General features: G+C 69.1%; 52 protein-coding genes and 2 pseudogenes (1 of these 54 running past the window's edge). 25 read left to right on the forward strand and 29 right to left on the reverse strand.

What is annotated here, in order from left to right; genetic code table 11:
• The 3 genes from BN12_RS00785 to BN12_RS00795 all read right to left on the reverse strand — a co-directional run.
• Positions 1-645, reverse strand: a 645-nt coding sequence (locus BN12_RS00785; RefSeq protein ID WP_235432262.1) for an aromatic ring-hydroxylating oxygenase subunit alpha, incomplete at its 3' end; no start/stop codon positions are given.
• 142 nt (positions 646-787) lie between these two features.
• Positions 788-1,567: a pyrroline-5-carboxylate reductase gene (locus BN12_RS00790; protein ID WP_048549616.1), complete on the reverse strand. Its 780-nt coding sequence runs from the start codon at positions 1,565-1,567 to the stop codon at positions 788-790.
• Positions 1,568-1,611: 44 nt separating this feature from the next.
• Positions 1,612-2,013 (reverse strand): GlcG/HbpS family heme-binding protein, encoded by a 402-nt coding sequence (locus tag BN12_RS00795; protein ID WP_048549617.1) that lies wholly within the window; start codon positions 2,011-2,013, stop codon positions 1,612-1,614.
• A 140-nt stretch (positions 2,014-2,153) separates the two neighbouring features.
• On the opposite strand from BN12_RS00795, the gene BN12_RS00800 reads away from it, so the two are divergent.
• Positions 2,154-3,461 carry a helix-turn-helix transcriptional regulator gene (locus tag BN12_RS00800; RefSeq protein ID WP_048549618.1) on the forward strand — a complete coding sequence of 436 codons (1,308 nt, stop codon included), beginning with the start codon at positions 2,154-2,156 and terminating at the stop codon, positions 3,459-3,461.
• A gap of 33 nt (positions 3,462-3,494) precedes the next feature.
• Here the strand turns inward: BN12_RS00800 and BN12_RS00805 are convergent, their stop codons facing one another.
• The 3 genes from BN12_RS00805 to BN12_RS00815 form a co-directional block, all read right to left on the reverse strand.
• A complete protein-coding gene (locus BN12_RS00805; protein ID WP_200901113.1) occupies positions 3,495-4,277 on the reverse strand; it encodes an IclR family transcriptional regulator in 783 nt (260 codons plus the stop codon).
• Positions 4,278-4,340: 63 nt separating this feature from the next.
• On the reverse strand, positions 4,341-5,267 hold the full coding sequence (locus tag BN12_RS00810) for a PLP-dependent cysteine synthase family protein (protein WP_083454302.1): 927 nt from the start codon (positions 5,265-5,267) through the stop codon (positions 4,341-4,343).
• A 140-nt stretch (positions 5,268-5,407) separates the two neighbouring features.
• On the reverse strand, positions 5,408-6,058 hold the full coding sequence (locus tag BN12_RS00815) for an NAD(P)-dependent oxidoreductase (RefSeq protein WP_048549620.1): 651 nt from the start codon (positions 6,056-6,058) through the stop codon (positions 5,408-5,410).
• Between the two features lie 139 nt (positions 6,059-6,197).
• Here BN12_RS00815 and BN12_RS00820 point away from each other — a divergent pair, with 139 nt between their 5' ends.
• Positions 6,198-6,605, forward strand: coding sequence for a winged helix-turn-helix transcriptional regulator (locus tag BN12_RS00820; RefSeq protein WP_048555853.1), 408 nt, complete (start codon positions 6,198-6,200; stop codon positions 6,603-6,605).
• Here the strand turns inward: BN12_RS00820 and BN12_RS00825 are convergent.
• Entirely contained in the window at positions 6,576-7,004 is a 429-nt protein-coding gene (locus BN12_RS00825; RefSeq protein ID WP_053079916.1) for a hypothetical protein, read from the reverse strand. The genes BN12_RS00820 and BN12_RS00825 overlap by 30 nt on opposite strands.
• A 47-nt stretch (positions 7,005-7,051) precedes the next feature.
• The gene (locus BN12_RS00830; protein ID WP_048549621.1) at positions 7,052-7,489 is read right to left on the reverse strand and encodes a VOC family protein; all 438 of its coding nucleotides are present in this window, start codon (positions 7,487-7,489) and stop codon (positions 7,052-7,054) included.
• 206 nt (positions 7,490-7,695) lie between these two features.
• Between BN12_RS00830 and BN12_RS00835 the strand changes: the two genes are divergently transcribed.
• Both BN12_RS00835 and BN12_RS00840 read left to right on the forward strand, forming a co-directional pair.
• Positions 7,696-8,043, forward strand: coding sequence for a YciI family protein (locus BN12_RS00835; RefSeq protein ID WP_235432263.1), 348 nt, complete (start codon positions 7,696-7,698; stop codon positions 8,041-8,043).
• Between the two features lie 23 nt (positions 8,044-8,066).
• Complete coding sequence (locus BN12_RS00840; RefSeq protein WP_048549622.1) at positions 8,067-9,368, forward strand: RNA polymerase sigma factor; 1,302 nt, start codon at positions 8,067-8,069, stop codon at positions 9,366-9,368.
• A gap of 16 nt (positions 9,369-9,384) precedes the next feature.
• Here BN12_RS00840 and BN12_RS00845 read toward each other — a convergent pair whose 3' ends face one another.
• Entirely contained in the window at positions 9,385-10,539 is a 1,155-nt protein-coding gene (locus tag BN12_RS00845) for an MFS transporter (protein WP_048549623.1), read from the reverse strand.
• A 67-nt stretch (positions 10,540-10,606) separates the two neighbouring features.
• On the reverse strand, positions 10,607-11,632 hold the full coding sequence (locus BN12_RS00850) for a MerR family transcriptional regulator (protein WP_048549624.1): 1,026 nt from the start codon (positions 11,630-11,632) through the stop codon (positions 10,607-10,609).
• Between the two features lie 174 nt (positions 11,633-11,806).
• On the opposite strand from BN12_RS00850, the gene BN12_RS00855 reads away from it, so the two are divergent.
• Positions 11,807-13,165, forward strand: a complete 1,359-nt coding sequence (locus tag BN12_RS00855) for an aromatic ring-hydroxylating oxygenase subunit alpha (protein ID WP_083454303.1) — start codon at positions 11,807-11,809, stop codon at positions 13,163-13,165.
• 571 nt (positions 13,166-13,736) lie between these two features.
• On the opposite strand, the gene BN12_RS23300 is transcribed toward BN12_RS00855, so the two are convergent.
• The 5 genes from BN12_RS23300 to BN12_RS00880 form a co-directional block, all read right to left on the reverse strand.
• The gene (locus tag BN12_RS23300; RefSeq protein WP_053079917.1) at positions 13,737-14,675 is read right to left on the reverse strand and encodes an LGFP repeat-containing protein; all 939 of its coding nucleotides are present in this window, start codon (positions 14,673-14,675) and stop codon (positions 13,737-13,739) included.
• A 339-nt stretch (positions 14,676-15,014) separates the two neighbouring features.
• Complete coding sequence (locus BN12_RS00865; RefSeq protein ID WP_048549625.1) at positions 15,015-16,523, reverse strand: PA domain-containing protein; 1,509 nt, start codon at positions 16,521-16,523, stop codon at positions 15,015-15,017.
• A 213-nt stretch (positions 16,524-16,736) separates the two neighbouring features.
• The gene (locus BN12_RS00870) at positions 16,737-17,621 is read right to left on the reverse strand and encodes a LysR family transcriptional regulator (protein WP_083454304.1); all 885 of its coding nucleotides are present in this window, start codon (positions 17,619-17,621) and stop codon (positions 16,737-16,739) included.
• A 196-nt stretch (positions 17,622-17,817) separates the two neighbouring features.
• Positions 17,818-18,588 carry a pentapeptide repeat-containing protein gene (locus BN12_RS23305; RefSeq protein ID WP_162233010.1) on the reverse strand — a complete coding sequence of 257 codons (771 nt, stop codon included), beginning with the start codon at positions 18,586-18,588 and terminating at the stop codon, positions 17,818-17,820.
• Positions 18,589-18,791: 203 nt separating this feature from the next.
• Positions 18,792-19,451 (reverse strand): LuxR C-terminal-related transcriptional regulator, encoded by a 660-nt coding sequence (locus tag BN12_RS00880; protein WP_048549627.1) that lies wholly within the window; start codon positions 19,449-19,451, stop codon positions 18,792-18,794.
• A 621-nt stretch (positions 19,452-20,072) separates the two neighbouring features.
• Here BN12_RS00880 and BN12_RS00885 point away from each other — a divergent pair.
• Complete coding sequence (locus tag BN12_RS00885) at positions 20,073-21,812, forward strand: sensor histidine kinase (protein ID WP_048549628.1); 1,740 nt, start codon at positions 20,073-20,075, stop codon at positions 21,810-21,812.
• A gap of 120 nt (positions 21,813-21,932) precedes the next feature.
• Here the strand turns inward: BN12_RS00885 and BN12_RS00890 are convergent, their stop codons facing one another.
• Together BN12_RS00890 and BN12_RS00895 are read right to left on the reverse strand one after the other, a co-directional pair.
• A complete protein-coding gene (locus BN12_RS00890; RefSeq protein ID WP_162233011.1) occupies positions 21,933-22,727 on the reverse strand; it encodes an RICIN domain-containing protein in 795 nt (264 codons plus the stop codon).
• Between the two features lie 625 nt (positions 22,728-23,352).
• A complete protein-coding gene (locus tag BN12_RS00895; RefSeq protein ID WP_157635274.1) occupies positions 23,353-23,895 on the reverse strand; it encodes a hypothetical protein in 543 nt (180 codons plus the stop codon).
• 424 nt (positions 23,896-24,319) lie between these two features.
• On the opposite strand from BN12_RS00895, the gene BN12_RS00900 reads away from it, so the two are divergent.
• Complete coding sequence (locus BN12_RS00900; RefSeq protein WP_048549631.1) at positions 24,320-24,979, forward strand: Type 1 glutamine amidotransferase-like domain-containing protein; 660 nt, start codon at positions 24,320-24,322, stop codon at positions 24,977-24,979.
• Between the two features lie 103 nt (positions 24,980-25,082).
• Here the strand turns inward: BN12_RS00900 and BN12_RS00905 are convergent, their stop codons facing one another.
• A complete protein-coding gene (locus tag BN12_RS00905) occupies positions 25,083-25,811 on the reverse strand; it encodes an IclR family transcriptional regulator (protein ID WP_048549632.1) in 729 nt (242 codons plus the stop codon).
• A gap of 188 nt (positions 25,812-25,999) precedes the next feature.
• Here BN12_RS00905 and BN12_RS00910 point away from each other — a divergent pair, with 188 nt between their 5' ends.
• A complete protein-coding gene (locus tag BN12_RS00910; RefSeq protein ID WP_162233012.1) occupies positions 26,000-27,274 on the forward strand; it encodes an MFS transporter in 1,275 nt (424 codons plus the stop codon).
• A 482-nt stretch (positions 27,275-27,756) separates the two neighbouring features.
• On the opposite strand, the gene BN12_RS00915 is transcribed toward BN12_RS00910, so the two are convergent.
• From BN12_RS00915 to BN12_RS00935, 5 genes are all read right to left on the reverse strand, one after another.
• Positions 27,757-28,605, reverse strand: coding sequence for an SDR family oxidoreductase (locus BN12_RS00915; RefSeq protein WP_048549634.1), 849 nt, complete (start codon positions 28,603-28,605; stop codon positions 27,757-27,759).
• 367 nt (positions 28,606-28,972) lie between these two features.
• Complete coding sequence (locus BN12_RS00920) at positions 28,973-29,908, reverse strand: MBL fold metallo-hydrolase (protein ID WP_048549635.1); 936 nt, start codon at positions 29,906-29,908, stop codon at positions 28,973-28,975.
• Positions 29,905-30,885: a fumarylacetoacetate hydrolase family protein gene (locus tag BN12_RS00925; protein ID WP_048549636.1), complete on the reverse strand. Its 981-nt coding sequence runs from the start codon at positions 30,883-30,885 to the stop codon at positions 29,905-29,907. Before BN12_RS00925 ends, BN12_RS00920 begins: the two co-directional genes overlap by 4 nt.
• A gap of 273 nt (positions 30,886-31,158) precedes the next feature.
• On the reverse strand, positions 31,159-32,859 hold the full coding sequence (locus tag BN12_RS00930; RefSeq protein WP_048549637.1) for a CocE/NonD family hydrolase: 1,701 nt from the start codon (positions 32,857-32,859) through the stop codon (positions 31,159-31,161).
• Positions 32,860-32,915: 56 nt separating this feature from the next.
• Entirely contained in the window at positions 32,916-34,211 is a 1,296-nt protein-coding gene (locus tag BN12_RS00935) for an alpha/beta hydrolase family protein (protein WP_048549638.1), read from the reverse strand.
• A 141-nt stretch (positions 34,212-34,352) separates the two neighbouring features.
• Between BN12_RS00935 and BN12_RS00940 the strand changes: the two genes are divergently transcribed.
• The 13 genes and pseudogenes from BN12_RS00940 (at position 34,353) to BN12_RS00990 (ending at position 47,387) form a co-directional block, all read left to right on the forward strand.
• Positions 34,353-34,976, forward strand: coding sequence for a TetR-like C-terminal domain-containing protein (locus tag BN12_RS00940; RefSeq protein WP_235432264.1), 624 nt, complete (start codon positions 34,353-34,355; stop codon positions 34,974-34,976).
• Between the two features lie 183 nt (positions 34,977-35,159).
• Positions 35,160-36,695 carry a flavin-containing monooxygenase gene (locus BN12_RS00945; protein WP_048549640.1) on the forward strand — a complete coding sequence of 512 codons (1,536 nt, stop codon included), beginning with the start codon at positions 35,160-35,162 and terminating at the stop codon, positions 36,693-36,695.
• Complete coding sequence (locus tag BN12_RS00950; RefSeq protein WP_048549641.1) at positions 36,688-37,623, forward strand: alpha/beta fold hydrolase; 936 nt, start codon at positions 36,688-36,690, stop codon at positions 37,621-37,623. Before BN12_RS00945 ends, BN12_RS00950 begins: the two co-directional genes overlap by 8 nt.
• Positions 37,607-39,034: a flavin monoamine oxidase family protein gene (locus tag BN12_RS00955; RefSeq protein WP_083454309.1), complete on the forward strand. Its 1,428-nt coding sequence runs from the start codon at positions 37,607-37,609 to the stop codon at positions 39,032-39,034. Before BN12_RS00950 ends, BN12_RS00955 begins: the two co-directional genes overlap by 17 nt.
• A 33-nt stretch (positions 39,035-39,067) precedes the next feature.
• Positions 39,068-40,294 (forward strand): PucR family transcriptional regulator, encoded by a 1,227-nt coding sequence (locus BN12_RS00960; RefSeq protein ID WP_048549642.1) that lies wholly within the window; start codon positions 39,068-39,070, stop codon positions 40,292-40,294.
• A gap of 156 nt (positions 40,295-40,450) precedes the next feature.
• Complete coding sequence (locus tag BN12_RS00965) at positions 40,451-41,875, forward strand: MFS transporter (RefSeq protein WP_048549643.1); 1,425 nt, start codon at positions 40,451-40,453, stop codon at positions 41,873-41,875.
• A gap of 145 nt (positions 41,876-42,020) precedes the next feature.
• A pseudogene (locus BN12_RS23555) lies at positions 42,021-42,532 on the forward strand (aldehyde dehydrogenase family protein); the annotation flags it as partial.
• 45 nt (positions 42,533-42,577) lie between these two features.
• Positions 42,578-43,693 (forward strand): Zn-dependent alcohol dehydrogenase, encoded by a 1,116-nt coding sequence (locus tag BN12_RS00975; RefSeq protein ID WP_048549644.1) that lies wholly within the window; start codon positions 42,578-42,580, stop codon positions 43,691-43,693.
• A gap of 70 nt (positions 43,694-43,763) precedes the next feature.
• Positions 43,764-44,885: pseudogene (locus tag BN12_RS00980) on the forward strand (class I adenylate-forming enzyme family protein); the annotation flags it as partial.
• Between the two features lie 39 nt (positions 44,886-44,924).
• Positions 44,925-45,314, forward strand: a complete 390-nt coding sequence (locus tag BN12_RS25960) for an AMP-binding enzyme (RefSeq protein ID WP_327152693.1) — start codon at positions 44,925-44,927, stop codon at positions 45,312-45,314.
• Positions 45,311-46,117, forward strand: coding sequence for an SDR family oxidoreductase (locus BN12_RS00985; RefSeq protein WP_048549645.1), 807 nt, complete (start codon positions 45,311-45,313; stop codon positions 46,115-46,117). The genes BN12_RS25960 and BN12_RS00985 overlap by 4 nt, the downstream gene beginning before the upstream one ends.
• A 59-nt stretch (positions 46,118-46,176) precedes the next feature.
• Entirely contained in the window at positions 46,177-46,335 is a 159-nt protein-coding gene (locus BN12_RS24200; protein WP_157635277.1) for a hypothetical protein, read from the forward strand.
• Positions 46,332-47,387 carry a phosphotransferase family protein gene (locus BN12_RS00990; RefSeq protein WP_048549646.1) on the forward strand — a complete coding sequence of 352 codons (1,056 nt, stop codon included), beginning with the start codon at positions 46,332-46,334 and terminating at the stop codon, positions 47,385-47,387. Before BN12_RS24200 ends, BN12_RS00990 begins: the two co-directional genes overlap by 4 nt.
• A gap of 12 nt (positions 47,388-47,399) precedes the next feature.
• Here BN12_RS00990 and BN12_RS00995 read toward each other — a convergent pair whose 3' ends face one another.
• From BN12_RS00995 to BN12_RS01015, 5 genes are all read right to left on the reverse strand, one after another.
• Entirely contained in the window at positions 47,400-48,476 is a 1,077-nt protein-coding gene (locus BN12_RS00995) for a dihydrodipicolinate reductase (RefSeq protein ID WP_048549647.1), read from the reverse strand.
• On the reverse strand, positions 48,473-49,774 hold the full coding sequence (locus BN12_RS01000; RefSeq protein WP_200901115.1) for an aspartate aminotransferase family protein: 1,302 nt from the start codon (positions 49,772-49,774) through the stop codon (positions 48,473-48,475). Before BN12_RS01000 ends, BN12_RS00995 begins: the two co-directional genes overlap by 4 nt.
• Entirely contained in the window at positions 49,771-51,159 is a 1,389-nt protein-coding gene (locus BN12_RS01005) for an NAD(P)/FAD-dependent oxidoreductase (RefSeq protein WP_048549648.1), read from the reverse strand. The genes BN12_RS01000 and BN12_RS01005 overlap by 4 nt, the downstream gene beginning before the upstream one ends.
• Positions 51,156-51,845, reverse strand: a complete 690-nt coding sequence (locus BN12_RS01010; protein ID WP_048549649.1) for a hypothetical protein — start codon at positions 51,843-51,845, stop codon at positions 51,156-51,158. The genes BN12_RS01005 and BN12_RS01010 overlap by 4 nt, the downstream gene beginning before the upstream one ends.
• Before the next feature lie 993 nt (positions 51,846-52,838).
• The gene (locus BN12_RS01015) at positions 52,839-53,219 is read right to left on the reverse strand and encodes an ArsR/SmtB family transcription factor (protein WP_048549650.1); all 381 of its coding nucleotides are present in this window, start codon (positions 53,217-53,219) and stop codon (positions 52,839-52,841) included.
• Between the two features lie 93 nt (positions 53,220-53,312).
• On the opposite strand from BN12_RS01015, the gene arsM reads away from it, so the two are divergent.
• The 4 genes from arsM (at position 53,313) to BN12_RS01035 (ending at position 56,873) form a co-directional block, all read left to right on the forward strand.
• Complete coding sequence (gene arsM / locus BN12_RS01020; protein ID WP_048549651.1) at positions 53,313-54,116, forward strand: arsenite methyltransferase; 804 nt, start codon at positions 53,313-53,315, stop codon at positions 54,114-54,116.
• The gene (gene arsB, locus BN12_RS01025) at positions 54,113-55,210 is read left to right on the forward strand and encodes an ACR3 family arsenite efflux transporter (RefSeq protein ID WP_048549652.1); all 1,098 of its coding nucleotides are present in this window, start codon (positions 54,113-54,115) and stop codon (positions 55,208-55,210) included. The genes arsM and arsB overlap by 4 nt, the downstream gene beginning before the upstream one ends.
• An 8-nt stretch (positions 55,211-55,218) precedes the next feature.
• On the forward strand, positions 55,219-55,632 hold the full coding sequence (locus tag BN12_RS01030; RefSeq protein ID WP_048549653.1) for an arsenate-mycothiol transferase ArsC: 414 nt from the start codon (positions 55,219-55,221) through the stop codon (positions 55,630-55,632).
• A gap of 251 nt (positions 55,633-55,883) precedes the next feature.
• A complete protein-coding gene (locus tag BN12_RS01035) occupies positions 55,884-56,873 on the forward strand; it encodes a DUF1254 domain-containing protein (protein WP_053079920.1) in 990 nt (329 codons plus the stop codon).
• Between the two features lie 44 nt (positions 56,874-56,917).
• Here the strand turns inward: BN12_RS01035 and BN12_RS01040 are convergent, their stop codons facing one another.
• A protein-coding gene (locus BN12_RS01040) for a response regulator transcription factor (RefSeq protein WP_048549654.1) crosses the window boundary here: on the reverse strand, positions 56,918-56,923 show its final stretch. It continues 609 nt past the right edge of the window; 6 of the gene's 615 nt are visible here — the last part of the coding sequence; the start codon falls outside the window, past its right edge — the gene reads right to left on this strand; its stop codon occupies positions 56,918-56,920.

A 56,923-nucleotide genomic window follows, 5' to 3' on the forward strand; every position in this document is an offset into this window, starting at 1 on the left:
GAACGGGAAGTAGGCGCTGGTCAACTCCGGATGCCCCGCATCACAATGCAGACACTCCCGGTTGTTCTCCATCACCAGCTTCCAGTTACCCGCCTCCATCAGATCCGTCTGATGCGCCACCTTCAACCCCGCCAACCGGTACGGCGCCAGATACGGCTCCAGAACCCCCGCCACCTCATCGAAATCCACCGGCGGCTCATCCGACAGACACACGAACACCAACCCCGCCAGACTCCGCACCGGCACCCGCCGCAACCCGAACGCCGACCGATCGAACCCCGGCTGCGAAGACTCGGCGAAGATCAACGACCCATCCGTGCGATACGTCCACTGGTGATACGGACACACGAAGTTCCCCACCGCCCCACACGGATCATCCACGATCCGCGACCCCCGATGCCGACACACGTTCAACAGCGCCGACACTCCCTCATCGTCATCCCGCACGATGATCACCGACGTCGACCCCACCTCCACCGTCACGAAGTCCCCCGGCTCCGGAATCTCCGCCTCCGTCGCACAGAACAACCAATGCCGACCGAAGATCACCTCCAGATCCAGCGCATACACCTCCGCACTCGTGTAGAACCCCGACTCCAAGCTGTACCCCGGCACACGCCGCGCCACCATCCCCTCGATATCCACGGACGCAGAGGCAGATCCAGACGAAGGGCTCACAGGCACACTCCCGGGTTCTCGAGGTGATGGGCAGGACCGACCGTGTTGTCACGCATTACGAAACAACAGCGCTATGCAGAACAAACGCTAGAACGTTCCCCGTCGCGGGTCAAGACGTCTCCTGCGTCGAGGTCACGCGAGCGAGGACGCGATCCAGCACGCCGTCGTAGTGGTCGTATGCCCCGCTCTCCGTGAGCTCCCCATGCACCTGTTCGTTGAGCCCGCCTGGAGTCATGAGGTAGTCGATCATCTCGGTGAACGTCTGGCCGGTCCGGGCCGTCTCGTTCGCCAGCCCGATGGCATACCCGGAGAGGAAGGCCCGGGCATCCGCATAGGGCAGTCCGTGGCGGACCAGCCACCGCGCCTGATGCTCGAGGACGGCGTAGAAGCTGGCCATCGTCGCGGTAACGGCCTGCAGCGCCTCGTACTGCGCCTCTTCGCCCACCTCGACGGCGGTCCCGAGCGCGGAGAAGATCGACGCGGCCACCTCGTCCGCCGGATGGATCGCCGTGCACCCCGTGCCGTCCGCCACGGCCGGGAGCGGGATGGCACGGACGACCCGCTCGACGGGACCTGCCAGGGCATGCAGCATCTCGATCGACAGGCCGGGGACGAAGCTGATGACGTGATGGCGCGGCTCGAACTCCAGGTCCGAGAGCACCTGCGTCACGATCTGCGGTCTGACGGCCAGGCAGACGACGTCCGACGCCGTGAGCACCTCCTGGTTGCTGGCCGAGACGTGGATCCGCTCATCGAGCGCTGCGAGCTCCGCGGCGGTCTCGGCGTTCCGCGGAGACAGGGTGATCTGTGCGGGAGTGGAGCCGGAGCGGATGAGGCCGACGACGATCGCCTTGGCGATGACGCCGGTTCCGACGAATCCGATACGCATACCGTGCTGGTCCGGGGAAGGGGGCCCGCTGCGCCGGCGACCCGTCACAGGGCCGCGAGACCGGCCTCGGCCACGGCCTGGTCCTGCTCCCCCGAGCCTCCGCTCACGCCGAGTCCACCGACGACGACGCCGTCGCGGACGAGCGGCACGCCCCCGGCGAAGATCGCGACCCGGCCGCCGTTCGTCGTGTGGATGCCGAAGAACTGCTGGGTCGGCTGGGAGTTGTCGCCGAGGTCCTTGGTCTGGATGTCGAAGGCCTTCGCCGTCCATGCCTTGCTGATCGAGATGTCGATGCTGCCGATCCACGCCCCGTCCTGGCGGACGTGCGTGACGAGGTTGCCGCCGGCGTCGACGACGGCGATGTTCATGGGCTGGCCGATCTCGTCGGCCTTCTGCTCCACCGCGGCGACGACTGCTCGGGCATCGGCGAGGGTCAGTGCGGACATGGGTGCTCTCCTTGGCTGGGTCGTGCTGGATCGGGGTCTGGCCAGTCTCGACGAGACGTTCGGGTAGGTCCATCCCCGGATAGGGCAGGTGTCACCACCCGAACGGGTGGCTCCCGGATGTCGGCCAGTAGCCTGACCGCATGTCCCGACCCGCACGTGGCACCGTGGCGGCGTCGAGCGCACGAGGCGTCGAGGTCTCGATGTTGGACGGTCTCGTGCGAGTCCTGCGCTCGCCGCTGTCGGAGGTCGCCGCCGAGTTCTCCCGCCTCCTCTCGCCGGTGGTCGGCCACAGCGCGCTCGTCATCCTCGCCGAGGACGACGTCGGTCAGCCCCGCAAGACGTTCGGCGCGTCGGACGTCGTCGCCGCGCTCACCCGGCCGACCCTCGAGGACATCCGAGCCGGCCTGGACCCCGGATCCCCGGCCCGACTGCAGATCCGCGTCGGGGGAGAACCGCGCACGGTCCTCGCGATCCTCGCCGGCACCGGCGCCGTGCTGGTCATCGTCGACCCCGGTGCAGAGGACGCCGACCGTGTGCTGCTGCCCCTGTGGCAGATCGTCGCCCTGCGGATCCACGAGTTCGCGCGCCAGGCCTCACCCGCATACCTCCTGGAGTCGCGAGCCATGTCCAGCGTCCGCGTCGAGGCGGTCGCCGAGCTCGCCGACCAGCACGCCACGACCTTGGAGTCGCTGCTCAGCGTGCTGCGCTCGTCCAGCCTCGACGACCACCAGGCGCGTCAGGCGGCCACCCGTCTCGCGACCGACGCCTCCATCCAGCTGCGCACGGCGACCGACCGGGTCCGCACCGCCGACGAGGAGCCGGTGACCCAGGCCTTCACCCGACTCCGGAGTGACCTCCTGCCGCTCCTGCGCTACCGGGATGTCGACGTCCAGTTCGTCGAACCCCCGGTGGACGGTCGCCCGCTGCCGAGCGAGGTCGCCCATGGCGCACGGGCGGTCGTCCGTGGAGCGATCCTGGCCATGGTGGACCAGCCGAACGTCTCCCGGATCCGGGTGCAGTGGGACTGCGACGGCAAGAACCTGCTCATCGACCTCCGCGACGACGGCACGTCGGGACTGGCCCCCGACAGCCATCAGGTCCAGCCGCTCAGCGGGCGCGTCACCGCCTTGAGGGGCTCGCTGTCCATCACGACGACGGAAGGCTGGGGATCGGAGATGGCGGTCGTCCTCCCGTTGGACCCTCCGTCGATCCAGGCCGACGACCTCGTTCCGTGGGGTCTGGCCCCGCGGGAGCTCGAGGTGGTCCGGCTCATCGCCGACGGAATGGGCAACCGCGCCATCGCCGAGTGTCTCGGGATCAGCGAGAACACCGTCAAGTTCCACGCGTCGAAGATCTTCCGCAAGCTCGGCGTGACGTCAAGGGCCCAGGTCGCCGCCCGGGTGAGCCACCGGCGAGCCGCCTTCCAGGCCGGCATCCGGGTCCGGTGACGGGCCGACGACGTTCTCGGGCCCTGGCCGCGCTCAGCCGTGCTTGACGTGACCGGCGCGCCAGGAGATCGTGGCGGCCGCCGATGCCAGCGGCTCCAACAGACCGGGGACGGAGCGCTCGTTGACCCGGAACGCCGGCCCGGAGATGGTGATGGCCGCCACGACCTGCTCGGTGAGGTCGCGGATCGGCATCGCCACCGCGGCCAGCCCGACCTCGTACTCCTCGTAGGTCGTCGCATACCCGACATCGCGAACCTGGTCCAGCTGTGCGGCGAGCTCGCCGGGGTCGGTGATGGTCTCCGGCGTGTGGGCGATCAACGGCTCGCGGAGGAATTCGGCGATCCGATCCCTCGGCATGCTCGCGAGGAAGACCTTCCCCACCGCGGTCGCATGGAGCGGCTGCCGCTTCCCGACCCAGTCGATCGCCATGACGGCCGCGTCGCCCAGCGCCTGGTCGACGGTGAGCACCTCCGTCCCGTCGGGGACCGCGACGTTGACCGTCTCCCCCACCTCCAGCGCCAGCTGCTGGCACACCGCGTGGCTCATCTTCGCGATGCTCCGGACCCTCGCGGAGCCGGCCGCCAGGAGCACCGCGGTGTACCCGATGGCGTACTTGCCCCGCTCGGAGTCCTGTTCGACGAGGCCGCGGGCCTCCAGGGTCGTCAGCAGGCGGAAGGCGGCCGACTTGGAGATGCCCAGCTCACCGGCGATCTCGGTGACCCCCGCCATCCCCGCCTTCGCGAGCAGCTCGAGGATCGACACCGCGCGATCGACGGACTGCACGGCCGGATCGCGGCGTCGAGTGTCGTCCGGCATGTCGCGAACCATAACCCGGCCGGGTCACATCGACGACGAGCCGGATCGCATGCGGGGCGGTGATCAGGGGTGGGAGAGCATAACGGGCAGTCCGTGACCCGTCAGCCAGTCCTCGTCCTGCCAGGTCTCCAGATAGCGATCACCGGCGTCGGCGAGAAGCGCGCAGACCGTCCGGCCCGGGTTGTCGCGCAGGTATGCCAGGGCCGCGCCGATCGCGGTCCCCGACGAGCTGCCCACCCTGATGCCCGCCTCGCGCAACACCGCCAGGTGGGCGGCACTCTCCAGGTCGTCGATCTCGTAGGCGCCGTCCAGCACGTCGAAGTCGAGAAGCGGGGGCAGGAAGTCACCGCCGATGCCTTCGACCAGGTACGGGCCGCCCTCGACCTGCTCACCCCTCAGGTGCGCCGCGAGGATGCTGCCCACCGGATCCGCCAGGACGATCTCGATGCCCGGTCGACGCCGCTTGAGTGCGCGGCCGACGCCCGTCAGCGTGCCGCCCGTCCCGGCGCCCGCAACGAAGCAGTCGAGCCCGTCCCCCACCTGCGCGAGGATCTCCGGTCCCGTGCCCTCGGCATGGGCGGCGACGTTGGCCGGGTTGTTGAACTGGTCGACGTACCAGACGCCCTCCTCGGCTCCGAGCCGCTGGGCCACGTTGATGAAGTTGGCCGGGGAGTCCAGCCCGACGCAGGGGCACAGCACCACCTCGGCTCCCGCCTCCTCCATCCGGCGCACCTTGCCGGGGCTCATCTTCCGGCTCATCGTGATGATGACCCGTTTGCCCAGCTCACGCCCCGCGACGGCGAGCGAGATGCCGGTGTTCCCGCCGCTGGCCTCGACCACGGTGTGCGCCTGGTCGGTGCGGGGATCGTCGACCATCCACCGCACGGGCCGGTCCTTCACCGAACCGGTCCGGCTCTCGTTCTCCAGCTTCGCGAGCAACGTCCCCTCGACGCCGAACAGCTCGGTCAGGTCCACAACGGGTGTGGTCATGGCGCTCCCGAGGGTCGGGTCGTGGATGGCATCGGACGGTGGAACCCTATCGATGGGCCATCGGGAACGGGCCTGGCGACCACTCGTGGGTCCGCCCGATCGGGATCTCGTGCGGTCGCCCGGGCGCCGGCATCCGCGCGTCAGTAGGCCACGCTGAAGCGGCTGCGCCGGTGGACCGGCTCCTCGATCTCCGCCACCACCGCCTGGGCGAAGTCCGCCCCGGAGACGAACGAGCTGCCCTCCTCATCGACGAGGAGGACGTCGCCGCCGATCCGGTAGCTGCCGGTCGGCACGCCGGGGTTCACGCCCCCGAATGCGGCCGCGGGGCTGACGAAGAACCAGTCCAGGTCCTGCGCGCCACCGCGCAGGTCCTCGAGCACGCCGTCGAGCTCCCGGGCCTCTTCCCGGTACTCCTCCGGGAAGTCGGCGGTGTCGACGAGCTTCGGACCGTCCTCGGTGACGAGCAGCGAGCCGGCACCGCCGACGACACCGAACCGAACGCCCCGGGCGGCCGCGAGCCGCGCCACCGTCGCCTCGATCGCCCGGAGCACTCCGGGGCCCGAGAGGTCACCGCGCGGCGCCAGCGCACTGACCACGACATCCGCGTCATCGACGGCGGCAGCCAGGGTCGCCTCCGAGGCGACGTCACCGGTGCGATAGTCGACGCCCGCGACCGGCACCGTCGGGATGGTGCGGCTGTACGACACCACCGCGTGTCCCGCTGCCGCCGCCGCGGCGACGATGTTGCCGCCCGCATACCCTGTGCCGCCCAGGACGACGATGTTGACCATGACCACTCCTTCGTCGGTTGCATCGGGTCCCCTCCGGGAGCCCGCCGCAGTTACCGTAGGCGAGTCACTCTCCGGTAGGAAGTGCGCACTTTCGAGTGAGCCACTCACTCCGCGGTAGGAATCAGGAGGTATGCCGACGATGTCCGAGCTCGCGTGGGATCCGTACGATCGCGACTGCCCGACGCGTCAGCTGTTGGACCGCATCGGTGACCGCTGGACCGTCCTGGTCATCAACACCCTCGACGACGGCCCGCGTCGCTACTCCGAGCTCGCTCGCCGCATCGACGGGATCTCCCAGAAGATGCTCGCCCAGACCCTGCGCACCCTGGAGTTCGACGGGCTCGTGACCCGCACGGTCTATCCGGAGGTCCCGCCGCGCGTGGAGTACGCCCTCACCGACCTCGGCCGATCGCTGCAGGAGCCGCTGGCCGCGCTCGAGGAGTGGGCCACCGCCCACATGGCGCGGGTGCTCGACGCCAGGCGGGCACATCGTGCGCGGATCGTGGACGCCTCAGGCTCAGGACGGCCCGGTCCGACCCAGCCGTAGGTTGAGCAGCGTGTCGAGTGCGACCGAGTCGCCGTCGCGTCCTCCGTGCCCGACCTGCAACGGCGGCGGCGTGGGATCGAGGTGGACCGTCCGCCAGCGGCCGAACCGCTCCGGCGGGACGACGAGGACGTAGAAGCGGCCGTCGACCCCGATGCCGACCGACCTGTCGTTGCGCAGGTACCAGCCCACGACGGTGGTCCGGTAGCGCCCACGTCCGTTCCACGGGCGGGCCGTCAACACCTCGGTCGCCAGGCCCGACCGGCTGGCCTCCGCGACGAACCGGTCGATCAGGACCTGGGCCTTGGCCGACTCTCGTTCGGCCCGCCGGCGTTGCGCGGCGACGTGGTAGTCGGCCCGCTCGGCTGCCTCGTCCCGGCGCCGATCCCGGTCCGCACCCATCGATACCTCCGATCACGTCTCGCCGGCCGGACGGCGACGATGCGACGTCAGCTCTTCCGCAGGTCCTCGGCAAGCATCACGATGATGCCGCTGGGCCCGCGGACGTAGGTGAGCTTGTACATGTCCTCGTAGATCGCGACGCCGCGCAGCGGGTGGCAGCCGTGCCTCGCGGCGATCTCGAGGGATTGCTCGATGTCGTCGACCGCGAAGGCTACCCGGTGCATGCCTATCTCGTGGGGGCGCGTGGGTTCGGTCTCGATCGCATCGGGATGGATGTACTCGAAGAGCTCGAGGCGTCCGTTGCCGTCCGGGGTCTGGAGCATGGCGATCCTGGCGTGGTTCCCGTCGAGACCGACGGCCGTGTCGGCCCACTGTCCGCTCACCTCGTCGCGGCCCAGGACGGTCAGCCCCAGGTCGGTGAAGAAGGAGATGGCGGCGTCGAGGTCACGGACGGCGATGCCGACGTTCTCGAGTCTGATGGGCATGGCTTTCACGCTAGCCCCACTCGGTGTTCGTCGGCAGCCTCGACCGGCCACCCCGCGGCGTCCCCACGCGCCCGGTCGGTGAGGATGGAAGAACGTCGAGACGTGATGTCGAAGACCCGGGTGGCCGTTCGACGTAGGTGCACCACGTACCCGCCCACCAACCCGTAGGAGTGATCGAGATGCCGCGTTTCATGGGATTCGTGAGAATGGAAGAAGGCGTCGGTACGCCGCCGCAGGCGCTGTTCGAGGCGATGGACGCCTACATCGGCGAGCGGGCCTCGAGCGGCGTGTTCGTCGACGGGGGCGGCCTGTACGGCACCGAGGACGCCGTGAACTTCGTCGTCCGTCAGGGAGAGATCAGCAGGGTCGACGGACCGTATGCCGAGGCGAAGGAGGTCGTCGGCGGCTGGTCGATCCTCCAGTACGACAGCCTCGAGGAGGCTGTCGCCGACCAGCAGTCGTTCGCCGAGCTGCACGCGAAGTACTGGCCCGAGGTCACGGTCATCTCGACCCTGCGCCAGATCTCCACCGGCCCTGAGGCACCCGGCGACTGACGGGGACTCACTACGCTGGCCACGTGCCGGCGCAGACCAGTGCGGACAACACGAACGAGGCCATCGTCGCGGCGTGGCGGGCCGAATCGGCCCGCCTCGTCGGCGCCCTCACCCGGATGACCCGTGACCTGGAGCTCGCGGAGGACCTCGCGCAGGACGCCCTCGTCGCCGCCCTGGAGCAATGGCCGACGACCGGCATCCCGCAGAACCCGGTCGCGTGGCTGATGACCATCGCGAAACGGCGCGGCATCGACCACTTCCGGCGCGCCGACACCCTTCGCCGCAAGACCGCGGAGCTCGAGCATGCCCACGGCGGAGAGGAGGGGACGATGCCCGACCTCGACGGCCAGGTCGACCACATCGAGGACGACGTCCTGCGGCTCATCTTCCTGACCTGCCATCCCGCCCTGACGGCCGAGTCCCGCGCCGCGCTGACGCTGCGCCTCGTCGGCGGACTCACGACCGCGGAGATCGCCCGCGGGTTCCTGACCACCGAGTCCGCCATGGGACAGCGGATCTCGCGAGCCAAGAGGACGCTGTCGGCGGCGCAGATCGATATCGAGCTGCCCACCGGGCGCGAGCGGACCGAGCGCATCGACGACGTGATGGCCGTGATCTACCTGATCTTCAACGAGGGCTACGCCGCCACGGCCGGCGAGGACTGGATGCGCCCCGACCTGGCCACCGAGGCGATCCGGCTCGCCCGGATGGTGGTCGCGCTCGTCCCCGACGAGCCCGAGGCCCTCGGACTCCTGGCGCTGCTGGAGATCCAGGGGTCGCGGATGGCCGCCCGGATCGACGAGCGCGGTGAGCCGGTCCTGTTGGAGGCGCAGGACCGGGGCCGATGGAACACGATGCTCGCCCGCCGCGGACTGGCCGCCATCCAGCAGGCCGAGCGGCTCGCAGCGCGCGGCAAGCCGGTCGGGACGTACTTCCTCCAGGCCTCGATCGCCGCCGAACACGCCCGCGCCAGGCGGGCCGAGGACACGAACTGGCGCCGGATCGCCGCGTTGTACGACGTCCTGGCGAACACCGCGCCCGGACCGGTCGTCGAGGTGAACCGCGCGGTCGCATACGGGCGAGCGTTCGGACCGGACGCGGGCCTCGCCGTGCTGGCGGAGCTGGACGCACGTGCCCTCCGCGACTCGCCGCTCCTGCCCAGCGTGCGGGGAGACCTGCTCGAACGGTCCGGGCTCCACGCAGAGGCGGCCGAGGCGTTCGCCGAGGCGGCCGGGCGCACCAGCAACGGCAGCGAGCGCGCGGTCCTCCACCGTCGCGCCCAGGAGAACCTGGCGCTCCGACAGACATCCGAGCCGGGCCGATGACCAGGAGATCGGTGCGCTACCGGGCACCCTGGGCGTCACGTGCGGGTGGATGCCGAGGCTCGGCGACCTGGGAGAGCCCGACCTCCGCGCGGTGAACGGCCACCGTCGTGGCGAGGAGCGTGACGCCCACGAGGAGCAGCGAGGTCTCGGTACCCCACGTGTGCGCAACCCATCCCAGCACGGGAGTGGCGACCAGCACCGGGGCGACCTGGGCCAGCTGGATCACCGAGTTGAACCGGGCCAGCATGGGCTCGGGCGTGGCATCGGTGAAGCGGGGGAACAGCCTCGCCGTCGTCGTCGAGGTGCCGATGCCGACGAGGAGCACCGCGAACACCCCGGCGGCGAGGTGATCGGCGACCGCCAGCAGCAGGGCTCCTGCCGACGCGGTCACCGGGCCCATGAGCGCCACGCGAGCAGCCGGTGCCCCGCGTCGAGCGACGATCGCCATCACGGTCATCCCGCCGAGCGGCCAGGCGCCGACGACCAGACTGGTGCCGCCGGCGCCCCAGCCGCGGTCGTGCCCGGCGAGCGGAACGCAGAGCTCGACGAGGGGGAGGATGGTCACCGCGAGTCCGCACACGGCGGTGACCGTGGCGGGAACTCCCGGTGACGTGAACGCCAGTCGGACTCCGTCACGCAGCTGCGTCGTCCACGAGCGCTCGCACGGCGGTCGCTCCGGAGCCAGGGGCGGTCTCGTCGCGAGCAGCACGAGGCCCACCATGGCGAAGCTGAACGCGTCGATGCCCGAGGTCGGTGCCAGGCCGCCCCAGGCCAGGAGCGCGCCGGCGACGACCGGACCGGTCACCTGCGCGAGCTGCAGGAGGAGGACGAGGGTGGCCATGAGACGCGGCAGCTCCTCGCCGCGCGCGAACAGCCGCGGGAAGACACCCGCGGCAGGGCGCCGCACACCGGCCGCCGCACCGCTGAGGAAGGACACCGCCACGAGCGCCCAGACGGGTGCCGCCCAGAGCGCGCCGACGGCGAACGCACCCATGACGGCCGCCATGACCAGGTCGCAGCACACCATCACCGGACGCGCACCCCAGTGGTCCGCGACCAGTCCGCCGGCCAACACGAGCAGGCAGAGCGGAATGGAACCGGCGGTGAGGACCACGCTCGCGGTGGCGGGGCCACGACTCGCTGACACCCAGGCCAGCGCGTAGAACGTCATCGCGTCCCCAGGGCGGACAGGGCCGCGCTCGCTGCCCACCGGCGGAAGCCGCGAGGTGCCTTCGTGCTCACTGCTGACGGCGAGCGACCGGCATCAGCAGGGCGAGGAAGCCGGACTGATACGGGCAGGTCACCCGCACCGCCTGCGTCTGCGTCTGCGAGGCGACGCGCAGCACGATCTCCCGCCCGAGCGCGCACCCGATGGCCCGACGGGTCAGTGCCGACCCGAGTCGTAGCGACATCCCCGGAGTGTCGACTGTCCCCGGAATCTCACGGTCGCCGATCCGGACGGCATCGTGGACGACCTCCAGGTCGAACTCGGCATGGCCGGCCGCCTCGATCGCCTCGACGACGTCGGTTCGAGGCAGGGCCATCCGACCGACCGCGGGCGGAAGCCCCGCGATGAGCATCCGATGGGCCGGATACGGGACGTCTCGGATCGGGACCACCTCGCCCGCCACCGCGATACCGTCGCCGCCGAGTTCGAGGGTGGCTTCGTCGTGACGTTCGAGGATGCCGCAGAGGCGAGCGGCGTCCGGGAGGGACAGCACGATACGAAGGTCGTCGGCGGGCGAGGTCGGCAGGGTCCGGACGGCCATCCAGAAGCGGTTCGTGGCGACCACGTCCACCGTGCCCGCCGCCATGTCGAGGAGCACCCCGGACAGCGGAGAGGCCGGGTCGACGTCTGCAGCGACCCGCACCTGACGGATCGCCGCCGCGAGCTCCGGCCCGTTCAGGCCGACGGTCCCGCCGACGCGTCCCGCGGACTCGTCGGCCAGGAGGTTCTCGAGCGCTGTCGCGCGGCGGGCAGCGGCCGCCTCCTGCTCCGCCAACACCTCGCGCAAGACCCGCCGACGGTCTTCGACGCTGCCCTCGAGCGCGGTGCGCATGACCTCGATCGGCACGCCGGCATCGCGCATCCGCGCCACCAGGCGGGCGCGGCGTTCCAGGTCGGGCGTGTAGTACCGGTAACCGGTCACGTCGTCGACCTCGGCGGGCCGGAGCAGGCCGCACTCGTCGTAGAACCGAAGCGTGCTCGGCGCGAGCCCGACGGCACGCGCGAAGGCCCCGATCGTCAGCAGTGGCTGGTCCATACGTGTCAGCCTGCGGTATCACGTCGCTCGAAGGTCAAGCGACAGCGCCCAACCAGCGAATCGTCCGAGCCGCGGGACGTCGCGGACCTCCGACGAGCCATTGACCGGTCCGCTGGATCGGCATACCGTGTGCCGCATAGCGACGATGTGCCGCGAAGAGGCACCGTTCTCGACATGTCCGAGGAGGACAGCACGATGACGACGACCACCGAGCCCGTTCGTCGGGGCGTGTCCCCAACGGCGCTGCCGACCCGTCTGCGCGACCTCGTCGCGCGCCGCATACCGTGGCGCAGCCTGGAGGCGCCCTTCTACACCGACCCGGACGTGTTCGCCCTCGACATCGAGGCCATCTTCGGCCGGTCCTGGATCTTCGCCGCGGCCGAGGCCGAGATCCCCGAGCCGGGCGACTACGTCACCATCACCCTCGGGAGGTATTCGCTCATCGTCGTGCGTGACGACGACGAACAGGTCCGGGCATTCCACAACGTCTGCCGGCATCGGGGTGCCCGGCTGCTGATGGAGGACCGGGGCAGCGTCGGCAATATCGTCTGCGCGTACCACAGTTGGACCTACGGCGTCGATGGCTCACTGCGGTTCGCCGAGTCGCAGTCGGCGGACTTCGATGCATCGTGCTACGGGCTACGGCACGTCCATGTACGCACCGTCGCCGGGCTCGTCTTCCTGTGCCTGGCGCAGGAGACGCCCGAGGACTTCGACGAGGTGGCCGGCATCGTCGAGGACTACGTGGGGCCGCATGACCTCACCCACGCCAAGGTCGCCGCACAGATCGACCTGGTCGAGCGCTGCAACTGGAAGCTGACCATGGAGAACAACCGCGAGTGCTACCACTGCGCCGGGCATCCGGAGCTGAACTGCAGCATCTTCCCGGTCTACGGGTACACACCCGAGAACCTCCCTCCGCGGCTGCAGGGCGACGCCGAGCGGCTCCGCACGGCCACCGCGGAGGCCATCCGTACCTACGACGCCCTCGGCCTGCCGTATGCGGCACGCGAGGAGCTCGACACGCGAACGACCGGATACCGCATCGAGCGCGAAGCTCTTGACGGAGCCGGTGAGTCCATCACGGTCGATGGTGCCGCCGCCGTCCGACGGCTCCTGGCCGGCTTCCCCACGGCCAAGCTCGGCCGGCTCGGCCTCCACCTGCAGCCCAACTCGTGGTTCCACTTCATGGCCGACCACGCCGTCGCCTTCACGGCCCTCCCCATCTCACCGGACAGGACCCTCGTCCGCTCGACCTGGCTGGTCCACGCGGATGCCGTCGAGGGCGAGGACTACGACGTGGAGAGTCTGACCCACGTGTGGAAGGCGACCAACCTGCAGGATGCCGGATTCGTCGAACGGGCCCAGCTCGGCGTCTCCAGCCCCGCCTACCTGCCCGGCCCCTACAGCTCGACCGAGTACCAGGTCGAGGCCTTCGTCAACTGGTACATCGGCCGCCTGGCAACACTCCCAGCATTCAGCGAGCAGGTCGACGGGCTCCAGCCGGCCGTGCACGGCGACCTGACCTGGTGAGCCGGCGGGTCGCAACCCATCCGGCCCCGTGGGGTGTCAGCCTTCCTGGCGATCCACACGGCCGTCTCGCCGGGCAGTTCGCCGTCCCGCCACCTCGCCGCTGGCCAGCAGGACCTGGCCTTCTTGCTGCGCGGTCGGCAGGTCGCCGACGTTCGTGGCGCACTCCCAGCCGTTCGGGCGGCGGCAGGTGGGGCGCAGCCTCGCCGAGGCCGAGCAGGACGCCCTCGGTGGCCCAGGGAGATGGAGCCCGACATCCGTCGCGGCCGATCTGGACGCCGCGGTCGCGGAAGAACGAGGGGTCCTGGCGAGCCATGCCGCCCGTACCGGGCCGATGGACAGGAAGTTCGCTGGGCCGGGTCGCCGACAGTGACACCCGCCGTGCTCGCGAGGCAGGGCCTTAGGACGGGCGTCGACGCCATTGCCTGTCGGTGGGGTCGACGCGCATCCAACGCGGCGCGTGCTCGAAGAGGAGTCAGCGCTCTCATCGACTACGCCGGGGGTCCGTCAACCCCGACTCGCCCGCTGTGTCTGGACTTCGAGGCGCGAGCTCAGCATGAGCTCGCTCCGGCCGTCAGCGGATACGGTGCCGCACGGGGTAGGTCCAGCCCTGGTCACTGTCGCCGTCGTTGTCGTATCCCTCGACGATGGCGTAGTAGCACCAGCCTTCACTCGAGCCGATGCCGCCGGGAGGGGAAGGAAGCGTGAACGAGCCCCAGGTTCGCGGGTGGAAGATGCCAGTGCTCACGTCGGCCTGGGACCACCGGTCCAGCGGCAGCGGTTGATCCGAGGTGGTGAGCGACCAGCGGACGATGAACCGGTCATAGTTCCACGGATCGGTCGTGCCCCAGTCGAGAACGGCCCGCCCGGCCTGTTCATAGATGGCGACGGTCATGTTCCTTCCCTGGTTGGGTGTCCAGGCAACCGCCCCGTTCTCGAAGCCTTGGTACAAGCCGGGCGCGGCGGTGAACTGATACGCCGCACCGTTCGGTCCAGCACGGCCGACGGCGGCCCCCAGGGGTCCGGTGAGTCCGCCATATTGCTGCCATCGGTCGGCGATCGGTCCGGGCTGCGCGGCGTAGTACGGAAGCACGAAGTGGAAGCCGGCGGCCTGATGGAGATCGCCGCCGGCGCACCGGCCGGGGTTGGGATAGCCGTTGTAGAAGAGCGCTTGGCACTTGATGCAGAACCGCCACTCGGTCTGGCTGTCCCACTCGCCGTTCACGTCATGGGGGAGCACGAACTGGAACCCTGCGGCTCGGTGCTGGCGATCTCCCACAGGGCAGGTCTTCTTGTCCTCGTACCCGTCGAAGAAGAGGACGAAGCACTTGTCGCAGAATCGCCACGCGGCCTGCGAGGTCGGGGCTTCGGGAACGTCGTGCGGCAGGACGAAGTGATAGCCGGCCCGGGCATGCTCGCCGTCATCGGCCGGGCAGTGTCCCTTGTCGTTGTAGCCGTCGTAGAAGAGCACCTGGCACTTGACGCAGAATCTCCAGTCGGGTTGTTCGGCCATGGTCGGACCCTTCCTCGGTGGTCACCGGGCAGTCGGCGAGGTGTGCGGGCCGACGTCCGAGTCGAGCCCTCGAAGACCACGCAGCCAGGCTCCCTCCCAGTGTCTTCAGCCGGGCCTTTCGCGCACGAGTAGCCGACTACTCGTTCTCCACAGGCGCCCAGTCGACAGCCGCCGCGGCTGTCAGAGCCGTGCAGCACAGGTGAGCGGGCACACTGTGGCACGAGACTCCGGGTGAGGCACCGACTGAGCCTCCGCCGAAGAGGTCGGGCCAGTGGTCGTGGCCCCGGTCGAGTGGCGCGAGACAGGCGACGGGATGCCTCGGCCCGGTTCGCGCACGGATCACCGCGCAAGGGCCGCCCGACTGGTGGCAGCGGCGGTGTGGATCATGTGATGCAAGGTGTCGATTTCGGTGTGCATCCGGTTCACGTCGCACCATCCCAGGTCCACGTGTCGGTCGCGCGCCTCGGCGACGAGGTAGGTGGGTCCGGGCAGGTAGGACATCATCGGGATCCCGGCCGCGTCGAGGGCGACGCCTTCACCGTAGAAGGGCCCCTTGGATGGTGAGCAGAGGGTCAGCCGGTTCCGCCGGATGGCCGCCCTGGCGATGATGGCCACGGCACGATTCGAGCAGTACACCGAGGAGGGTTCATCGTCGCCCGTCGGCCGATAGGTGACGCCGTCGTCCGCCCAGCCGCGGGCACCGAGATGCTCGACGGTGACACCGGCCTTCGTCCTGGCGGCCAGGTCGGGGTAGTCGGTGAGGTAGGCGCCCGACCGCATCAGTTGGGTCTGTGCGAAGTGACCGGTGGCGAAGTAGAACGCGAACGACACAGGCCGCTGCTTCCGTGGGACGGCTGCCAGCCGCTGCCCGATGGACAGCATCCCGAGGGGTCCGTTCTCCTCGACCACGTTCGGGCCGTCCGTGTGCGTGTTCACCACGACGACGTCGTCATCGGCCCTCGCACCCGGCAGCATCGCGAGCAGCCCATCGGTTCGGGTGCTCGGGGCGATCTCGGCGTCGAGGACCAGGTGCGCGGTGCTGCCGCCTCGCCGGGCCACGGCACGCAGGTGGTCACCCTGGGCGGCGTCCACGCAGATCGCCGGGATGTCACGAGACAGCCCGTCGAACGGGTCGTACTGACCATATGCGTCGGCCCGCGCCATCGGCATGATCTTGATGCACCCGACGGCGCCCGCTGCCTTGAGCCCGAGCAGGACTCCGACGGTGTCGCGAACGAGTGGGTCCGTCGCTGCGCGGTTGTACATCTGTGTCGGGTCGACACCCGGGGCGAACCCGAACCAGGTGTCGACCAGATCGTCCAGGACGATGTCGGCCCACGGCGCGTCGATGACGGCGACCTTTCCTCGCACCGAGACCCCGGCCAGATCAGCGGGACGGCCGGTCCCCGCATACACCAATCCGGCGTGGATGCCCCGGCTCGGCGTCTGCCCCGAGTAGGGGTAGTAGAACGACGGTCTGACCGGGACGACGCCTCCGCCAGGGGTTCGGATCGTCAGGTCGTACCGGCGCGCTGTCCACCGCTGGAAGGTCTGCGGCCTCCGGTCGATCTCGAAGCCGAGGCTGCGGTATGCGACGGCCAGGTCGTCGATGAACCGCGCGTGAGGCCCGGTTCCGGTGTACCGAGGTCCCAGGTCGGCGAGGTAGTCGACCCAAGACTGCAGCGTTCGGGTGTCTGCCAGTCTCCCGCGCCGGGGCCGCAGACCCGTGACGTGCCGGGGCACGGACGCCGATGGTGACGCCTGGGCCGGGCCGGCCGCCATGGTCGCCGTCAGCCCTGCGGCAACGGCGGATCCCTGCAACAGGGTGCGTCGGGAGAGCTGGGCCATGAGGAGGACTCCTGTTGGATGTGGGCCGGGTGGAACGGTGCCGTGCGAGGCTCGCGGATTCCCTGTGACTCGACTGACACGACGTGTCGGTGGTGCGCGCCCAGGGTGGCTCACCCGGCGTGTTCCCGGGAAGACGGCCGAGCAGGACACCGTGGAAGGAGGAACAGGTCACCGCCTCGCCAGGCGTGGGCCCCGCTCAACCGGAGGCGGCGCTCACGGTTGGAGCTCCTGGACGTGCTTGGCCAGCGCGTCGTACACGACGCGGGCCGACCGGGTCAGCAGGGAGCTCTCGCGTGTGCTGAGCTGGACCTTCAGGCCTTCGGACTCCCCGTCGATCGGGATCCAGACGATCTCGGCGTCGGCAGGCGGCGTCACGCGGATGCCGATCCCGACGCCGATCCCTTGGTCCACCATGAGCATCAGGTGGTACAGACTGGCGACCTGAGCATCCGACCGCGGTTCGACCAGCCGCGCATGCAGTACCGCCCACAGCGTGGTGCCCTCGTTCATGGAGACCAGCGGCAGCGGGGCGAGGTCGTCCCAGGTGATCGACCTTCGGAGCGCGAGCGGGTCGTCCCGGCGGACGTACACCCCGAGCGGCACGGAGAGCAGCGGTCGGCGAGTGACGCCCTTCGGCCGCACCGGCAGCGACGTCGTGACGAGTGCGAAGTCGATCTCACCCGCCAGCACCAGCTGCTCCAGGTGTGCCGAGGAGCCCTCCGATATGGCGATCCGAAGTCGGGGGTACTCACGACGCAGTCGCGAGATCACTGGGATCACCGCCAAGGTCGTGGCCATCGGTGTCGTGCCGATCCGCACCGAACCGGAGATCGCGCCTGTGCTGTATGCGACGGCGGCATCGACGAGGTCACGCTGGGCGTCGACGAGCCGGATCGCATACGGCAGCAGCGCCTCTCCAGCGGTGGTGAGCGTGACTCCCCGCCGGGATCGCTCGATCAGCTGGAGATCGAGCTCTTCCTCGAGGCCGGTCAGCTGCTGCGCCAGCGACGACTGCGCGATCCCTGCTCGAGCCGCCGCCTGCCGCAGCGAGCCGCACCGAGCGACCTGGACGAAATAGCCGACCTTCTCCACTCGCATATCAACTCCCACCCCGCTGACCGGCTCTGTCAGCACTCTTGGCGAGGCATGGTCGAACGGCCCGAGCAACAGTCTCGATGATGTCAGGTCGCGCCGCGCATCGGTCGACCTGCTGCCGCAGGCGATCGCTTCGGTTCCGCGGACCACATCGGGCAGGACTCAGCGGGTAGCACTCCGTCCTGCAGCACCCAACGCGCTACCTGGGCGTCGCCTCGTGGGCCGTGCAGACATGACCAGCGGATGCCGGCCGCGCCACCCGGCCGAAGTGCACGACGGGTTCGGCGCGCACCTCAAGCCGGACTTGGCGAGTGAGGAACCCCGACGGCCAGCACGTGTCCGCGTCGACCACTGCACCGGCCAGCTGTGCTCCGTGCAGGTCGGCATTGCGCAACGTCGCGTTGCGCAGGTCCGCCTTCCGCAGGTCGGCACCGACGAGCGAAGCGTTGGCGAAGCTTGCGCCGTGCGCGTTCGCGCCTCTCAGATCGGCGTTCCCGAGATCGGCGTACGACATGTCGGTGCTGTGCAACGTCGCATGCTGCAGGTCGACCCCGGCAAGGTCCGCGTCGCGCAGGGTCTTCCCGCTCAGATAGAACCCTTGCATGCTGTGGCCCGTGTAGTCGAAGCCGGTCAGGTTGTTCTGCAGGCTCACCGCGAGCCGAAAGGCTGCGTTGTCGCTGAGCTGGGCCTGTCGCGCGGCGGCCTGTTCGGCGTTGTCTGCCGCCTGGTTCTTGGCGTCGTCGATCGAGAGCTGGACGAAGAAGAGGGCGAGGGTCACCACCGCGCCGCTGATCATCCCAGCGCCGAGACCACGAGTGCTCTCCGATGAGGACTTCCACGTCATCAGCAGGATTCCGGCGGTGGTCAAGACGAGCAGGAGGATGAGGGTGACCAGTCCCGGATGATGCTCGAACCAATACTTGAGGGGGTTCTCCGTTGACACCGATGCCGTCGACTCCACTCCGCGCATCACAGCTCTCCTCCTCAGAGACGTGAGACCTGCCCCTACGACAGGCCCAGTCATCGATGTGCTGGCCGGCAGGTCCCGAAGGCACCTGGCCGAGTCGGATCGGCGCGCGTCCAGTCAGCCTCAGCCGTCGGGCCGGATCACACAAGTGTCGACCGCAGGGAGGCACGGCGGCGGGCGGCCCGCCGCCGCATACCGCCCGTGGCCTACTGGCTCGATGACCGCAGCCACTCCAGAACGGCCAGGACTCTGCGGTTGTCGCCAGCGTCGGTCGTCAGGCCCAGTTCCTGCAGCAGATGGGCGATGTGTCGCTCGACTGTCTTCACACTGAGATGAAGCTCGTCGGCGATGCCGACGTTCGAGCGGCCCAAGGCCATCTGCTCCAGCACCTCCCGTTCTCGAGCGGTGAGCCGATCAACAGCGTTGCGCTGTCGGCCCTTGGTCAGTAGCCGGCGCACGATGCTCTCGTCGATGACGGTCCCGCCGCTGGCCACCCTGGCAAGAGCGTCGAGGAGCACGCCGAGGTCGTTCACCCGGTCCTTCAGCAGGTAGCCGATGCCGCTGGCGCACTCCTCCAGCAGTGTGGCGGCGTATGCGGTCTCGGCGTAGGTGGACAGGACCAGCAGCCCCATGGCCGGGAACGACGACCGTGCCGCGATGGCGGTCCGGATCCCCTCGTCGGTGTAGGTCGGCTGCATGCGGATGTCGATGATCGCAGCGTCGGGAGCCTCGGCTGCGGATCGCAGCCGGGCCAGCAGCTCCTGCCCGTCGCGCGCCCGAAGGGGGACATCGACGGCGGCCGCGGACAGCAGCCTGGCGAGGCCGTCGCTGAACAGGAACGAGTCGTCGCAGATGGCCACCCTCACGGCATCCCCCGTTCGACCGCTGATGTTGCCGCTGGCCGACGTGCCGGTCGGTGGTTGCGTCCGTCGGTCAGGAAGGCACACCGAGATCGCGCCATCGTCGCATCGACGATCGCCACCAGCACACAGCGCGGAAGCTCCCGCCCGGCCTCGGAATCGCGGGCGGGGCTCGGCGGATGCGGTCTCGGCACCTCGTGCAGAGCCGTCATGCTTCCCTCCACCCTTGATCCAGGCAGCATCCACCCGCATCGGCCCGACGGTCCACCCGAGACAGTCCTCTGGTCCAGCGCCCACGTGGACAGGCAGGAGTCTGCGTGTGTGTCGACTTCATCATCGTCGCGGACCCTGCTCGCTCCTCGTAGGCCATAGCTGACATGTCGATGGTGTCCGGGCTCGTCGACCGGAATGCCGGACGCGCGGGTGCACGGGGCCATCCTTCGCGTGGGTGTCCCAGACCGGAAGAGGGATATCCCCCAACTCTTCACCGGTGTCGGTCCGGGTGCGAGGAGACAGTCCGAGGCGAGGAAGACCGCGGCTCGAAAGCGGCGGTCTCCTTGGGAGCGAGTTGTTCCTCCGTGACGGGAACTGCTGTCACTCGGGCCCCGGTGCGGGCATTCTGGAGGTATGCCGACGGGCATGTCACGACGCGTTCTGGCGATCGGCTGGATCACGGCCACGTCTGTCTTGGGTCTGTGGTCCGTGTGGCCTCGCATCGTCATGACGCACGGCCATGGGTGGGCTCGGCTGATCGTGGCCTTCTCCTTCGCGTTGTCGGCCTTGCTGCTGTCCGGGGAGCACGGGCAACGAGGCAACGCTCGACTGTTGTACGCCCTGACGATCGTCTACCTGCTCGACCAGCTCGGGTTACGGGACATCGGGCCGCTGGAGCCTGTCTCCATGCTCGCGGGCGGCTTCGTGACCGTCCTGGGCTTCACCGTCCTGCTGCGGTATCCGCTGGACGCACTTGACCGCTGGTCCGAACGTTTCGTCCTGACCTTGGCGGCCGCGGCGGCACTGCTTCAGGTCGCGCTGCTCGTCACCGGGCGGTGGCCATGGGATCGGCTCGGCGTATCCGGTCTTCCGAGCGGACTTCCTCATCAGACACTCTTCACCGGCCTCTTCCACATCAAGACTGTCTGGGGAGCAGTCTCATTCGTCGTCTTCCTCGGCCTGCTGATCCGTCATTGGCGGTCTCTGGTTCGCCTCGACCGTCGCACCATCACGCCTCTGATCCTCGCCGCGGTCGTCGTGGGGGCGCTCTCGATCGTCGACGCGGTAGCGAACATCGCCAGCGTGCCCGGCGCCCTGCTGATCGGTGAGGTGCGCGGATACAGCATCGCGCTGCTCGCCGCTGCCTTCGCGGCCTGCGCCCTGCGCAGTCGCCTGCAGCTCAACGCCATCGCCGGCTTGGCCGAGGACCTCAGACAGCCGGTCACAACGCGGCAGATCCGCGATGCGTTGCGGGACGCTCTCGCGGACGACAGCCTGGTCGTCCTGTTCTGGGTCGACGAGCACGCCAGGTACGTCGACGGAGCGGGTCAGCCCGTCGAGGTCCCGAGCCCACCGGGGCGACTCGTCTTCGAGGTCACCGACCGGGCTGGACGTCCGCTCGCCCTGTTGGTCACCGACCCGGCATTGGCGAAGCACGGCAATGTCGTCGCGGCGGCGGTGCGGATCAGTGAGATGGCCCTGGAGAACGCCCGTCTCGAGGTCGGGTTGCGCACCCAGCTCCTGGTCGTGCAGGAGGCTCGAGAACGGCTGCTCCACGTCGGACTCGCACAACGCCGCCGGCTCGAGCGGGATCTGCACGACGGCGCTCAGCAGAGGCTTCTCGGCTTGGGGCTTCGCCTGGCCGCGATCGAGGCCACCGCCGACCAACCCGCCACCGTGGACGCCGTGAAGTCAGCGCGACAGGAGCTCCTGTTGGCCCTGGAAGAGCTGCGCGACCTCGCCCATGGCCTCTACCCCGCGATCCTCACCCAGGGAGGACTCGCTCCGGCGCTCGAAGACGCCACCGAACGACTGTCCCTCGATGTCACGCTGAACGTGCCCGCTCAGCGTTGGCACCCGGACGTGGAGAGCACGGCATACCTGATGGTGTGCGAGGCACTGGCCAACATCGTCAAACACGCAGGTGTCTGCAGCGCCACCGTCACGGTGACGAGCTTGGACCGCGACCTGGCCGTCTGCGTGGAGGATGACGGGAAGGGGTTCAGTCTCGACCAACAGGCCGACGCGCTCGCGGGGATGCGGGATCGGCTCGCCGCGCTGGGCGGCCACCTACGCATCACCAGCACACCCGGCAAGGGCACGCGCGTCGAGGCTCGGATCCCCGCCGCTGAAGGCGCACCCCGACCGGGCTGAGCGTGGGTCAACGCAAGCGATGGGCCCGGCGAGGCCGATCCAGGGCCCCCCACCGGCTTGGTCGTCCTGGATTCCTGGCGGTGCCGCCGGGGACCGACGACACGTGCCTCGCCCTCGCATTCACCCCTGGAAGTGCCACTCCTGGTTGGCGCCGCCCAGACAGTCCCAGACGAAGACGTTCGCGCCGTCGGCGGTGCTGACACCCGATACGTCCAGACACCGTCCGCTGGAACGCAGGACGACGGCGTAGTCGTCCCTGCCGCTGTCGGCAGGCACAAAGCTCCACTCCTGGTTCGTCTGCGCCGCGCAGGGCATCTGCCTCACGTTGGCCGAGTTGTAGGAGCCGCCGTCGGCGACGTCGAGGCATTCCCCGCTGTTCCGTGCGACCAGCTGGAAGTAGCCGTTGCGAGAGGGCCGAGGGGTCCACTGCTGGTTCGTCGTCCCATGGCAGGTCCACTGCTGGATGTTTGTTCCCGCCGCGGTCCCGTATCCGGTGACGTCCAGGCACTTGCCGCTGTGCGCGGCAACCATCTCGTGAACGCTGTACTGCGAAGCAGGCGACCCGGAGTCGTCACATGTTGTGTAGTTGGCGCCGAAGGCGCCCGACCCGTTGCCATGCACGTTGTCGTTCACCACGAACTGGACCGGCTCGGTGGTCGTTCCCGTGTTGGTGAGAGCACCGGTGCTTCCGATGTACTGCCAAGGGCCGGCGCCGACCCTGCCCACCAGGCTGTCCGCCCGTGCAGACGGCGCCGGGTAGCCCGCACCGCCGACCCAGGTGAACCCGCCCGGGCCGTTCAGCCCGATGAGCAGGTACCCCGCCCAGATCGCTCCGGCACCCTGCACGGCGAGGCTGCGGCCGGGAGTCAAGTAGGTTCCCGTTCCGACGCCGCTCGAGCCCTCCGGCACGTTCACCGTGTTAGTGCCGCACAAGGTGACATCTGAGGCCATGGCGTGGGGGGCCCCGAGCATCCCTGCGCCACCCAATGTCAGCACGGACGCGGCGACCGCCGCAGACAATCTGTCTCTGGGTCTCATGTCGTCCTTCACCTTCCTGTCGTCGAACCCCGGTGGTCGTGAGCGGGTCCCTGCCTGGCGCTGCCGCGACGAGCCGCAGGCGCAGACTCGATGCTGTACCGGATCCGCTCGTGAAGCGGGCCGCACTGCCGGTGACCCGACAACGGACATGGCGGCGACGTCTGCCGTGGGCTGGGCCGATGTCGACCTTCGGGGGCGGTCCAGCGTGGGAGGGGCCTGTTCACCAGAGGAGTCCCAGCTGACGGGCCCCGGGAGGGTTGGCCATGGCCTGATGGGCGCCACTGACGCGTAGGGCACGAAGGACGCTCCACGATCCGGTGGCCTCGCCCCACTCAGGTGCTGCGATGGGTGCCACCGCGCTGGGTGCGCACGGTGTGGTCGACACAGGCACGACGTCCCCCGAGCAGGTGTTGTGATGATGCGAGCCGCGCGGGGGCGGCTTGATCGGCCCTTGGCGCCCAGTCCGCTGGGCGCCAAGGGCCGCGTCCGGATTGGCGCCCGGTCAGCGCACGGCCGCCACGGGCACGGCCTCGACGACGGCCGAGCCGGCGTAGGTGCCCAGGCCGTAGTTGAAGGAGTTGCACACGACCGGGATCCGCTGCCCGGCGGTCACGGTGACGGTGTCGGTCATCGTGGCCGTGCCGTAGATGCCTCCGGTGCCGGGGTTGCCCGCGGTGCCGAAGACGCCGTCGTTGCCGCCGCCGGGGTAGGCGGCGCAGACGATCTGGTCATGGGAGGAGATGACGGCGGCGACCGTGGCCGTGACCAGGTAGGTGCCGGCCGGCAGGGGCGCAGTCTGGGTGAGGGTGGTCGGGCTGGACTGCGGCCCCAGGACCATGTCCTGGTTGACGACCTTCCCCTGGTAGACCGCCGACAGCTTCGTCACCTTGGCCGCTTGGACGCCTGCCACGCCGGCTCGGTGACTCGCGTGAGCGCTCGCAACGGTCGCGGACGGAGACGCCGAGGCGAAGGTGGGGGTGAGGGTGGCGGTCGCGGCAACGGCGGCGATGGCCGCGCCGACCTTGATGGTGCTGCGCACATTCATGATGCTTGCCCTTCGGCTGGACCGGTCGTGCGGCCGGGATCTCGCTGTGCGTCCGGGGACGCGTTGACACAAGACAGCGTGCTCGGGACGCCGGTCAGGCGCCTGCATGCCTTCCCTACATGTGGGTGGGGGTTATCCCTCACCCTCCGGAAGACCAGGGCGGTTCAGAATATGGAGGTGATTCCCGTTGGAGCAGACGGTGGCGGCAGCGCTTGGGGCCCTGGACCTCCGCCCTTGCAACGGAGCGCGATCCATGGCGTCAAGCCATGCCGTCCCGTGGGTCGAATGGATGTGCTGACAGCCGAGTCCCTCATCGGTGTCGCTTCGGGTTGCCGTCGTTCGTGGTGTAGGTAGACGGTGGCCGGCAGGCCATCTCTGGAAGGGGGATCATGGCCGGGAACCCACCTTCTGATCGGGAGACGTCGTGAAGCTTCTTCTCACGTCCGGGGGCGTGACGAACCCGAGCATCCGCAACGCGCTGGTGGACTTGCTGGGCAAGCCCATCGCTGCCTCCTCGGCACTGTGCATCCCCACGGCGCAGTGGGGGCACCCGATGTGTGGGCCCGGTTCGGTGCGCGGCATCGTCGCCGGCGAGCCCCCGTGGGGTGGGTTGGTGTCCTTGGGGTGGAAGTCCCTCGGCGTTCTCGAGCTCACGGCACTGCCCAGCATCGGCGAGGAACGTTGGCTTCCGTGGGTTCGCGACACCGACGTCCTGCTGGTGGACGGCGGCGATGCGACCTACCTCTGCCACTGGATGAGGCGGTCCGGGCTGGCCGACCACCTGCCGACGCTGCCCCGGACGGTCTGGGTCGGAGTGAGCGCCGGCAGCATGGTGATGACCCCACGGATCGGTGACTACTTCGTGGAATGGCCCTTGGCGCAGGACGACAAGACCCTCGGCGTCGTCGACTTCTCGATCTTCCCCCACCTCAACGTCTTTCCCGGCAATACCCGTGCCGAGGCGGTGCCGTGGGCCGCCGAGATCGGGGGCGCGGCATACGCGATCGACGACCAGACCGCTATCACGGTGGTGGACGGCCACGTCGAGGTCGTCAGCGAGGGGCACTGGATGCTGCTCTCGTAGCGGTCCACATCGCGTCATCAGCTCCACTCCATGGTCCTCCCGCACCTGCCGCAGACAGCGAGGATGACTGACGACGTGTGACGCAAAGACTGCGGTTTCGCGGCTACAGGCTCAGTTCACGCGCGGCATGACGCGTCATGCGTCCCAGGGCTTGCAGGCGGGCCTGGTCGCCGCGGTCGTCTGGCCCCCACAGACACAGAACGGCCAGGGGTTGACCCAGCGATCCGAAGATGGGAGCGGCGACGCCCCACGAATCGTCGTTTTCCAGTTCGCCTCGGTAAAGGGCATACCCTCTGGTGCGGATGCGGTCCAGCTCGGCGTGAAGGTCATCGAGCCGGGTGATGGTAGCGGCCGAGTATCTCGGTGGATGAGCCCCAAGAATACTTTCGACGCGTTGCGGCTCGATGAAGGCGAGGAACGCCTTCCCCATCGATGAGGCATGCAAGTGCACTCGCTGCCCCAGCCATGACTCCTCGTGGGCGACGGCGGGTATCACTTCAGCGGTGTAGTGGACCTGATCGCCGTCAACGATGCCCAGGCATGCGGTTTCACCGGTCTCGAGGCTGAGGCGTTCCAGGACGGGTTGGGCCGCCTCCACCAGACTATCGCCGCCCACACTCGCTCGCAGCTGCAGCAATGTCGGGCCCAGGGAGAACCAGCCGTTTCGCTGGTCGCGCATGACCATCCCCTGGCTCTCAAGAGTCATCAAGAGCCGCCAGGCAGTCGTTCGCTGCAGCCCGCAGCGGTGTGCGAGGGCAGCCGCGCTGCAGTCGGAGCCAGAGGACGCCGCGACCGCTCTGAGCAGCTCGACCGACCGCTCCACGGCCTGCACATGGCCTGATCCTGGAGCATCCCGTGGCCTGGCCACCGCTTCACATCCGTTTCCACGAAGATTCGCCTGCGTTCGCGATCCGGGCCGAGCTGACCGCATCGCGAACTCATACGTTCAAGCTTGTGCGGCAGCGTAAACCCCGAACACCCCCCTGTCATGAGCCAGGTGCCCATGGAGACCATGACACGGTGAACGGCGGTCGTCGCCTTCCCAACCAGGCCTGGTCTCTCGTGGTCGCGCTGTGCGCGGCCTCCACCGTCGACTGGTACCTCCTCTTCGTCGTCTTCTGGATCGCGGCTCAACGCGAATGGTCCGGTCTGCAGACCGCCGTCCTGGTCTTGGCCACGAGAGGACCCACCCTCCTCGGAGGCCTGCTGGGGGGACGTGCCGTGGACGCCTTCGGTCCCCGCGCCATGATGCTGGTGGACGCGTCCGCGCGAGGGTCACTATGTCTGGTGCTGGCCGCCGCTGAACTGCACGGGGAGGTGTCCTACCGCCTGTTCTGCCTCGTCCTGGCCGGCTGCGCGGCAACCTCGCCCATGACCTACGCCGCCGCCCGCACATTGATGCCGCAGCTGGTCCCGGACGCGCAGATCGCCCGCGCCAACACCATGCTCTCCCTCGCAGACCAACTGCCGATCATCGTGTCTGCGCTGATGGCCGGGCCTGTCCTGGAATGGGCACAGGGCTCCACGTTCGTGGTACCGGCCATCCTGATGGCTGGGGCGGGCGCTGTCGCCTCGCGTCTGCCCACTCCGGGGCCCCTTCGGCGGGGCCCCGAACCTGCTCCGACGCGGGCCGTCCCGATCTGGTGGTTGCCGTCGGTCACCGCGCTGGTCGCCCTATCGACCGGCTACTTCTTCGTCTACGGACCGTTCCAGCCGCTCTTGCCCAGGCTGGTGGAGACCAACCTGGATGGCGACGCCGGCACCTACAGCCTGATGCGCGTCCTCCTCGGACTGGGCTCGCTGACCGGACTTCTGCTCGCACCGCGGCTGTGCATGCTTGACCGACCAGGAGTCGTCAACGCCAGCGGCGCCATCCTCTACGGTGCTGTCCTTATTCCCCTCGTGCTGACCCATTCCGCGTGGGTGGCCTGCATCATCTACGCCGCCTCAGGAATCGTCTGGGGACCCTACGCAACCGTCGAGTCCACCGCTCTCTACCACTGGACCCCTGCCGGTATGCGAGGACGCGTGTTCGGCACCCAACGCGCCCTGACCATCACGGCCGTTCCTGTCGGAGGTGCACTCGGCAGCCTCGCGCTCCATCGCTTCTCGACCTCAGAGATCCTCACCACCTCAGCCATCGCGTGCAGCCTCATCGGAATCATCGCCCTGCTCACACCAGCCATCCGTCGACGCACCCCCGGGACCAGCACACCACCGCGCGCCCAGCACCGCCGACCGACACACGGTAGGACGCCGTTCAGTCGCGCAAGCGACGCGCCGGACCCACCCTGATGACCGCAGCCTGCGGCACCCCACTTCAACTCTGTCTTATCCGCAGGCGGCGGATGAGACGCACCTTCTTCCGGGCCCGAGGGGACTTCGACGGCCTGGTCCACGACGGCGTGGACACTCGCGCTGGCGACCTCTCGCTCTGGATGCGCAACTACGGCCGGCACGGCGCCACAATCGTCCCCCGCTGGGCAGGCATGGGACGTCGCCTGGACGCTTCCGCCTACCGACACGACAGCAGCAGGGGGCGATTGTCACCAACCTGTGGTCAAGAGAGGACAGACGACCGACCTGTCGATGGATGCGCACGCCGGCTCGCCCGCTGACAATCTATCGGGAGAACTACGAGAAGGGGCCGGTTCGCTGATGCTGATCGCCGAGCCAGGCCTCCGCGTCGGCCTTGGTGAGGAAGTCGGCGTGACTTTGACCTGATGGTCGACCTACCACCGCGCAACTCGAAGTTCCCCCGGAGAACCACCTCAGGGTCACGCCAGGGTCTCAGGCCGCGGGTCCACGAACACGTCGAGCTCGAGCTCGACGGTGCCGCCATACGGTGACAGGTCGGTAATGCCTGCGGCGGCAAGCACGTCGACGTCGAGGAACGACCTTCCGGTGGTCGTCCTCGACGGCTGCGTAAGCACCTCGATGGCCGCATCGGCCATGATCTCCGGTGTCCGCGACTTCTCCATGACATCCTCGCCGCCGAGCAGATTCTGCACTGCTGCAGTTGCGATCAGGGTCTCGGGCCAAAGGGTGTTGGAGGCGACGCCTGCCTCGCGGTACTCCTCGGCCCAGCACAGGGCGAGCAGAGACATTCCGTACTTCGCGAGGGTGTATCCCGGGTGGGCCGCGAGCCACTTCGGACTCATGTTCAGCGGCGGGGAGAGAGTCAGGATGTGGGGGTTTGTTCCCGACACAAGGTACGGAAGCGCTTTGGAGGTCAGCAGATAGGTGCCGCGGTGTTCGATCGACATCATCAGGTCGAACCGCTTCATGGGCAGGTCGATGGTCTTGGCGAGGTTGATGGCCGAGGCGTTGTTGACCACGATGTCGATCCCCCCAAAGTGCTCGACAGTCCTAGCGACCGCGTTCTCCACCGAGGCCTCGTCGCGGACGTCCCCGACGATCGCCAAGGCGTGGCCGCCGGCCGTCTCGATCTGTGTGGCGGCGGTGTGGATCGTGCCGGGTAGGCGTGGATCTGGGACATCAGTCTTGGCGAGGAGCGCGACGTTGGCGCCCTCCTTCGCAGCCGCGATCGCGATCGCAAGGCCGATTCCGCGGCTTCCGCCGGACATCAGGATCGTACGGCCGTCAAGTCGCTTGCTGTGTGCCATGGTCAGGACTCCTGGTGGACGTTGGGGTGCTCTGGGCGAAGCAGGGCTTCGACGACGTCGGTGTATCGCGTGGACTTGTTGGACGCGAGGACCGCGCCGACGAACCCCACATTCGTGCTGCCATCAGCGAGCCCGCCGACGGTCGACGAACGTGAACTCGCGCAGCTCAACCCGCACGCTCGGGTAGCGGCGGGCGACCCGGAGCCGGCTACCGCCCGGCCGCCGCAGCCACGCTGATCGTCGACACGTCGACGCAGAGCGAGGAACTGCAGGTCGTGGCCGCGGGTGCACCTCGAGACTGGCGAGACGCACCTGGCGGTAGGCCGTGACCGCATCGACGTCAAGGGTCTTCGCTTTCCACTTCCCGTCAGGCGTAACAGCTCAGCGGACGACCGTCGTTGTAGGCCACCATGTCCGTCAGTGCGGCGACGACATCGACGTGGCGGGTACCACCCGACAGGTCCGCGTAGGCGCGGTGCAGGTTGCCGACGATTCGTTCGCTGTCCAGCCAGCCGGCGTAATCGCCCAGGTCGGTCTCACGCGCGGCGTGTAGCGGGCTGACGCCCGCGGCCAAGCCGTCCTTGGCAGTGGCGAGCACGAACTCGAGGTAACCGGCCATGACCGGTATCAGCCCCGGATCACACGGCGCGCCGTGGCCCGGGACGATTGTCGTCGCCGGGAATGACGCCAGCACGGAGGTCAGCACGTCGAGCGCGCCGGACACCGAGCCCATGAGCAGGAACGGCGTCCCGCCGTTGAACAGCAGGTCGCCGCAGAAAAGCACCTTCTGATCGGGCAGCCACACCACGCTGTCGTTGTTCGTGTGTGCCGGCTGCCCGACGAAGCTCACCTCGAGTGGATGGACGTCAGACCACAGCCGCAGCCGATCGGTGAACGTGACGGTCGGTGGGCTGAGCGTCAGCTCGCCCCAGTCGACCGGGTCCCAGATCCCCAGGTTGCCGGGAATCCCGAACGCCAGCAGTTCGGTGCGGCAGTTCTCGTGCGCGACGATCGTGCCGGCGCCGACGATGCAGTTGCCGTATGTGTGGTCCCCGTGGTGGTGAGTGTTGACCAGCAGATCGATCGGCGCGCTGGTGACCGAACGGATGTGCCGCACGTACTCCCGCGTACGGCGTTCGGTCGAGCATGCATCGATGCTGATCACTGACCTGTCACCGACGACGAAGCCGGTGTTGTTGATGTACCAGGAACCGTCGGGCTGGATGTAGGCGAAGACCCGGTCGGCGACCTCGATGAGCTGGGGTGGGCCCAGCTGTGGGTGCTCGTGCGGGCTCGCGCTCATGACTCGACTCGCATGGTCGTCGTCGTCTTTCTGGTGTGATGAGGGTTCTGGGCTCCGTCGCGAAAGCCTGGCCACGGGCCACGGCACGATGCCGTCACGACACTCTCGATCGATCCGAGCCGCTCGATCGACAGCGACACCTGGTCGCCGGCAGCGAGCCAGGGGTACTGCTCGGGCGAGTGGCGCAATGACAGCTCAAGGATGCAGCCGCCCTGGCAGGTGCCGCTGCCGATGAGCGCGCCGCCCTCGACCGTGGAGTTCCACGATGCGTAGCTGAGCAGGTCTTCGAACGACCAGGTCGCCGAGGACCACAGGTCGTGCCCGTACTCGCGCCCGTTCACGCTCGTCGTCATGCGCAGGTCATAGCCGGTTCCGTTGCGGACATCGGCGAGCTCGTCGGGAGTGACCAGGACCGGGCCGAGCGCAGTAGCGAAATCCTTCCCCTTGAACGGCCCGAGACTGCCCTCCATCTCGGCACTCTGGAGATCGCGCGCCGACCAATCGCACAACACGAGGTAGCCGGCGATCGCGGACTCCGCCTGATCGGAGGAGACGGACTGCAGCGTGCGCGACACGATCGCGCCGACCTCGAGCTCGAAGTCGAGGCGTTGCGATCCCCCGGGGATCTCGACAGTGTCATGCGGGCCGCGAAACCCTGCCGCGTTGCTGAAGTACCCGATCGGTTGCCGATACCACGCCGCCGGCCCCTCAATGCCTCGGCTGCGCCAAGCAGGCTTGATGTGCTCCTCGAAGACCATGAAGTCGCGCATGGACGGCGGATCGACCGGGCGCAACAATGACAGCGAGTCCAACGGCACACGCGGGTAGCTAGAGGCGAGGATGTTGGTCCCCAGATCAGACAGAGACTCCAGGTGGTCCTGAACGGTCGACAGCGTGGGCGACAACACCGCCGTGTCGTCATCCACGAGCACACCGATCCGTGGACCGTCCGGAGTCGACGCTCGCACGAAGCGCATCACAGTCTCCTCGACGTTGTCGGTAGCACACGATGTGTGAGCACCGAGGTTCTTTGACATTCGTTGCTTGCTGCTCTGGGCGGGTCCAGCCTCCCGGCGTTCCCGCCAATCCGGCCACCGGTGGTGATGCTGGGCGGAACCGACGAGCTGATCATCGCACCCGTCGACGGGCGCCTCGCACTCATCGCCTCCGCCGAGGAACTCGCTTCCGTCATCGGGCGACTCCTTCGGTTCACGTTCGAACGACGGCCGGCTCGTCGAACGCCGGAGCTGTCAGTCATTCGGGATGATCGGTAGCAGTAGTCGTGAGGGTGTTGCGGTGCCTGTGTGGATCGTCGTCCGACCCCCGTAGACGTCTGCTGGGCGGTCGTGCGGATCGGTGTGCAGGAACGGGCCAGACCCCTTCGGCACCCACGCTCCCGAAGGATCGTCCGGAACAGACCGCTCGAAGTCGTGCCCGCTGACCTGCAAGGCGATGCGATAGCCCGCGGGAAGGACGATCGACGTCGGCCAGATCTCGACCTGCACCTCGTACACCTCGCCAGGGACCAGGGGCTGAATCTCGTCGTGCGTGTGGTAGGGCCGATCGGGACGGCTCTTCTCGGTGTCCAACTTACGCTGCGAGGCTCGCAACCACCCCTGGGCCAGCGGGGTGGCGGGGTCGACCGTGCCCTGAAAGTGGACCTCGCGTCCGTCCGGCGCGAAGGCCTGAAGAGTCACGAAGAGATCGGCGTCGGCCGTCGTCGATGAGATGAACAAGGTGGTGGCCAAGGGACCGGTGAACTCGGTCTCGACCGGCAACGGCTCGCTCAGGAACGTGACCGGATCGCCCAAGGCGTCGAAGGAAACCGAGGAATTCTCCTGTGGTTCGTCGGCCAGGTGCAGATCTGCGCCGAGAAACGCTTCGGTCCACTGCGTGCGGGCGAGCGGCCATTCGTCCTCGCCGCGCAGCTCGGTGTGCGCCGTGAACGGGCGGCGCAGCCGCAACAGCACCCGTGGCTGCTGGTCCCAACCGTTGTCCTGCCCCTTCAAGAAGTGGTCGAGGAACTGCTTCTGCAGATCCATGCCCTCGGCAAGGTAGAACCACTCCTCGTGCCGGCCGGGATGCATCTCCAGCCACTTCTGCGTCGACACCGCCTCGGTGAGGGCCTCGAAGTTGCCGCGGGGGTGCAGTCCGTAACCGGCCAGGCTCGCGGCGCTCAGGAAGGGGACGGTGATCCGGGTCCAGTCCGCGGAGCGCTCTCGGTACGACTGACCGTCCAGCGGGTTGTCGAGGGTCGATTGGAGAGGCGACACACGATTGGCCGCGAGCTCGTCCGCGGTGAGAGTCTCCGGGCCGGTGGCCGACTCGCCCAACCACGGATCGATCGGGCCGTTGGGGTTGCCGTGCTGAACCGGCAGGACCTGGCGCGCGTACCACGCCAACTGGAAGGCGTTGCTGACGATGCCACCGTGTCGAGCCTTGTCGCGGTATGCGTCGGCGGCGCCCTCCCACGGAATCATCGCCACCAGGTGCGGGGGCTGCAGCCCCGCCACAAGCCATTGCATGATCGCGTAATAGGAGATGCCGTTCAGCCCGACCTTCCCGTTGCTCCAAGAGCGCGTGCCCGCCCACTCGATCGCCTCGTAATAGTCACGAACCTCCCGAGGTGACTGCGGATCCAGGAACCCCGGGCTGCGGCCAGCGCCTCGCGAATCGACCCGGATCACCGCATAACCCCAAGGCACCCAGATCTCGGGATCGACGGTCTCCCAGGTCAGATACGACTGGCTGGAGCCCTGCAGAAGATCAGGGTGATTGGCCTGCATCCACTGCCATTGCGCACCGTAAAGGTCCTGCATGCGCACGCCTTTGCCGTACGGGCCCATCGTGATGATCACCGGCGCCGGAGCGTCATCCTCAGGGCGAAACACATCGGCTCGCAGCACGAGTCCGTCGTCCATCTCGATCGGCACGTCTCGCTCGATGATCATCGTCGTCCTTTCGTGGTCGGAATGTCCCAAGCGACTGCCAGGACGATGGCTCTCCATCACGAGGCGCTCTTCGAGCGACCACGACGAGGCGCGTGTCCGCGCGCGCCGAGTTGGTGCTGAAGCCAGCTGGTGGCCTCGGCCATGGTCTGGTCGTAATGGCCCATCGCGCAGTGGTCGTCGTGCGGGTAGAGCTTCAGCTCGCCGCGAGGAGCGCCGTACGCCAGATCGACGGTGTCCTGGGTCGGCACCAAGGTGTCGGAGTCGCCGTTGGTTGCCAGGATCGGGACCGAAATCTCGCGGTAGTGCTCGCGCAACGAGAGGGTTTTCAATCGGCGGCCGAGATCGAGCGGATTCCTTGCGCCGGTGGTCTTCTCCAACGTCGATGTCATGATCTCGGCCATGCCGAAGGAGGCGGCCGGCGCGAATGCGCGGTGGTAGGGGCCGCCGTTGGAGACCACGGCTTTGAGGCGGTTGTCGCGCCACGCCATCCGGGTCGACCAGTGCGCGCCAAAGCTGATGCCCATCATGCCGAGCCGTTCGGCATCGACACGCGGATGGGTAGCCATGTGGTCGATCACCGCGCGGTAGTGGCGCTCGGAGTTCGTCGACATCGGCTGGCGGTAGGAGAAGGTGCCCGGCATCTCCATGAGGAACAGCGCGGTGTCCGGGGGTCGGTGATGCATTGCCGGCAGTGCGATCTCCTCGATCGTGCCCTCGAGGCCGTTGGTGATCAGGATGGCGGGCGCCTTCTCGACGTGCGCTGGCAGGATCGCGCAACCGCTGACGGCATCGTCGCCGATGTCGAGGACGAACTTCTCGACCTCTACGCCCAGCGCGGGCGCCAACGCCGTCGCAAGGACGTCGAACACTCGACGCGAGTCTGCGTACGCCGCCAAACGCCGCGACGTCCAGCCTGGCCACGCCGCGGCGAACAGATAGGTGATGGCCTTGACCAGCGCGTCGACCGCGGTCACGGCGTCGGCGTCATCCGGGTGATCGGCCACGAAGGCGGCAGCTGACCGGCGCGTGCGATCGGCGAACAGCCGGGCCACGGGACTCAGAAGATTGCGCAGCCGATCGACGACCTCGTCGTTGCCGCGGTCGAGCAACTCCGCCGTCGTCGGGCCGCCCATCCGCACGAGGCAGACCTCTGCGCTCTTGATCTGCTCGTCTGCGAAGGCACGCCAGTAGTTGGTCCAGGGTTCATCCTCGAAAGAGCGGCATCCGGCCAACTGCCGCTCGAACACTCCGCGGTCGATGCCACCCATGTGGCTGAACCGGTCGACGAACAGTGCCGGCAGGAAGTAGCCCACGCCCCGCCGATGCGCGGCCCGCTCCGTCGTCCGGGTCATTCCCCGCAGGGTTACGTTCAGATCCTTCGTCCACCTCGGCACTGTGTTCACCTCTAGTTAGCGCCCTAACGCAACTCTGCTGCGTTAGCAGACTAGAGGTGATCCGCCATTAAGGCAACTTCGATGCTTTAGTGTGACGGTGTGGCTGTGACGAAGGACGGTGAACTCCAGTCGGCGCAGGTGCAACGGCGACCTGGCGGACGGTCGGCTCGGGTCCGCGACGCCGTCTTGCGCGCGACGATCGAAGCACTCGCCGAGATCGGGCTGCGGGAGCTCACTGTCAGCGAGATCTCGCGTCGCGCCGACGTCCATGCGACCTCGATCCAGCGTCGGTGGGGCTCGGTCGAAGCCGTCGTGCTCGATGCGCTGCTGGCATACAGCGAGGACCACCTCCCGATCCCTGATACCGGGCAGCTCCGCGGCGACCTTGTGACCTTCTCCATGCAACTCGCGGCCTACCTTGATGCACCGCTGGGTGACGCCCTGGTACGCGCCCTGGCCACGGCGCACGACAACTCGGTGCTCGCCGAGAATCGAGCGCGATTCTGGCGGGTGCGACTGGAGGCCACGAGCGTCATCGTGAACAGGGCGATCGAGCGGGGCGAGTTGCCGACCGGCACGGACCCGGGCTTGCTGTTGGAGCAACTCATCGCGCCGATCCACTTCCGGCATCTGCTCACGCGCCAGCCCGTTGACTCCGCTCGCATAGTGCAGATCGTCGATCTTCTTCTCATCGGCGCTCAGGAGCATCGCAGTCGGGATTGATCGAGTGGGCGCCACCCGCTGGTCAGTCGGCGTGACTGTCGAGTCCACCCACTCCGGCTCGATATCGCGGGTGCACCATGCACCCGCTACGGACCAAGCGTGTGCGCGCTGCCGTAGTCGGGACAGGGCTCCCTTGACGACAGTGGACTCATCCACCAGGGGTCCATAAGGGAGTTGATGGCAATGACGGCTCAGGTCACGAACGAGGTCGAGGAGTTCGACATCGTGATCATCGGTGCGGGGATCTCCGGGATCGGTGCGGCGGCATACTTCCACCGCGAGCTCCCCGGCAAGTCGGTCGTCGTCCTCGAAGGGCGCGAGAGCATCGGCGGCACGTGGGACCTGTTCCGCTACCCCGGAATCCGGTCCGACTCCGACCTGCACACCTTCGGCTACGAGTTCAAGCCGTGGCGCCACGAGAACGCCATCGCCGATGCGCCGCTCATCTTGGACTACCTGCGCGAGACGGTCACCGAGAACGACCTCACCTCGCTGATCCGGCTCGGTCATCGCGTGGTCCGCTCGGAGTGGTCCACCGAGGACGCGCAGTGGGCCCTCACCCTCGAGGTGACCGACTCCGCCACGGGGACTACCCGCACCACCACGGTCCGGACCGGTTGGGTCTTCGCCGCGACGGGCTACTACCGCTACGACGAGGGCTTCTCGCCCGAGTTCGCCGGGCGCGACGATTTCGCCGGCGTCGTCGTCCACCCACAGCACTGGCCCGAGGGGCTCGACTACGGCGGCAAGAAGGTCGTCGTCATCGGCAGCGGCGCGACCGCCGTCACGATGGTGCCGTCGATGCTCAAGGGCGACGGGGCCGCGGAGCACGTCACGATGCTGCAGCGGACACCGACGTACATCATGTCGATGCCCCGCGTCGACGGGGTCGCGCTCAGGCTCACCCGGCTGCTCGGCGAGGAGCGGGGGTATGCCGCGACGCGCTTCAAGAACATCTGGATGGAGCGGGCGGTCGTCAAGGGCCTGCGCGCCTTCCCGAAGGCCGGCCGGGCGCTGATCCGCCGCGACAATCGCAAGCGGCTGCCAAGGGGCTACGACGTCGACAAGCACTTCAACCCCCCGTACAACCCGTGGGACCAGCGCCTGTGCCTCGCACCCGACGGCGACTTCTTCGCAGCCATCTCACGGGGCGACGCCTCGGTCGTCACCGACAAGATCGTGCGGTTCACCGAGCAGGGCATCCTGCTGGAGTCCGGTGAGGAGCTGCGGGCCGACATCATCGTCACCGCGACCGGACTCAACATGCGGCTCTTCGACGGTATGCCGATCGTCGTCGACGGCTGTCCCGTCGACATCACCAAGAGCGTCGCCTACCGCGGCATGCTGCTGAGCGGCATACCCAACTGGGCCATGGCCATCGGCTACACGACCTCCTCGTGGACGCTCAAGGTCAGCCTCATGTGCCGCTACTTCATCGATCTCGTCCGCCACATGGACGCGCGCGGCTACGACCAGGCCGTCCCGGTCGCCGTCCCCGGCATGGAGCACCGACCCGTCATGGACCTCCAGTCCGGCTACGCCAAACGGGGCGCCAAGGTCCTGCCGAAGCAGGGTCCGTCGGCCCCCTGGCGGATGGCCATGTCCTACCAGGAGGACGCCAAGGCGCTGCGCGGCCCGGTGGCCGACGAGCACCTCCTGTTCAGCCGTCGCCAGCCCGCGGTCCGCCCGGTTCGGGAGGCGGTGGCCGCCCATGTCTGAGCAGCCGACCCTCGACGGGACCGACCAGCACGTCCAACTGCTCTCCGGCGTCCGGATCTGCTACCGGAGCTACGGGCAGGCCTCGGACCCAGCCATCCTGCTCGTCTCCGGGCTGGGCGAGGACCTGACCTCCTGGGGCGACGGCTTCGTCGGGGCCCTCGTCGGGCACGGCTTCCAGGTCGTCGTCATGGACAACCGCGACGTCGGCCAGTCCACCTTCATGACGACGCCACCGCCCTCGACCTGGCGGCAGGCGCTGGCCGTGCCCAGGGAGGACGCCTACTCCCTGGCCGACATGGCCCAGGACTGTGTCGGCGTGCTGGACCACCTCGGGATCGCCCAGGTGCACCTCGCGGGTCGGTCGATGGGCGGGATGATCGCCCAGACGATCGCGGCCAAGCACCCCTCGCGGGTCCGCTCGCTCACCTCGATGTACTCGACGACCGGCGCCAAGAAGGTCGGCCGGCCCGCCCTGTCGACGATGGTCCTCCTGCTCGCGGCGTCGCCCCGCTCACGGACGGCCGCGGTTCGCGCCCACCTGCGCATCACCGCGCACGTCGCGGGCCGGGGCTACCCCATCGACGACACCCAGGAGGCTGCGACCGCGGCCCGTGGCTGGGACCGTTGCGCCGGCGACCAGGCTGCCGGCGTGGCCCGGCAGATCCAGGCCATCCAGCGCAGCGGCGACCGCACCGCCCAGCTGCACCGGATCACCGCGCCGACGCTGGTCATCAACGGAGACCGTGACCTCCTGGTTGCGCCGAGCGGCGGCGCCGCCACGGTGGCCGCCATCGCCGCGGCCCAGCACGTCGTCATCCCGGGCATGGGACATCACATCCCCGACGCGCTCGTCGCACCCATCACCCGCTACATCGCCCAGCACGCGGAGCGCGTCGGCGCAGGAGGTACTCATGTCGGTCTCTCGTAAGCAGCCTCCGGCCCCGGTCGTTCAGGGGCCGGCGCCGACCCGGACGTCCGTCGACGTCGTCATCGTCGGCGCCGGCTTCGCCGGCCTGAGCGCCGCCGAACGCCTCGTGTCACGGGGCTGCTCGGTCCTCGTCCTCGAAGGCCGCGACCGCGTCGGCGGACGGTCCCTGACCGGCGAGGTGGCCGGCATACCAGTCGACTTCGGGGCGACCTGGGTGGCGCGGCGGCACACCGCCGTCCGCGAGCTCGCCGACCGCGTGGGGTGCGAGACGATTCCGCAGTATGCGGCGGGCCGCCAGGTGGCGATCATGGGCGGGCGCCGATACACCTACAAACACACGATTCCCACGCCATCGCCGATCGCTCTGCTCGACATCGCCCGGATGCAGCTGGCCATGGAGTCCCTGATGCGGACCGTCGACGTCGACGCCGCCTGGACGTCCAAGGACGCCGCCCGGCTCGACTCGATGTCCTTCGGCGAGTGGCTGGAGCGCAAGCGTCCGCACCGGTCGACCCGCGCCCTCATGACGCTCGTGAGCAAGGTCCAGTGGGGCTGCCTGCCCGCGGAGGTGTCGCTCCTGCACGTGCTGCGCTACACCAAGGCAGCCGGCGGGCTGGACCATATGCTCGACGTCGAGGGCGGTCAGCAGCAGGACCGGCTCCGGGAGACGACCCAGGAGATCACCATGCGGCTCGCCGAACGGCTCGGGGACCGGGTCGTCGTGGGCGCGCCGGTGCGCAGCATCACCCAGCACGACACAGGCGTCACGGTCGCCACCGACTCCCTCGAGGTGGAGGCCCGGTACGCCATCGTCACGGCCGCCCCCGAGCACCGTGCCGACATCGCGTTCAGTCCGGCGCTGCCGGCGCGTGCCGAAGGTCTCAACCGGACCTGGCGCATGGGCGCACTGAGCAAGGCGTTCGCGGCATACGAGACGCCGTTCTGGCGAGAAGGCGGCCTCTCCGGGGAGGCGCTCACCGACACCGGACCCGTCTTCATCACCTTCGACGTGTCGCCAGAGGCGGGCCCGGGGATCCTCATGGTGTTCTGCGACCCCACCGTCTTCGACGGCTTCACCGTCGCGGAGCGTCGCGACCGGGTGATCCCCCAGCTCGTCGACCTCTACGGCGAACGGGCTCGTAGGCCGCTCGACTACGCCGACCACTGTTGGGGCACGGACGAGTTCGCGCCGGGCGGCCCCAACGCCGCCGTCGGTCCGTACGCCACGACGGCCTACGGCAGCGCCCTGCTCGAACCGCACGGACGCATCCACTGGGCCGGCACCGAGGCCGCCGGGGAGTGGGCCGGCTCGATGAACGGTGCCGTCCTCACCGGATGGCGGGCCGCCGAGGCGGTCCACGGACGACTCGTCGAGACGACCGACCGGGTCGTCGAGGCGTCCATGCGGTAGTCGACGGCCGGGTCGTGGGGGCAGACTTCGGCCATGGACGACCTCTGGCCCCTGCCCGGCCCGGCCGCGGCCGAGGCGATCCGCGCCGTGTCCCAGCGGGTCCTGGCCGACATCGACGGCTTCATCGACATGCTCGCGGCCCCGGCCCGGCTCGCCCAGAACGCCCCCGCCCTGGAGTCCGATGCCTCGCTCATGGAGGAGGACCTCGAGCTCGACCGGTCCGAGCTGCTCCAGTGGCTCACCTCGAACATCCAGCACCCCGGGCGGCGGGTGGAACCCTACGTGGGGCAACGGACCAGCGAGTACCTCGTCGACCTCGCCTCCCGGGGCATCCGTCCGGACTTCGCCGCCGGCTGGCGGGCTGCTCTCGGGGTCGGATGGCGCCGGTGGGTCGAGGAGTGCCTGTCGCTCGACCTGGACGCAGCGGTGCTCGCGGACGTGCTCGACGTGTCGGCGCACGCTCTCGTCCAGTACGCCATGGACTCGATCCGGGTCATGCAGGAGGCCAACCTGCAGGCCGCCGGCGGGCGTACCGACGCCGACGCCGTGGCGATGATCCAGCTCATCGCCAGCGGTGCCGCCGTCGCGCGTGACCTCGCCGAGGGCCGCCTCAACTACCGCCTCGCGCGGCAGCATCTCGCCCTGGTCATCTGGGCCGAGGAGCCCGGGCAGGACGCCAGCCTCGACGCCCTCATCGCGCAGCTGCGCGCCCTCGTGGAGCCGCGCTGTGCCCTCGTGGCCCGAGGCAGCTCCACGTCACGCTGGATCTGGTTGTCCGGCAACGCCATTCCCGACCGCCACGCGATCGAGCGGACGGTGAGGTCCTGGGCCGGGGGGCACGCCACCATGGGGCGCCCGGGCAGTGGGCTCGATGGCTTCAGCGCGAGCCACCAGGACGCTCTGGCCGCGCAGGCGATGATCGTCCGGCTCGGGTCCCAGCAGCAGTTCACCTCGTATGCCGATGTCGAGCTCATCGACGCCCTCACCAAGGACCGGGCGAGCGCCCGCCGGTTCGTGCGCAAGACCCTCGGTCCGCTCGTCGACGGTGACGAGGTGCTCCGCGAGGCGCTGCTGGCCTACGTGCAGAGCGGGTTCAGCACGACCCAGACCGCGGCCAACCTCTATGCCCACCGCAACACCGTCGAGCGCCGCGTCTCGCGAGCCAACGAGCTGTCCGCGGTGAAGGTCGAGGACAACCCGACCTACGTGGCGGCGGCCCTCATGGTGCTGGCCCTCGCGCCCGACATCGTCAGCGACTGAACCCCGCTCCTCGGGTCATCCGTCCGGGTCATCGGCCCGCGGTGCATGGTGCACCGCGAGCCGGACCGTCAGGTGCCCGCTGCCGTAGCCCCGCAGTCCGCTCGCGCGCGACCGTTGATCCCTCACCACACCGACGGACACGAAAGGGCGCCACCGATGTCGCGCGAGTTCACGATTGCCGAACGACGAGGCGTCCTCGGCCTGGGAGCGGTCGCGACCGTCGTCGCGCTCCAGCGGTCCCGAGGTCGCAACGCCCGCTTCGGCTTGCAGCCCACACCCACCCGGGTCCGACCAGCCCGGCGGTCGCGCCGGGACGACCCGCGGCCGAGCGTCGCCACCCCGGGTGCCGACGAGGGCGGGGCCTCGACCCGGCCCGACGGCCCGGTGACGAGCCGCTGGGCGGTGTTCGCAGCCTTCGGCCTGCTGGCCGCCGCGAGCCAGATCCTCGTCGTCCAGTACGCACCGGTGACCGCCGACGCCTCCCGTCACTTCGGGGTCTCCACGGCCGACGTGGGCTGGTTGACCCAGGTCTTCCCGCTCGTCTACGTCATCCTCGCCATCCCCGCCGGGCTGGCCCTCGACCGGTTCTTCCGGCCGGCCCTCCTCCTCGGGGCGACCCTCACCGCCGTCGGCGCCTTCCTCCGACTCGTCCAGGACGACTACACCTGGGCGTTCATCGGTCAGGTCGTCGCGGCGGCCGGTCAGCCGCTGGTGCTCAACGCCATCCCGGGTCTGGCGATCGCCTATCTCGCGGCCAAGGACCGGGCCGCCGGCATCGCGCTCGCCTCCTCGGCGACCTTCGGCGGGATGCTCGCCGGGTTCCTGCTCGGATCCTTCATGCCGGGCGAGCACAACATCCGCACCCTCACCATGATCACCGCGATCGTGGCCATGGACGCGGCCCTCGCGCTCGGGGCGGCGCTGCACTTCGTCAAGCCCCTCCCCGGTGCCGAGACCGTCGTCTCCGGTGGCCTGCGGACGCTCCGGTCCGCCCTGCGCAACCGCTACCTGCGCCGGCTCTGCGCCCTCGTCTTCATCCCCTTCGGCACCTTCCTCGCGCTCGCCACCTTCGTCCAGCCGCTGCTCGAGCCGGCCGGCGTCCACGAGTCGACCGCCGGCCTCATCCTGGCCGTCACGATGGTCGCCGCCGTCATCGGCTGTGGGGTCGTCCCGGTCTGGGCCGACAAGCACCACCGCGAGATCAAGCTCATGGGGCTGGGCATCGCCTTCACCGCGGCGGCCTGCCTCCACCTGGCCATCGTGCCGAGCGGGCCGGTGGCCTTCGTGGCCCTCGCCGGCGTCGGGTTCTTCCTCCTCCCGGCCCTCCCGATCGTCCTCTCGCTGAGCGAGCGGCACGTCCCTGAGGCCGAGAACACCGCAGCTGCTCTCGTCTGGATGGCCGGCAACCTCGGCAGCGTCGTCGTGGCCACCGCGGTCGGGTTCGTCGTCGACAGCCCGACGATCGCCTTCCTCGCCCTCGGCGGGATCACCGTCCTGGCCCTGCCCCTCCTTCGCTGGTACCAGCGACTCGAGGACGCGCCGACCAGCGCATCCGGAACATCTGACAGGAGCGACCCATGACCCTTTCCCCGTATGCCGTGATCGACCCCACCTCCGGCGAGGTGGTCAGGGAATACCCCGTCGCCACGGACGCCGAGGTGGAGGCCGCCCTGGCGAGCGCCGAACAGGTCTACCGCGATTGGTCCAGGGGTGACCTCGCCCACCGGGGTCCGAGGGTGCGGGGGCGGTCATCGTCGAGACGGCCGGCCGGAACCTCAAGAAGGTCGTCCTCGAGCTCGGCGGCTCCGACCCCTTCATCGTCCTGTCGACCGACGACCTCGACGCCACCGTCGAGGCCGCCCTCGACGCCCGCTTCGAGAACACCGACCAGGCCTGCAACGGCGCCAAGCGGTTCGTCGTCGCGTCTCCATCGGCAGCCGAGGAGCATTTCGGTCCGGTGGCGACCATCTACCGCGCCCACTCCGAGGCCGAGGCGATCGACCTGGCCAACCACACGGCATACGGCTCGGTTCCTACGTCTTCACGACCGACCCCGAGCAGGCCGCACGGGTCGCCGACCGGATCGAGGCCGGCATGGTCTACGTCAACGGGGTGGGGCTCGACGCTGCGGACCTGCCCTTCGGCGGCATCAAGCGCTCCGGCTTCGGACGGGAGCTCGGCGGCCTCGGCATCGAGGAGTTCGCCAGCCACAAGCTCATCCGCACGGTCGCGTCCTGATCGACATACAGCCACCAGAACGCCGGCGCTTCAGGGAGGTCCATCATGACCATCGAGTTCGACGCCGCCGTCTTCCGCGCACCCAACGAGCCCCTCACCGTCGAGCGGGTGTCCGTCGCATCGACGCCACCGCCGGGTGACGTGCTCGTCCGGGTGAAGGCCAGCGGCCTGTGCCACAGCGACCTGCATGTCATCGTCGGCGAGTGGGAGGCGCCGACCCCGATGATCCTCGGACACGAGGGCGCTGGGGTCGTCGAGGCCGTCGGCGAGGGCGTCACCGGTCTGACCGAGGGCGACCACGTCGTCCTGTCGTGGACCCCGTCCTGCCGCCGGTGCCGTTACTGCGTCTCCGGGCGGCCGGTGCTCTGCGACCTGGTGAGCGAGCACTCGGCCAACCACCTGTCCTTCGACGGGAGGACCCGGGTCGGCGCCGCGGCCGGCGAAGAGGTCTTCAGCTTCGCCGGTCTGGGCACCTTCGGTGAGTACGTCATGGTGCCGGCATCGGCCGCCATCGTCGTCGGACCGCAGGCGCCCTTCGAGCAGGCCTCGCTCATCGGCTGTGCCGTGACGACCGGCGTCGGTGCGGTCGTCAACACCGCCAAGGTGCGACCGAGCGAGGTCGTCCTCGTCATCGGCTGCGGCGGCGTGGGACTCAACGCGGTCCAGGGCGCTCGACTCGTCGGCGCCCGCATGATCATCGCCGCCGACCTCTCTGACGCGCGGCTGGAGCAGGCCCGCCACTTCGGCGCGACCGACGTCGTCAACACGGGCCGGGAACCCCTGGCCGATGCCGTCGCCCGGCTCACCGACGCCCGGGGCGTCGACGTCGCGGTCGAGGCCATCGGACTCGCGCAGACCATCGAGGCGGCCTACGGATCCTTGGCCCGGGGCGGCCGCGCCGTCGTCGCCGGTCAGGTGGCCGACGGGGTGCGGATCTCCATCGACCCTTTCGTCATGTCCGACTCCGAGCTGCAGCTCATCGGGTCCAACTACGGCTCCAGCCGGGCCGACACCGACTTCCCCATGCTCGTCGACCAGTACGTCAACAAGCGGATCGACCTGGACTCGCTCGTCACCCGGCTGATCACCCTCGACCAGATCAACGACGGCTTCGACGACCTCGTGCGCGGGGTCGGCATCCGCACGGTCATCAGGTACTGACGCGATGACCGCCTCGATCCCGGGGACGAGCCCCACCACACTCGTGGCCGCCTGACGGGCCCGCGTCGCCGCCCGGCCGGACGGTGTCGCCGTCACGTACTTCGACGGTCGGCTCACCGCCGCTGAGCTGGACGAGGAGTCCGACGCCCTGGCTGTCGCCTTCGCCGAGCGGGGCACCGGTCGCGGTGACCGGGTCGGGTTGTACCTGCAGAACATCCCCCAGTTCGTCGTCGCCCTCCTGGCCCTGTGGAAGCTCGGCGCGACGGCGCTCATCCTCAACCCCATGTACCGCAGGGCCGAGTTGCGGCGGCTCGTCGACGACGCGGGGGCCACCGGTTTCGTATGCCGCGACGCCGACCTCGAGGAGTCCCTCGAGACCCTCGCGGGCAGCAGTGTGCGGTGGACGGTGACCACCTCAGACCGGGACTACCAGACGCGCAACGACCCACGGGTCCTCCCGGAACTCACGCATCCGACTGCGTCGCCCGCCAACGATCTACGTGCTCTGGTCTCGGCTCGTCTGGGCCAGGGCCCACCAGGCCTGGAGCTCACCGGTGACGACATCGCCCTGTTGACCTACACGTCGGGGACGACCGGCCCGCCCAAGGGCGCGATGAACACCCACGCCAACCTCGTGGCCGTCACCTCGACGTATGCCGCGTGGACCGGCCTGGAGTCCGGTGACGTCGTCTTCGCGATGGCCCCGCTGTTCCACATCACCGGCGCCGTCGTCAACGCGACGGTCGCGCTGCTGGCCGACGCGACCCTGGCGCTCGCCGGTCGCTTCCACCCCGAGGTCGCGCTGGAAACGTTCGTCGAGCAGGGCGTGACGACGACGATCGGCTCGATCACGGCATACAACGCGATGGCGGCCGTCCCCTGGGTCGGCGCCGATCACTTCGCGAGCGTCAAGGTGCTCTGCTCCGGCGGCGCGCCGATTCCCCCCGCCACGGTGGAGCGCTTCGAGGAGCGCTTCGGGCACTACATCCACAACGCCTACGGGATGACCGAGACCTCGTCGGCCGTCATCGTCGTGCCCATCGCCTCGCGGGCTCCCGTGGAGTCCGCGAGCGGAACTCTGGCGATCGGCATGCCGCTCCCCGGGCTGACCGCCCGGGTCGTCGCCCCCGACGGGACGCCCCGACCGCCTTTGCAGCAGGGCGAGCTGGAGCTCACCGGGCCGCAGGTCGTGCCCGGCTACTGGCGCCGTCCGGAGGACACCGCGACCACGATGCCGGGCGGCCGGCTGCGGACCGGAGACGTCGCGATCATCGACGCCGAGGGGTGGGTCTACCTCGTCGACCGGCTCAAGGACCAGATCAACGTCTCGGGCTACAAGGTGTGGCCGCGGGAGGTCGAGGACGCGTTGTACGAGCACCCCGACGTCCGTGAGGTCGCGGTCGTCGGCGAGCCCGACGAGTACCGCGGCGAGAGCGTCGCGGCCTACGTCTCGCTGCGGGCCGGCGCTGTCGCGACCCCGGAGTCCCTCGTGGCCCATGCACGGAAGCGACTCGCGGCCTACAAGGTGCCGCGCCGGCTCGAGATCATCGACGAGCTGCCGAAGGCCCAGACCGGCAAGATCCGCCGCAACGTCCTGCGCGACCGGGGCGCGAAGCCGTGACGGCGCACCAGGATCGGACCGCTGCCCCGGCCCCGCAACGGCTGCGCGGACGGACTGCGATCGTCACCGGCGCGAGCCGCGGCATCGGACTCGCGATCGCCTGTCGGCTGGCTGCCGAGGGCGCCGACGTGGCACTCACCGCGCGCACGCCCGAGACCTTGGCCGAGGCCGTCGACCTCGTCGCTGCCGCCGGGTCGGGCGGTCGCGTCCGCGGTTTCGCCGGCACGGCCGACGACCCGGGCCACCAGGCCGAGGTCATCACCGGCGTCCTGAGCGACCTCGGTCGGCTCGACGTCCTCGTGCTCAACGCGGGGATCAACCCGGCATACGGCCCGCTCCTCGATCTCGACGTCGCGGCGGCCCGCAAGATCCTGGAGGTCAACGTCCTCGCGCCGCTGACCTGGTTGCAGCGGGCGGCGTCCGCCGACCCGGTCGGGTTCGCGACGCGGGGCAGCGTCGTCACGATCACCTCGGTGACCGGCGACATACCCTCGCCGGGGATCGGGATGTACGGCGTGAGCAAGGCCGCGCTCGCGCACCTGACGAGGACCCTCGCCGCCGAGTGCGGCCCCGGTCTTCGGGTCAACGCCGTGTCGCCGGCCGTGGTCAGGACCCGGTTCGCGCGGGCGCTCTACGAGGGACACGAGGAGGAGACGGCCGCGGCATACCCGATGAAGCGGCTCGGCCATCCCGACGACGTCGCGGCGGCCGTCGCCTATCTCGCGTCCGACGACGCCACCTGGGTGACCGGCGAGGTCCTCACCGTCGACGGCGGCCTCGCCGTCGCTGGTGGCACGGCCTGAAGACTCTGTCCGACAACCATGTCCATCATCCGCACGACGCTACGGAAGACGAGGGCACGATGACCGACCATGACCGCCTCCCCCTCGCGCAGTACCTTGCCGAGGTCCGTCCGTTCCGGATCTACGACGGCACGAACGAGACCCACAAGTGGGCCATGGCCCGGCGGGCGTCGAGCCGTCGGGAGCGCGAGATCGCAGACCAGTCGAGGCCGTCGTGACCACCGAGCCCGACGGCGTGGAGGTCGTCCAACGGCAACGGGACGCGTGCGGCCTGACCCATCAGCCACTGCTCGTCCTCGACGCGGTCCGGGACCTTCTCGACGCGCACGGGATCGGGGAGGGGCCGATCGCGTGGCAACGGATCGGTGCTGGGCAGTCCAATGTCACCTATCTGCTGCGTCGCGGGCCGCGCCCGCCCCTGCCCCGGTCGGCGCACGACATGGTCCGGGAGGCCCGGATCCAGCAGCTCGTGTGCCGCGAGGGCCTCCCGGTCCCGGAGATCCTCGCCGTCTGCGAGGACGAGTCCGTGCTCGGCGTGCCCTTCTACGTGATGTCTGCGCTCGACGGCGAGGTGGTCACCGACAGCCTTCCGACCGCGCTGGACTCCAGGTCTGATCGTGCCGCGATCGGAGCGGTCGTCGTCGACATCTTGCTGCGGCTGCACTCCGTCGACGTCACCCACGGTGAGCTGTCGGCCTTCGGCCGGCCCGACGGCTACCTCGACCGACAGGTCACCAGATTCGCCGGCCTGTGGAGCGTCAACAGTCGCCGCGAGCTGCCCCTCGTCGACGAGCTCGCGCAATGGCTGAGCCGTCACCGACCGATGAGCCAACGCCCGGCCCTCGTCCACGGCGACTACCGCATCGGCAACCTCATGTTCGAGCGCATTCCTCCCGCAAGGGTCTTGGCCGTCCTCGACTGGGAGATGGCTACCCTCGGCGACCCCTTGGCGGACCTCGGCTACCTGACGGCGACGTGGTCCGAGCCGGGCACGATGCCGACGCCGCTGCACCTCTCGCCCGTCACCGGTTTGCCTGGGTTCGCCACGACGGCCGACCTGACGGAGCTGTATGCCGCAGCGTCGGCGCTCGATCTCACGCCGCTGCCCTGGTACCAGACCCTCGCCCTGTGGAAGGCGGCGATCTTCTGCGAGGCGATGCACACCCGCTGGCTGGACGGCGAGCGCCCGGGCGATGAGTTCGCCCCGGCCTTGGCGGACGGGGTGCCGCTCCTGCTGGAACAGGCTCTGCGGCATGCCAACGAGCTGTGACCCCGGACGGACTCAGCCAGCATTCTCCACCGAGTCCAAGTGTGCGCACGACCCGTGGGCCGCCAGGTCTCGGCGCCCTCCTTTGGCGGCCAAGGCCCGGACCGGAAGGTCACCCATCGACAGCAGGCCGGGCGGCGCCTCGATCACCGCGGCCGCGGCGTTCACAGCTGCTGCGATGGTGCTGAGGAAGGAGTCGAATCCCACGGACGAGCGCAGTTCGATGACCTGCTCCTCGCCGACAATCTCGTAGTCGTCTCCGGCGGTGACGCTATCGGTCGACTCGAAGAACCCGAACATGATTTCCAGGTCGATCACCACCTGCCCGTTCACCAGGCCGCGCGCGGCGTGCGTGACTGCTGAGATCTGGCCCGGCTCGATGCGCACGTGGTCGCCATCGCGCGGCGACGACGTGACAATCGTCGCGGCAACGTCGTCGACCTCGATGGCGTCGAGGTCCCAACCGAGCCCGGCGGCGAGTGCGCCGATGGCCTGCTCGAAGCCGTGGTGCCCGAGCACCTGGCCGCGCCTGCGGTCTTGGTCGAACTGCGTCGGCGTCAATCCCAGACCGAACTTGGTCAGGATCGCGCCGTAGCGGGACATGTTGGTGCGACGACGGATCCGCACGCTCAGCGCGCGTTGCGTCAGAGCGGTGAGCAACAGAGGAAGCGTGTCCATCAGGACGCCTGGGTTGGCTCCGCTGCCGAGGACGGTCACGCCATGCGCGGTGGCCGCCTCATGCAGTCTGCGTGCCAACTCGGGGTGGCTCTCCCACGGATAGGCGAGTTCCTCGCAGATGCTGATCACGTTGTACGAGCGCTCAAGCAGCGGAACGAGGGTGTCGGCCACCTGTGCGAGATCCGAGGTCGTAGCGACGACGGCGAGGTTGGCGGCCGGCAGTGTGGTGGGCGAGCTGGTGACGACGACCCCATTGGCGGTGCCACCCAGCAGAACCCCGAGATCCTGCCCGACAAGGCGCGGGTCTTGGTCGGCTGCTCCCACGACATCGACGTCGATGCGCTGCAGCAGTGACGTGGCTATCGCACGTCCGGTGGCGCCGAGTCCAATGACGACAACCTGGTGACTGCTCATGATGGGTCCTTGCCGGGGTTGGGCGCACCGAGCAGCTGCTCCAGCGCGAGGGCGGTGGACTCGATGTCGGACGAGGTGTGTGCCGTGCTGAGGAAGACCTTCCCCGACGGCATGAACTGGTGGCCACGACGGAGCATGCCGGCGAGGATCTCGCCCCAACGACCGCCGGTTCCGTGCAGTCCGGTGGCCCCCGAGCCGGGGACGTACTGCAACAGCGAGCCGATCCGGCGCAGGCTGCCGCCGTCGGGGGCGGCGTCGAGGATCCCGCCGATCCGGTCGTGGAAGGTCGCCGAGATCGCCTCGAGCGCGGCATACAGCCCCGGCTCCGCCAGGGCGCCCATCGTCGCCTCGACCGCGGCGAGCGCGATGGGGTTCGCGTTGAAGGTGCCCGCGTGGGTCACCCCGGACGTCACCTGGTCGATGAGGTCGGCGCGACCGACGACGGCGCTCTGGGTGAAGCCGCCGGCCATCGCCTTACCGAAGACGGACAGGTCGGGCCGGACCCCGAAGCGTTCGGCGGCCCCGCCTCGGGCGATCCTGAACCCCGCGATCACCTCGTCGAAGATGAGGACGACGCCGTGCCGGTCACACATCGACCGCAGGGTCGCGAGGAACTCCGGCGACGGGACCTCGACCCCGGCGTTGCTCATGATGGGGTCGACGAGGACGGCCGCGAGGTCGCGCTCGACCGCCTCGCCGAGGATCCGCTCGACCTGGGCGACGTCGTTGAACCGGGCGACGACGAGGTCGTCCAGGACGCTCGGTGACTGGCCTCTGCTCGCGGACATCGCGCGCTCGTCGACGGCGGACCCGGCGGAGTCGGACGCCTCGTCCATCGCGGCATACACCGTGTCGTGCCAGCCGTGATAGCTCTTGGCGAACTTGAGGACCCGGCGTCGACCGGTCCCGGCTCGCGCGAGGCGCAGCGCGACCTGCACCGCCTCGGTCCCGGTGTTGCTCCACAGCAGTCGCTCCCCGTGGGGGACGGCCGCGAGCACGGCCTCGGCCGCCCGGTGCTCCATCTCGTGTCCGGTGCCCACGACCTGCATGCGGGGCAGCACCTCCGCGACGGCCTCGATGATCCGCGGGTCGCTGTGGCCGAGGACCATCGGCCCCCAGGCCATCACGTAGTCGACGTAGCGGTCGCCGTCGAGGTCCCACACGTGGGCGCCGCGCGCCGCGCGCACGAACAGCGGGTGCGGCTGCATCGCCGCGCGAAGGCCGGAGCCCACCCCGCCACCGATGCTCAGCCGGGCACGCTCGTATGCCGCGCGCGAGGAGTCCAGGGCCACGGTCACCCTCCGTCGATGGGGGCGAGGGCTCGTCGACCGCTCCCACGACGGGTACGCCACCGGGCGCGGGTCGTGCGGACGAAGCGGTTGACGGCGTCGCCGACGCGGTCGAGCGCCCAGATGGTCCGCAGCGAGACGGGGTCCAGCAACACGATCGGGGGGAACTTGTTCGTGTCGGTCCAGACCACGTCGAGATCCTCGGGTGCGCGCCCGTCGACGATGAGGTCGGCGATGAGCGACCCGATGTAGGGCGCCTGACACAGACCGTGACCGTTGCAGCCGATGGAGTAGTAGACGTTGTCCTCGACCCGCCCCGCGACCGACAGCCACGAGGCGGTGATGGCGATCCAGCCGCCCCAGGCGCGCTCGACGGCCAGGCCGGCCAGCGATGGGAACATCTCGTCGACCGCCTTCGCCAGGTCACGCACGAGACTCGGGTCGGGAGTCTTGTTCGTCGGCAGCGGGTAGGCCGGACCGCGCTCGGCACGGCGGACCCCGAAGACGAGGGTGTTCCGCTCGGTGAGCCGGTAGTGGGTCATGATCTGGTGCTGGGTGATGACGCCCGAGCGGCTCGTCCAGCCGAGCGCGGCCAGCTTGTCCGCCGGGATCGGCTCGCTCTCGGCCTCGATGACGTAGAGCGGGAGCGACAGGTTCTTGGGGGTGGTCTGCCAGTCACCGGCATACGCATTCGTTGCGATGACAACGCTGTTGGCGTGCACGCTGCCGTTCGCCGTGACGATGTCGACCGCCCCGTGGCGCCGGCGCACGTCGATGACCTTCGTGCCCTCGAAGACCCGCGCACCGGAGGCCAGCACGGCTCGTCGGACGCCGGCGGTCAGCTTGCGCGGGTTGAGCATCCCGCCGACGTTCTCTCGCATCCCGCCGACGAAGCTGCGCGGGATGCCCAGTTCCTCGCTGGTGCCCACCTGGCCGTGCCCGCCGAACCGCTTGAAGATCGCGGCAAAGGTCTTGACGCGCACCATCTGGATCGGCGACACCGCGCCCCACACGAGGCCGTTGGGGACGTACTCGCAGTCGATGTCGTGGGTGGCGATCAGGCCCTCGACGTAGCGGCCGGCGTTCTCGGCGAGCCGGACGATGCCGGGCATCTTCTTGTGGGTGAACAGGGTCAGCAAGCGCAGGTCGCCACCGGGGGCGCCCGCGATCTGCCCACCGTTGCGCGAGCTGGACCCGTAGCCGCAGAACTCAGCCTCGAGGAGCACGACGTCCCGTCCTCGTTCGGCCAGGCGCAGGGCCGTCGCCATCCCGCCCATGCCGCCACCGATGACCGCGACGTCGCAGCTGAGGTCGCCGTCGAGCGCGGGCCGGAGGTCTGTCGGCGGGTCGCCCCAGCCAGAGAAGGTGAGGTACTCGACCTGGTCCGTCCTCATGCGGCGGCCCGCGCACCGTCGCGGTCGACGACCTCGTTCGACACGTTGTGGTCGTGGAGCGCCTGGTAGGCCAGGAAGTAGACCAGGCCCTGCCCGGCCCAGGTGGTGAGGGCGGCGGTGTAGAAGATCGTCCGGTTGGCGTCGTCGAAGGGCAGCGGGAAGAAGTCGTAGGTCAGGGCGATCACGGTTGCCGCCAGGGTGACCAGTGCGGTCCAGCCGGCCAGCCGATGGGAGCCCGCCTCCCACAGTCGCTTGACGAAGTAGGCGAGGAAGGGGAGCGTCGCCAGGTTCATCAGCAGGTAGAAGGTCGCGGTCGGCACGTGCAGCGTGTCGTCGTGGAACGGCGCGAGAAAGTATGCAGTGACGAGCGTCAGGGCGAACACGCCGACGTCGACGGCGACCGGAGGACGGTAGCGGTGGGTGACCGCCATGAGACCCAGGACGAGGATCAGGGTGATCCCGAACGACCGGGAGAAGGCGTCGAGGACGTAGGAGACATGCAGGAAGGCATCTGGATGCGATCCTCCGAAGAGGGATCCCACGAGGAAGTTGGTGGCCGAGACGCCGACCACCATCCACTCCACTCCGAGCAGGTAGTTGTGGTAGCGCCGGATGAAGCGCCAGCCGAAGAAGAAGCCGATGAAGATCAGGGCGACATCGGCCAGGAAGAAGAGAATGTCCCTCACGGTGGCGTTCCTCTCGCGTTCACTACCGCGGGCGGATTGTCGGCTCCTTGATGGTCGTGGCCGGGTGGCCCAGACCGCCTCTCGCGCCTCGCGCCCTTGCGGTTCTGATCGGTCGTTCCGATCGGATACCCCAGTGTCGGAAGGCACTTCGCAACGGGCAATGTGCTGGCTGCACCAGGACTTTCCGCGCGGGGTGCAGTCGGCACCGCCTGCCCCTCGGGACCCGTCGGGACGTCAGAGCGCCACCTCGGCGCGATCGACCCGCTGCGCGACGCTTACCACGAGATGATTCCCAACTCGCGCCAACCCGCGATCCCTGTCGTCGGGAACTCCTCGACACCGCGTCCCCACACCGCCGGCCCAAGGACGGAAGGTATTGAGTGCGCTGGCCCGGTAGGTTCGTCGGCTCAGTTCTGCCCGCGACGAGCTGCGCCCGAGAGTTCGCCCCGCACGATGGTGGCCGCCTCGCACGAGAGTTCTCGCCCTGCACGGGAGTGTTGGCCATGTGGGCCCATCCAGTGCAGGGCGACCACCCGACCGGTTGACCCTCTCGCCCGCCGGAGGGGTGTGCTTGGGATCCCGGGGACGCGTCCCCGAGGACCGTCCGCTGGCTGATCGACCACAACCAGCTCGACGTCGCCCGCTCCCTGGACGTCAACCCGGCTCACATCCTCAATCCGACATCGCGGGTGCCGACCAGACGCCACCGGCTCACTCCGACAGACCGCGCCCGAGACCGGGCTGGCTAGCGAGTGCCGATTCGGCCCGGTTGAATACGGTCTCCGCGCCAGCAAGTGAATTGGAGCGGATGGGACCCCGCCACCGCGTTGTCCAGGCGGTCGATGTGTCCTTCGTGCAGGTCATTGGAACTGTCGGCGTGGATCTGCAGCCGTGCCCGGAAACCCCCGACTCTGGGCAAGTTCAGTGACGCCGGACTGGCCTGCGACGTCATCGACGGACCGCATCTGATGCCCAGCGGGCCGGCTGAAGGAGTCACTGGGCCGAAAGTTCCCCCCTTGCCGTCAGCGCCCGCCCCAGCGCAGCGAGGGTGTCGGGGACGATGGCGTAGTAGGCCCACTTCCCTCGTTGCTCGCGGGTGACCAGCCCGGCCTCAACCAGCAGCCGCATGTGGTGGGACACCGTCGGCTGGGACAGCCCGACCGGGCCGGTCAGGTCACAGATGCACGCCCCACCGGTGCCGCTGGCCGCGATGAGCGACACCAGCCGCACCCGGGTAGGGTCGCCCAGCGCCTTGAACATCCGCGCCAACTGCTGAGCCTGTCCGACATCCAGGGCGCCGCCGGCGACCGGCGAACAGCACACCGCCGCGGCGGCCTCGACGGGGGCGATCGTCAGGACGGTCCGGGACGGCATACCCGCTATCCTGCCACAATCCATTGACAGATCTCGATGCGTTGTGGTGACATCTCACCCATCGATGATCCTCTATCCGATGGAGTGCATGTGATGTCCGACGAGCTGCGTGAGCAAGTGCGGTCCCGGTATGCCGCGGCCGCGACGGCGGTGTCCGGGCAGGGCCGGACCGCGTTGACGGCGCTGGGTGCGCCAGCGGTGACGGCGTGCTGCGGCACGTCCGGCGACGACTGCTGCGGCGGCCCGGGCACCGAGGTCGATGAGTCCTTCGGTGCCTCCCTGTACAGCGGCGAGGAGCAGGAGCTGCTGCCGGTCGCGACGGTGGCGGCGTCGCTCGGCTGCGGCAACCCGCTGGCCGTCGCCGACCTGCGCCCCGGGGAGCGGGTCCTGGACCTGGGCTCGGGCGGCGGCATCGACGTGCTGCTGTCCGCGCGGCGGGTCGGGCCGACCGGCTTCGCCTACGGGGGGGACATGACCGCCGAGATGCTCGCCTTGGCCCGTGCCAACCAGGCCAGCGCGGGCGCGACGAACGTGGAGTTCCTCGCCGGCACTATCGAGGACGTCCCGCTGCCGGATGGAGCGGTCGACGTGGTGATCTCCAACTGCGTCATCAACCTGTCCACCGACAAACCCGCCGTGCTCGCCGAGATGTTCCGCGTCCTGACCCCCGGCGGGAGGATCGGGGTCTCCGACATCGTCGCCGAGGACCACCTGAGCGCCGCCGACCGGGCCGAGCGCGGCTCCTACGTCGGCTGCATCGCCGGCGCCCTGTCCCGCAGCGAGTACCTGCAGGGCCTAGCCTCTGCCGGGTTCGCCGAGGCTACCGTGGAGTTCACCCACCAGGCCGCGCCCGGGATGTACGCCGCCATCGTGCGGGCCACCAAGCCCCACCGATGACCCGACCCGACACCGCCACGACGACCGCCGCCACAGAGCGGCCCGCCGTCGCCGGTCGGCTGTCCGGTCTGGACCGGTACCTGCCAGTGTGGATCGGCGGCGCCATGGTCACGGGGCTGCTCGCCGGCCGGCTGATCCCCGGCCTGGACGGGGTCCTGTCCGCGGTGCAGGTCGGCGCGATCTCCCTGCCCATCGCCGCCGGGCTGCTGATCATGATGTACCCCGTCCTTGCCAGAATTCGCTACGACCGCCTCGACGCGGTCACCGGCGACCGGCGGCTGCTGGCCGCCTCCCTGACCCTGAACTGGCTGGTCGGGCCGGCACTGATGTTCACCCTCGCCTGGCTGATGCTGCCCGACCTGCCCGCCTACCGCACCGGTCTGATCATCGTCGGCCTGGCCCGGTGCATCGCCATGGTCATCATCTGGAACGACCTGGCCTGCGGCGACCGCGACGCCGCCGCGGTCCTGGTCGCCCTCAACGCAGCCTTCCAAGTCCTCACCTTCGGCGCACTGGGCTGGTTCTACCTGACGGTGATGCCCGGCTGGCTCGGCCTGCCCACCGACCACCTCCACGTGTCCGGATGGCATATCGCCGCCTCCGTGCTGGTCTTCCTCGGCATTCCCCTGGCCGCCGGGTACACCACCCGCCACGTCGGCGAACACGCCCGCGGCCGGCCCTGGTACGAAACCACGTTCCTACCCCGGCTCGGTCCGTGGGCCATCTACGGGCTGCTGTTCACCATCGTCATGCTCTTCGCCCTCCAAGGCCACCAGATCACCAGCCATCCCCTGGACGTGGCCCGCATCGCCATCCCCCTACTGGCCTACTTCGCCCTCATGTGGGGCGCTGGCTTCGCCACCGGGCACCTCCTCCACCTCGGCTACCCCCGCACCACGACGCTGGCCTTCACCGCCGCCGGCAACAATTTCGAGCTGGCCATCGCCGTGGCCATCGCCACCTTCGGCGTCACCTCCGGCCAAGCCCTCGCCGGCGTCGTCGGACCCCTCATCGAAGTCCCCGCCCTGCTTGCCCTCGTCTACGCCGCCCTCGCTCTTCGGGGCCGACTCCACCCCGACCGAACGCACGCGTAGGAGACCTTGTGACCACCCCTCCCTCGGTGCTGTTCGTCTGCGTCAAGAACGCCGGCAAATCCCAGATGGCCGCAGCCCTCGCCCGCCACCACGCCGGCGACCGCCTCATGGTCCACTCCGCCGGCACCCGCCCCGGCACAACCCTCAACACCGAGACCGTCGCCGCCCTCAACGAGATCGGTGCCACCCTCGACGATGAATACCCCAAACCCCTCGAGCCCGCCCTGCTCGACACCGTCGACGCCGTCATCATCCTCGGCGCCGACGCCCACCTCCCACACACAGGCGCAGCACCAGTCCAGCGGTGGGACACCGACGAACCCTCACAACGAGGCGTCACCGGAATGCCACGAATGCGGCTCATCCGCAACGACATCGACCAACGCGTCCAAGCCCTCATCCATCAGCTCTTGGCGACCTGAAGCCCCACTCAGAAGCCCACCCCGACGGGGCCAAGTCAGCCCGTCACCCCGGGGCCAAATTTCAGCCGATATGCGTCCCCAGGGGGTGAGGACGACCAAGCGTGTGACCTGATAAGAAGGGATGCATCATCCGGCCACCACGCGCGAGCCATCGCCCGAACCACGTACCTGTGGGGCCAGCCGCTGGTCAACATGCACAACCGGCTCTCGATCATGCCCCGGCTGCCCGGGCCTCCCCTGGCAGCGTCGGGATGCTGCGCGACGACATCACCCCCGAGGAGCGGCTGGTCGCTTGTCCCAACCAGGACCTCGTCTACGGGTTCGGCGTCATCGACGCTCACGCCGGACCCTCCGTCGTCCAGGTCCCCGACTTCGGCGACCGGTTCTGGGTCTACCAGGTCGTCGACCAGCGCACCGACTCCTTCGTCCGCCTCGGGGCCATGTACGACACCACCCCCGGGCTGTACCTGCTCGCCCACGTCGACTGGGACGGCGAAGTACCAGACTGCATCACCGACACTTTCCGGTTCGACACCCGCATCGCCGTGTGCATCCCCCGAATCTTCATGGACGACACCGACGCCGACCGCGCCGCGATCCAGCCCATCATCAACCAGGTCATGGTCTACCCGCTCGATCAGTACACCGGCCAGCCCCAAACCACCGACTGGGCCCAGGCCCCCACCTTCCCCGTAGGCGACGCCACCGGCAGCGAGCAGGAGACCCAGTGGGTCGACCCCGAACAGTTTTTCACCCTATTGCCCGAGGTCCTCACCGACGTCCCCACCCGCCCGGCGAGGAGGCCCTCTACGCTCTCGTCGCGAGCCTGCTGGAGGCCGCCGACGACGACCTCGACATCGCCGCCATCACAGACGAAGCGATCACCACCCAAGACACCCTGCTCGCCGAGTTGTTCGAATTCCGCAACATCGGCGTCCCCGTCGCGCCGACCACTGGAGCACCCAAACCAACTGCGCCGAGCGGCCCCGGCAGTCTCCTTCGCTGAGTCCCCTTCCGTAGCTGTGGACGGCGCGATACGTGGAGGACTTCCCGGTCTCTTGATGAGTGGCTCGACCGGCTGTAACCCTCGACGATCCCGGGTCATCACCGGAAGCGTGCCAGGCATGCCCTGGCTTTGCTGCCCGCCGAGCAGTGTGTCGGGGGTGTGTGGCCCCAGACGAGCGCGCCGAGAGGTCGTGGATGCCGCGCGGGGCGTGCTGTTCGCCGCACTGGACGGTTGACCTGGGGTCTCCCCGTTTGGGACGGTCGAAGCCACCCGGCTGCGTCAGTC

The organism is Nostocoides japonicum T1-X7, from assembly GCF_001046855.1.
Lineage (GTDB): Bacteria > Actinomycetota > Actinomycetes > Actinomycetales > Dermatophilaceae > Nostocoides > Nostocoides japonicum.

What these genes read in the sequence shown, in the direction of transcription:
- BN12_RS00805 (WP_200901113.1), bottom strand. Translation starts at nt 4,277, where the DNA reads ATGCCGGACGACACTCGACGCCGCGATCCGGCCGTGCAGTCCGTCGAT.
- BN12_RS00820 (WP_048555853.1), top strand. Translation starts at nt 6,198, where the DNA reads ATGTCCGAGCTCGCGTGGGATCCGTACGATCGCGACTGCCCGACGCGT.
- BN12_RS23305 (WP_162233010.1), bottom strand. Translation starts at nt 18,588, where the DNA reads ATGCGCGGAGTGGAGTCGACGGCATCGGTGTCAACGGAGAACCCCCTC.
- BN12_RS00945 (WP_048549640.1), top strand. Translation starts at nt 35,160, where the DNA reads ATGACGGCTCAGGTCACGAACGAGGTCGAGGAGTTCGACATCGTGATC.
- BN12_RS01035 (WP_053079920.1), top strand. Translation starts at nt 55,884, where the DNA reads ATGCTGCGCGACGACATCACCCCCGAGGAGCGGCTGGTCGCTTGTCCC.
- arsB (WP_048549652.1), top strand. Translation starts at nt 54,113, where the DNA reads ATGACCCGACCCGACACCGCCACGACGACCGCCGCCACAGAGCGGCCC.
- BN12_RS00895 (WP_157635274.1), bottom strand. Translation starts at nt 23,895, where the DNA reads ATGAATGTGCGCAGCACCATCAAGGTCGGCGCGGCCATCGCCGCCGTT.
- BN12_RS00830 (WP_048549621.1), bottom strand. Translation starts at nt 7,489, where the DNA reads ATGCCCATCAGACTCGAGAACGTCGGCATCGCCGTCCGTGACCTCGAC.
- BN12_RS00795 (WP_048549617.1), bottom strand. Translation starts at nt 2,013, where the DNA reads ATGTCCGCACTGACCCTCGCCGATGCCCGAGCAGTCGTCGCCGCGGTG.
- arsM (WP_048549651.1), top strand. Translation starts at nt 53,313, where the DNA reads ATGTCCGACGAGCTGCGTGAGCAAGTGCGGTCCCGGTATGCCGCGGCC.
- BN12_RS00790 (WP_048549616.1), bottom strand. Translation starts at nt 1,567, where the DNA reads ATGCGTATCGGATTCGTCGGAACCGGCGTCATCGCCAAGGCGATCGTC.
- BN12_RS00925 (WP_048549636.1), bottom strand. Translation starts at nt 30,885, where the DNA reads ATGCGCTTCGTGCGAGCGTCGACTCCGGACGGTCCACGGATCGGTGTG.
- BN12_RS00865 (WP_048549625.1), bottom strand. Translation starts at nt 16,523, where the DNA reads ATGGCCCAGCTCTCCCGACGCACCCTGTTGCAGGGATCCGCCGTTGCC.
- BN12_RS00855 (WP_083454303.1), top strand. Translation starts at nt 11,807, where the DNA reads ATGTCCGAGGAGGACAGCACGATGACGACGACCACCGAGCCCGTTCGT.
- BN12_RS00885 (WP_048549628.1), top strand. Translation starts at nt 20,073, where the DNA reads ATGCCGACGGGCATGTCACGACGCGTTCTGGCGATCGGCTGGATCACG.
- BN12_RS00950 (WP_048549641.1), top strand. Translation starts at nt 36,688, where the DNA reads ATGTCTGAGCAGCCGACCCTCGACGGGACCGACCAGCACGTCCAACTG.
- BN12_RS00965 (WP_048549643.1), top strand. Translation starts at nt 40,451, where the DNA reads ATGTCGCGCGAGTTCACGATTGCCGAACGACGAGGCGTCCTCGGCCTG.
- BN12_RS00975 (WP_048549644.1), top strand. Translation starts at nt 42,578, where the DNA reads ATGACCATCGAGTTCGACGCCGCCGTCTTCCGCGCACCCAACGAGCCC.
- BN12_RS00835 (WP_235432263.1), top strand. Translation starts at nt 7,696, where the DNA reads ATGGAAGAAGGCGTCGGTACGCCGCCGCAGGCGCTGTTCGAGGCGATG.
- BN12_RS01015 (WP_048549650.1), bottom strand. Translation starts at nt 53,219, where the DNA reads ATGCCGTCCCGGACCGTCCTGACGATCGCCCCCGTCGAGGCCGCCGCG.
- BN12_RS00920 (WP_048549635.1), bottom strand. Translation starts at nt 29,908, where the DNA reads ATGAGCGCGAGCCCGCACGAGCACCCACAGCTGGGCCCACCCCAGCTC.
- BN12_RS00850 (WP_048549624.1), bottom strand. Translation starts at nt 11,632, where the DNA reads ATGGACCAGCCACTGCTGACGATCGGGGCCTTCGCGCGTGCCGTCGGG.
- BN12_RS00915 (WP_048549634.1), bottom strand. Translation starts at nt 28,605, where the DNA reads ATGGCACACAGCAAGCGACTTGACGGCCGTACGATCCTGATGTCCGGC.
- BN12_RS23300 (WP_053079917.1), bottom strand. Translation starts at nt 14,675, where the DNA reads ATGGCCGAACAACCCGACTGGAGATTCTGCGTCAAGTGCCAGGTGCTC.
- BN12_RS00800 (WP_048549618.1), top strand. Translation starts at nt 2,154, where the DNA reads ATGTCCCGACCCGCACGTGGCACCGTGGCGGCGTCGAGCGCACGAGGC.
- BN12_RS01005 (WP_048549648.1), bottom strand. Translation starts at nt 51,159, where the DNA reads ATGAGGACGGACCAGGTCGAGTACCTCACCTTCTCTGGCTGGGGCGAC.
- BN12_RS00995 (WP_048549647.1), bottom strand. Translation starts at nt 48,476, where the DNA reads ATGAGCAGTCACCAGGTTGTCGTCATTGGACTCGGCGCCACCGGACGT.
- BN12_RS00960 (WP_048549642.1), top strand. Translation starts at nt 39,068, where the DNA reads ATGGACGACCTCTGGCCCCTGCCCGGCCCGGCCGCGGCCGAGGCGATC.
- BN12_RS00810 (WP_083454302.1), bottom strand. Translation starts at nt 5,267, where the DNA reads ATGACCACACCCGTTGTGGACCTGACCGAGCTGTTCGGCGTCGAGGGG.
- BN12_RS25960 (WP_327152693.1), top strand. Translation starts at nt 44,925, where the DNA reads ATGCCGGGCGGCCGGCTGCGGACCGGAGACGTCGCGATCATCGACGCC.
- BN12_RS00930 (WP_048549637.1), bottom strand. Translation starts at nt 32,859, where the DNA reads ATGATCATCGAGCGAGACGTGCCGATCGAGATGGACGACGGACTCGTG.
- BN12_RS24200 (WP_157635277.1), top strand. Translation starts at nt 46,177, where the DNA reads ATGACCGACCATGACCGCCTCCCCCTCGCGCAGTACCTTGCCGAGGTC.
- BN12_RS00825 (WP_053079916.1), bottom strand. Translation starts at nt 7,004, where the DNA reads ATGGGTGCGGACCGGGATCGGCGCCGGGACGAGGCAGCCGAGCGGGCC.
- BN12_RS00845 (WP_048549623.1), bottom strand. Translation starts at nt 10,539, where the DNA reads ATGACGTTCTACGCGCTGGCCTGGGTGTCAGCGAGTCGTGGCCCCGCC.
- BN12_RS00955 (WP_083454309.1), top strand. Translation starts at nt 37,607, where the DNA reads ATGTCGGTCTCTCGTAAGCAGCCTCCGGCCCCGGTCGTTCAGGGGCCG.
- BN12_RS00815 (WP_048549620.1), bottom strand. Translation starts at nt 6,058, where the DNA reads ATGGTCAACATCGTCGTCCTGGGCGGCACAGGGTATGCGGGCGGCAAC.
- BN12_RS00935 (WP_048549638.1), bottom strand. Translation starts at nt 34,211, where the DNA reads ATGACCCGGACGACGGAGCGGGCCGCGCATCGGCGGGGCGTGGGCTAC.
- BN12_RS00870 (WP_083454304.1), bottom strand. Translation starts at nt 17,621, where the DNA reads ATGCGAGTGGAGAAGGTCGGCTATTTCGTCCAGGTCGCTCGGTGCGGC.